Genomic DNA, 57671 nt, shown 5'->3' with positions numbered 1-57671 from the left:
CCGATCGTTGCCGGCTGCCTCATCGCGGCCTCCGCCGCTCCGGCCGGCGCCATGACCCTCCCGCAGCGGACCGACCAGTCGTCTCAGACCAGTAGCGCGACGGCGACAGAGACAGCCGCGCAGACCGCCGCCACCAAGCGCGGCGGCAAGAGCAGGCAGCCGGTGCGGGCGCAGCGCGCCACGGCAGCGCCGGTGTACGAGCTCAAGGCGTTGCACGCCAAGGTGCCCGGCACGACCGGCGGCTGGAGTAGCAACGCGGCGGGGATGTCGAGCAACGGCCTGGTCGTGGGGACGGCCTTCGGGGCCAGTGCCGACGGTCAGTCGCGCACCGGCGTGTTCGTCGCGGACCGCAACGGCGTTCGGCGCTGGGCCACCGCGTCGGCCCGCTCCGGCTGCACCCTCGACAGCGGGGTCGACGTCACCAGCGGCGGCGCCGTGCTCGGCTTCGCGACCTGCGGGCAGCAATCGCAGGTGTCGGTCGTCGTCGACACCCGCGGACAGGTCCGGCGCCTGCCCGTTCCCCGCGGACTGGTCGGCCTGCCCGAGGCCATCAACGATCGCGGCGACGTCATCGGCCGGGTCGTCTCGAACGACCGCGGGTCCACCAACCGCAACCGGGCCTATTGGCCGGCCGGCGGCGGGGTCGTCGTGCACGATGCCAAGGCCGACTTCGGCGCCAGTTGGGGCCTGTCGAACACCGGAGTCGTCGTGGGCAACGCGAGCGGCAAGGCCGCCTGGTCGCGAGGGTCGGCCGCCCTCGACAAGTCCGTCGGCGCCGCCTCCGTGACGGCCTACGGCGGCGGGATCTCGCCCAATGGCGCCAACGTGGTGGCCAACCGCGGCGGCGAGAGCGTGCTGCTGCCGTGGGGCCAAGCCGCGCGTCCGCTCGTACCGGCTGCCCAGCGCTTCCAGGCCGAGCAGATCAACGACTCCGGTCGGGTGCTCGGGTCGCTGCTCGACGCGGGCAACGGGCCCGGCATCGTGCAGGGCGGCGTGCTCTACAACCTCAAGGACATCGCCCGCGGCGTCCCTGCCGGCTCAGTGCTGCTGCACCGCGATCTGGCCGGTAACGGCGACGTCTCGACGGACCTGATCTCCGCCGACTGGTCGACGACCGAGGCCGCGATCCTCGTCGCCCGCTGACGCCCGGCCCACTCGCCGACGGTTGCGCTCCCTGCCGAGGCATGCGGTTGCGACCGCGCCCGCCGGCAGGGGGCGCAACCGTCGCGTGCGGTGGCCGGAGGTGGTCGGCGTCGGCCACGTCGTCGAGCGAGACGAGGTTGGCTTCGCCGGGTTGGCGGGGTGGCGCGGTCGTCGTCCACATCCACTCCCAGTCGCCACCGCCGTCGAACGCGAACAGTTGCGCCACCGCGGCCCGCTCGTCGTATGGGGCGGTGATCGACGTGATGCCGTGTTGGCGCGTGATGTCCCTGTCGCGCAGCAGGGTCAGCAACTCGAGCACGCGCGGTCCCCAGGCCGTCAGGCTCGGTGCCCGCCGCGCCGAGGCGCGCACGTAGGCGACGGCACCCTCGCCGGCGGTGGCTTCGCCGGTCCTGTCCAGGGCCCAACCACGCAGGCGCGTGCCGGGATCCAGGCGGGCAAACGTGTCGCCGCCGCAGGCCTGAAGTAACTGCGCGCGCGACGCCAAGGGCCGCAGGGCAGGTCTCGTGGCACCCTGCGCACCGTCGGTCTCGTGGTGCCCGGCGCTCACCGGTGACGGCGTGGGGATGGAGTCGGCACCGGCACATCGTGGCATGGGCCCACCCGCCGCGGGCCGGAGCCGACCGCGCCAGTGAGGTGCTGCTCGCCGACCGTTGCGCTCCCTGCCTTCGGGCGCGGTCGCAACCGCATGCCTCGGCAGCGAGCGCGACCGTCGGCGACGGCATGGAACACCACGGTCGGCGCAGGCGGGCGGGCTTGTCGGGGGTGGCGTCTAGCCTGACGGGGTGAGTGACCTTTTCGCTGCGGCCCGGGCCGATCGCGGGCCCGACGACGCCCGGGGTGACGCCGCCGACGAGCCCGGGCAGGGCGACATCCGGCCACCGCTGGCGGTGCGGATGCGGCCCACCACCGTCGAGGAGGTCCGCGGCCAGCGCGACGTGCTGCGGCCCGGGAGCCCGTTGCGGCGCCTCATCGAGGGATCCGGTGGGGCCGCCGGGCCGCTGTCGGCCATCATCTGGGGTCCGCCCGGCACCGGTAAGACGACACTCGCGCACCTCGTCGCGACTGCGGCCGGGCGCCGGTTCGTCGAACTGTCCGCCGTGACCGCGGGCGTCAAAGACGTGCGGGCGGTCATGGACGCCGCCGCCCGCGACCGCGACCTCTACGGCCGCGCCACCGTGCTCTTCCTCGACGAGATCCACCGCTTCTCCAAGGCCCAGCAGGACGCGCTGCTGCCCGGCGTCGAGAACCGGCTCGTCATCCTCGTCGCCGCGACGACCGAGAACCCCAGCTTCTCGATCATCGCGCCGCTGCTCTCGCGCTCCATGCTCATCACCCTGACGTCGCTGACCGACGACGAGGTCGCCGACGTGCTGACCGCCGCGCTCACCGACGACCGCGGGCTGGCCGGCGCCTATCGGCTGACCGAGCAGGCGACTGCGCATCTCGTGCGGATGGCCGGCGGCGACGCGCGACGCGCGCTGACGTCCCTCGAGGCCGCGGCCGGGGTGGCCGCTGACGCCCGCGCCGCTGGACTCGGGCTGCCCGAGCGCGACGACCCGCAAGACATCGAGCTGGCCCACGCCGAACAGGCGGTCGCCCAGGCCGCCGTGCGCTACGACCGCGCCGGCGGTCAGCACTACGACGTCGCCAGCGCGTTCATCAAATCGATGCGCGGCTCCGACGTCGACGCAGCCCTGCACTACCTGGCGCGGATGCTGGAGGCGGGGGAGGACCCGCGGTTCATCGCCCGCCGCATCGTCATCTCCGCCAGCGAAGAGATCGCGATGGCTGATCCGACGGCCTTGCAGACCGCCGTCGCCGCGATGCACGCGGTCGCGCAGATCGGGATGCCCGAGGCGCGCATCATCCTGGCCCAGGCCGTGGTGCACAACTGCCTGGCTCCGAAGTCGAACGCCTCCTACCTGGCGATCGGCCAGGCCATCGCCGACGTGCGCGCCGGTAAGGGCGCCGCCGTGCCGCCACCGTTGCGCGGCACCGCGCGCTCCCGCGCCGCGGGCTCGGCCACCCGGGCCGTCGGCAAGCCCGAGGACTACATCTACGCCCATGACGAGCCCGACTCCGTCGCCACCCAGCAGTACCTGCCCGATGACCTGCTCGACGCCGACTACTACCACCCCAAGGAGCGCGGCTTCGAGGCCCGGATGGTCGAGCGGTGGGCCTGGCTACGCGGCCGCCTGCGCGGGCGCGGCAGCTGAGCGGGCGCGAAATCACTTGGGGCACAACAAGACAGGCCGCGCTGCGACACGCCGTGCCGATGGGTAATGCCGCTGATCAGGGGCTCGGCCCAGCATGCTGCCACTGAGGAAAGAAACGCTGAGGGGGGAGAAAGGGGTGAGAGTCGATGAGCGTCAATTCTCCGGTAGCCGGGCTGCGTGAGGCGTCGTCCCTGGCGGCGGCCGTGACCGCAACAGCGACCCGGCCTGGGCGCGAGCTCGCGCCGACCCGGGTCGCCACACGGGCCGAACGCCGACCGGGCGCGCACCGCGACCCGGCCGGCACCTTCTGGCGCACGACCATGCACGAGTTCGTCTTCTTCGTGACGTTCGGCGCCGTCCGACCGTGGCGCGGCACCCGGGCGACCGTGCGCACGTAGCCGCCACTCACCAGACCCGACGGTCCGTGGCCAGACGACGCGGACACGAGACAGGGCGCGCCCCCGATGGTCCCGGGAGCGCGCCCTGTCTCGTGTGTCGCGGCGATCAGCCGGCGGTCGGCAGCGTCGGGAAGTGGCAGGCGACCTCGTGCCCGGGCACGGTCTCGCGCTGCAGCGGCACCTCGCCCCGGCAGCGCGCCCCTTGCGACTCCGACAACTCGGTGCGCAGCTTCGGGCAGCGTGTGTGAAAGACGCAGCCCGACGGCGGGTTGATCGGCGAGGGCAGATCACCGGTCAGCAGAATGCGCTCCTTGCGGTCCTCCTTGCGCGGATCGGGGATCGGCACGGCCGACAGGAGCGCCTGCGTGTAGGGGTGCTGCGGGGCCTCGTACAGCTCGTCGCGGCCGGCGATCTCCATGATCTTGCCCAGGTACATGACGGCCACCCGGTCGGCGATGTGCCGCACCACCGACAGGTCGTGCGCGACGAACACGTAGGTCAGCTTGAACTCGTCCTGCAGGTCCTCCAGCAGGTTGACGACCTGCGCCTGGATCGACACGTCGAGCGCCGACACCGGCTCGTCGGCCACGATGATCCGCGGCTGCAGCGCGATTGCCCGGGCCACCCCGATGCGTTGGCGCTGCCCGCCGGAGAACTCGTGCGGGTAGCGGTTGTAGTGCTCGGGGTTGAGCCCGACCCGCTCCAGCAGCCCCTCGACGGTCTTCTTCACGCCGCCGGGCGGCTTGATGCCCTGGATGGCGAACGGTGCCCCGACGATCGTCCCGATCGTGTGCCGCGGGTTCAGCGAGCCGTAGGGGTCCTGGAAGATCATCTGCATCTGCGTACGCAGCCCGCGCAGCCGCGACCCCTTGGCGCCCGTGATGTCTTCCCCGCGGTAGGTGATGCGCCCGGCGGTCGGCGGCATGAGCTGCAGCAGCGTGCGCCCCGCCGTCGACTTGCCGCAGCCGGACTCACCGACGATGCCCAGCGTCTCCCCCTCGTGCAGGGCGAAGGAGATGCCGTCGACCGCCTTGACCGGGTCGGCGGCCCGCCGGATGATGCCTTGGGTCTTCAACGGAAAGTGCTTCTTGAGGTCGTCGACGGCGAACAGCACGTCATTCGATGGAGTGCTCATAGAAGTGGCCTCACCGTGTCCTGGAACGTCGTGCGGCGCTCGTGCGCGGGGATGAGACAGCGCACGGGGTGGGTCGAGTCGACGTCGAACGGCGGCTCTTGGGCAAAGCAACCCAAGTCGGTCGACGCGTAGTCACACCGCGGATTGAAGGCGCACCCGGTGGGGACATTGATGAGCGACGGGGGATTGCCCCGGATCGGGCGCAGCCGCGTCTGGCGCTCCTGATCCATGCGGGGCATCGACGACAGCAGTCCCCAGGTGTAGGGGTGTTCGGGCTGATAGAAGAGCGTCTGCGCCGCGGCCCGCTCGACCGCGCGCCCTGCGTACATGACGAGGATGTCGTCGGCCATCTGGGCGACCACTCCCAGGTCGTGGGTGATGATGATGATCGCCGACCCGAACTCGCGCTGTAGGTCCATGAGCAGGTCGAGAATCTGCGCCTGGACGGTGACGTCGAGTGCCGTCGTCGGTTCGTCGGCGATGATGAGCCGCGGATTGTTGATGAGCGCCATGGCGATCATCGCGCGTTGGCGCATACCACCGGAGAATTCGTGCGGGTACTGATCGAAGCGCTTCGCCGGATGGGGAATGCCCACCCGGTCGAGCATCTCGATCGTCAACTGCTTGGCCGCCGCCTTGGACATGTCGTGATGCACGAGCACGCCTTCGGCGATTTGATTGCCGATCGTGTAGTAGGGGTGCAGCGAGGACAGCGGGTCTTGAAAGACCATCGCCACCTCTTCGCCGCGCAACCGACGCAGGTCGGCCTCCGACATCGTCATCAGGTCGCGCCCGCCGAGCAGAATGCGCCCCGACAGCTTCGCGCGGCTGCCGCGGTGCAGGCCCATGATCGCCTGGCTCGTCACCGACTTGCCCGACCCCGATTCGCCGACGATGCCGAGGGTCTTGCCGGCCTCGACCTCGAAAGTCAGGCCGTCGACGGATTTGACGAGCCCGTCCTCGGTGGGAAAGTGCACCCGCAGGTCCTCCACGACGAGCAGCGGCCCGTCGTGCGACCGGTCGTCGTGCGCCCGAGCCGACTCCGCCTGCCGGCGGCGTTGCATGATCGATGACACGCTGTCCTCCTCAGGAGACCTTGACGCGCGGGTCGATGACCGCGTACAGCACGTCGACGATGATGTTGGCGGTGATGACGAACGCCGCGAGCAGCACCACGATCCCGACGGTGACCGGCAGGTCGTAGGTCGTGGCCGCCTGCACCGCGAGCTTGCCGAGACCGTCGTAGTTGAAGACGTTCTCGGTGATGATCGCGCCGCCGAGCACATTGGCCAGGTCGAGTCCTGCGATGGTCGCCAGCGGCGTCAGGGCTGCCCGCATCGTGTGCTTGAACAGGATGGTGCGGCGGGGGACGCCCTTCGCGCGGGCCGTGCGCAGGTAGTCCTCGCTCAGCGACTCCAGCACGAAGGCCCGCGTCAGGCGCACATAGCCGGCCATGTAGAACAGCGCCAGCGTCAACCCCGGCAGGAACAACCCGAGCGCCCACGCAATGGGGTTGCTCGCCAACGGCGTGTACACCGGATACGGCGTCAGCTGCCATTTCAGTGCGACGTACTGCAGCAGGAACAGCCCGATGAAGAAGGTGGGAAAGGCGTACACGATGAGGGCGGCGCCGACGATGATCTTGTCGGCGAATTTGCCCTTGCGTAACGCCGCGATGATGCCACCGCCGACGCCACCGAGAATCCACATGATGAAGGCCGCCAACGCCAGCGACGCCGAGACGGGGATCTTCTGTTTGAGGATGTCGGTGACATTCGCGCTCGACTGCGGCGAATAGCCCAGGCAGGGCGCCGGGCACTCGGCGATGGTCTCCGGCGCGCTGCGCTTGAGCTCGGGATCGTTGGGAAACTCGCGCCCGACGAAGATGCCTCGCACGAAGTTGCCCCATTGCACGAGGACCGGTTGGTCGAAGCCGAGCGCCTTGCGGTTCTGCTCGATGAGCGCGGGCGAGCAGTTCTTGCCGCACGTGAACCGGGCTGGGTCGGCGGGCGAGGCGAAGAACAGCAGGAACGTCACGAGGCTCATGACGAACAACATGACGACGCCGACGAAAACCCGGCGCACGATGAAGGCGAACAATGTCAGCTCCTGCGAACGATGGCGAGCCGATGGATGGGACGAAGCCGCGGACCTGTCGGGGCCCGTCGCGGCCCGGCGGCGCCCGGTGGCAGGTGGCCACCGGGCGCCGGACCGAGGGACCTGGTCAGCTCTTGACGCCGATCGCGCCGAGGTCGGGGTACATGCTCACGGCCGGGTTGTTGACGTAGCCGGTGATGTTGGAGCCGTACACGAAGTAGAACTTCTGCACGCCCAGCGGGATGTAGGCGACGTCCTTACCCAACTGCGTGTCCGCCTCCACGAGCTTGGCGGCCTGCGCGGTCACATCGGACTGCGCGGCGGCCTCGTCGAAGAGCTTGTTGACGGCATCGGACTTGTAGTTGCCGTAGTCCTGCCCGTTCGACTTCGGGGTGAGGTTGATGCGCGAGTCGAACAGCGCCGGGATGACCGTGGACATCGACGGCCAGTCCGCGCCCCAGCCGCCCCAGTAGACGTCGGAGTCCTTGGCCGGGTTCTGAATGACGTCGTAGTACGTGTCCGACAGCGGCTCCAGCGTCGTATTGAAGCCGGCCGCGTCCCACGTCTGCTTCAGCGCCGCTGCCGCGTTGTCGGTCGTCGGCGTGCCGCCGCTGTACGTGTACTTCAACGGGTACGGCATCTGCACCCCGGCCTCGGTGAGCAACGCCTTCGCGGCCGCCGGGTCGCCCTGCGGGTTGCCACCGTAGGCCGGGTTGGCGTGGTACCCGATGAGGCTGGGGTTGACGATCGACTGAGCGTCGGCGTACGCCTTGTCGCCGCCGTTGGCCTCCTGATAGGCCTTCTTGTTCGTGGCGAGCAACAGTGCCTGGCGGACCTTCGGGTCCTTGATCCGGTTGAAGTTCGGCAGCAGGTAGTCGACGTACGGCGACTCGGGGTTGGCCGAGCGCTCCGCGACCGGGCCCTGCACCTGGGAGTAGAACGCCGGGGGCAGGCGCCGGTCCGAGACCGCATTCTTGTCGTCGCCGCTGTCGGAGATGAGGCGCTGCGCGACGACCTCGTCCGTCAGGCCCTCGGTGAAGACGATCTTGTCCGGCAGCGCCTTACGCACGCCGTCGGTCGCCGGGTCGTACTGGTCGTTGCGCACGAACGTGCCGCCGGAGCCCTTCTGCCAGGTGCCGTCGAGCTTGTACGGGCCGTTGGCGAAGACCGCGTAGTTCGACTTGTCGCCCTTGTCCTGGTCGGCGCGGTAGGGGTCGAACACCCGCAGGGAGGCGATCGCCAGCGGGAAGTCCGGCCACGGCTTGTTGAAGTGGTACGTGATCGTCTTGCCGGAGCAGGTGACGGCCTTGTCGAAGTCGGCCTGGCCGGCCTTCTTGTAGGGGCCGTTGTAGGCCGGCAGCCCGTCGCTGCCCTTGGGGACGTCGAGCAGACCGAGGGCGTAGTTCGGGCCACCGGTGATGATGTCGGTGGCGAACGAGCGCGCGAGGCCGTACTTGACGTCATCACACGTGACGTCTTTGCCGTCCTGCCAGCGCACGCCGTCCTTGAGGGTGAAGCTCCATTGCTTGCCGCCCTGTTCGGACTTGCCGGTGTCGGTCGCGAGGTCGGGGACCGGGGTGGAGGCCTGCTTGGCGTCCTCGGTGACGGGGAACTGCACCAGGCTGCGGTAGACGAGTCGGCCCATGTTCGACAGGTCGCGACCGATGTACATGCGCTGGGGGTCCAGGTGCTCGGCGTTGCGCTTGGTGAGGTAGTTCAGCGTGCCGCCCTTGCCCCCGGCTTCACCGGACTGCGCCGTGCCGCCGCCACCTCCGGCGTCGCTGGTCGAGCCGCCGCCGCAGGCGGCGAGAGGAAGGGTGATGGCCGCGGCGGCAAGTAGAGCGAAGACCCGGGTGTTCTTAGGCACTGCATTCTCCTTTGTCGTCGTCGCACCGCGGTTGCGGGCGACTCTTAGTGCGCGGATGCGCGCCAAGCAGGTGGTTGCTTTTCGGTATTACGGCCCCGCGGGGCCCGTTTCGGTGGAGCTCACCGGGAGGCTCGCGGGTCCAGCGCGTCGCGCAGGCCGTCGCCGAGCAGGTTGAAGGCGAGCACGATGATCGCGATCGTGGCCGCGGGCGTGAAGAAGAACAGGGGGGCCGCCGTGGAGTACACGACGGAGCTGGTCAAGACGTTGCCCAGCGTGGGAGTCGGCGGCTTGATGCCGACTCCGAGGAAGGAGAGTGCCGCCTCCGCGGAGACGAACTGCGGTAGGTAGAGGCTGAAGTACACGAGCACGGGCGCCCACAGGTTAGGGAGCAACTCGCGGAACCAGATGCGCGGGTTGCGCGCGCCGAGACTGCGGGCGGCCTCGACGAACTCGCGTTCGCGCAGCGAGAGCACCTGCCCGCGCACGATGCGGGCGAAGGCCGGCCACTGGAAGAGCGAGAGGAACAGGATGATGTAGAGGCCGTTGGCGGGTGCTCCGTCCGGCACCCCGAAGCTGACAAGCACCCCGACGAACATCGCCGACAGCGCGATGAGCATGAGGGTCTGGGGGAAGGAGAGGATCATGTCGATGATCCGGCTGATCCAGAAGTCGATGGCCCCGCCGGCGAAGCCGCTGATGATGCCGATGATCGTGCCGACGATGATCGTCAGCAGCGAGGCGGAGAGCGCGATGGTCAGGGAGAAGGAGACGCCGAGCATCACCCGTGAGAAGACATCGCGCCCGGTCTGCGGCTCGACGCCGAACGGGTGGGCCCGACTCACTCCACCCGCCGCGTTCGGCAGGCCACCGGTCGCGCCGTCGATGAGCTCCGGGTGGAAGTCGTACGGGTCGAGTACGCCCCATGCCGTGAGCAGCGGGGCCAGGATCGCGATGAGCACCGCGAGGGCCGCGACCCCGCCCATGACCATCGTCGCCTTGTCGCGCCGCAGCCGCCGCCACGCCAATTGCCAGGGAGTGCGGCCCTGCACGTCCTTGCCCGCCGGCGGAGGTGGAGTGGACGGGTCGCCCCCGTCGAGACCGGCGCCCGGAATCAGGCTTGCCGACGGCAAACCGACTCGGGTGGTCGGATGTTCCATCGCCATGTAGCGCATCTCCTGACTTCGAGTCGTTCTTGCCGCTTCGACTGCACAATGTGCTTGGTGAAGCGGGTGACGAAACAGTAAGTCGGCCCACGGCGGTTAGCTAACGATGCTGTGCAGGCGTGGCCGGATCGTGACGGCGTCCTCAGGTGGCACTCATCCTTGGTGGTCAGGGCCGAGCGCCGCGTGCCGCGGAGAGCGGGGCGGGGCCGACGCGTCATACTGGAGCCTGCGTGCCCTGCACCACGCTGCGTGCCTGCGGCACGACTACCTGTGCGTGCTTGCGGCGCAACTACATTCACGCGCCTTAGGCGCCAATCACCTGTCCGAGCAGAGCAAAGGACGCGACGTACTCATGGAAACCGCCGAGATCAGGCGCCGCTGGCTGGCCTTCTTCGAGAGCAAGGGCCACACGGTCGTACCGAGCGCACCCCTGTTGTACGACGACCCCAACCTGCTCTTCGTCAATGCCGGCATGGTGCCCTTCAAGCCGTACTTCCTCGGCCAGGAGACCCCGCCGTACCACCGCGCCACCTCGGTGCAGAAGTGCGTGCGCACCCAGGACATCGAGGAGGTCGGCAAGACCTCCCGGCACGGCACGTTCTTCCAGATGAACGGCAACTTCAGCTTCGGCGACTACTTCAAGGCCGGCGCGATCGAGTTCGCCTGGGAGCTGCTGACGACCCACCAGGGCGCCGGTGGCTACGGGCTGGAGCCCGACAAGCTGTGGGTCACCGTCTACGAGGACGACGACGAGGCCGCCGACCTGTGGGTGCAGCTCACCGGCATCGACCGCGGGCGGATCGTGCGCCGCGACCGCGCCGACAACTACTGGTCGATGGGCGTGCCCGGCCCCGGCGGCCCGTGCAGCGAGATCTACGTCGACCGCGGTCCCGAGTACGGCCCCGACGGCGGCCCGGCCGTCGACGAGGACCGGTTCATGGAGATTTGGAACCTCGTGTTCATGCAGCACGAGCTGTCCGCCGTGCGCTCCAAGACCGACTTCGACATCCGCGGCGACCTGCCGAACAAGAACATCGACACCGGCATGGGTCTGGAGCGCATCGCCAGCATCCTGCAGGGCGTCGACAACATGTATGAGATCGACGAGGTCTACCCGGTGCTCGAGCGCGCGGCCGACCTCGCCGGCAAGCGCTACGGCATCCACTCCGCGCAGGACGCCGGGCACTCCCATCCCGACGACGTGCGGCTGCGGGTCGTGGCCGATCACGTGCGCAGCTCCCTCATGCTCATCGGCGACGGCGTGACCCCCGGCAACGAGGGCCGCGGCTACGTGCTGCGCCGCATGCTCCGTCGCGCCGTGCGCTCCATGCGCCTGCTCGGCGTCGAGCAGCCGAGCCTGCCCGAGCTGCTGCCGGTGAGCTTGGAGCGCATGTCGCGCTCCTACCCCGAGCTGGGGCGCGACTGGTCGCGGATCAGCTCGATCGCCTACGCCGAAGAGGACGCCTTTCGGCGCACGCTGGCCTCCGGCACGACGATCCTGGACACCGCGGTCGCCAAGGCGAAGGGCTCGGGGCAGCAGCGGCTGGGCGGCGACGACGCGTTCGCGCTGCACGACACCTACGGCTTCCCCATCGATCTGACTCTGGAGATGGCGGCCGAGCAAGGTCTGGCCGTCGACGAGGAGGGCTTCCGCAAGCTCATGACGGAGCAGCGGGAGCGGGCCAAGGCCGACGCCAAGATCAAGAAGCAGGGGCACACCGACACCCACTCGTATCGCGACCTGGCGGACGTGCTCGGCAAACCGGTCGACTTCACCGGGTACCTGCAGGTGGAGGGCAGCGGGCGGGTCGCCGGCATGCTCGTCGACGGCGTTCCCGCCGATCGGGCGGGCGAGGGCGACGAGGTCGAACTCGTTCTCGACGCCACCCCGTTCTACGCCGAGGGCGGTGGCCAGCTGGCCGACCACGGTCTCATCCGGGTCGGCGGCGGGCTCGTCGACGTCTTCGACGTGCAGAAGCCGATCACGGGACTGATCGTGCACAAGGGCCGCGTCGCCGCCGGCGAGATCGGGGTCGGGGATGTCGCCGAGTCGAGCATCGACGTGGCCCGGCGCCGCTCGGTCTCGCGGTCGCACACCGCGACCCACGTGCTGCACCAGGCGCTGCGCGACGCGCTGAGCTCCACGGCGACGCAGGCCGGGTCCGAGAATTCACCCGGCCGGCTGCGGTTCGACTTCAGCTGGAGCAAGCCGGTGCCGGCCAGCACGTTCGCCGAGATCGAGCAGCACATCAATCAGGTGCTGCTCGACGATCTGCCGGTGGGCGCCCAGGTGATGGACCGCAAGTCGGCCCTGGAGTCCGGCGCGCTGGCGATGTTCGGGGAGAAGTACGGCCAGGAGGTGCGGGTCGTCTCCATCGGCGACTGGAGCAAGGAGCTGTGCGGTGGCACGCACGCCCAGCGGGTCGGGCAGCTCGGCATCGTCAAGCTGCTCGGCGAGTCCTCGATCGGCTCCGGGGTGCGCCGCGTGGAGGCCCTCGTGGGACTCGACGCCTACGACCACCTGAGCACCGAGAGCCTCATCGTCAGCCGCCTGGCCGACACGCTCAAGGCCCGTCCCGACGAGCTCGCGGGCCGGGTCGAGACGCTCGTGACGCGCCTGCGCGACGCGGAGAAGGAGATCGCTGCGATCAAGGCCGCGCAGGTGCTCTCCGGCGCCGCGGGCCTCGTCGACAACGCCAAGAACCTCGGCGACACGCGCGTCGTCACCGCGGACGCCGGTGAGGTCGGCGGCGACGACCTGCGCAAGCTCGTGCTCGACGTGCGCGGACGCCTCGGCGACGCGACACCCGCGGTGGTCGCCGTGGCGGGGGTCGCCAAGGGGCGCCCCTCGATCGTCGTGGCCACCAACGGCCCGGCCCGCGACGCCGGCGTGCGCGCCGGTGACCTGGTCAAGGCCGCCGCGGGCGTGCTTGGCGGTGGTGGCGGCGGCAAGCCCGACCTGGCCCAGGGCGGTGGCACCGACCCGGCGAAGGTGGCGGACGCGCTCGCCGAGATCGAGAACCGCCTCGGCGTTCCGGCCGGCGCCGGGGGCTGAGCAGGTGCGACGCGGCATCCGGGTCGGCGTCGACGTCGGCGCCGCCCGGGTCGGCGTGGCCCTCAGCGACCCCGACGGGCTGATCGCTACGCCGTGGGCCAGCCTGCCCGCACAGGACGATCCGGTCGGCGCGCTCGTCGACCTGGTGGCCCACCAGGAAGCGATCGAGGTCGTCGTCGGCCTGCCCCGCAGCCTCTCTGGACAGGAGGGGCCGGCGGCCGCGACGGCTCGTGCGTTCGCCGCCGACCTGCGACGCGAGGTGCCTGCGGCGGTGTCGGTCAGGGTTTTCGACGAGCGGCTTAGTACTGTGCAAGCACATCGGGCACTGCACGCCAGCGGACGTCCGGGACGCCGACACCGCGAGGTCGTCGATCAGGTGGCCGCCGTGACCATCCTGCAGACGGCCCTTGAGGCCGAACGCGTCTCGGGGCAGCCGGCGGGGGAGAGCGTCGGACGTCGTAGACCGCGGCACACCCGAGCAGCGCCGGACACCGGCAAGAGAATCGAAGGAGATCCGGGATGAGCAACGAGCCCCCTTCCCGACGCCCCGGCGCGTCTGGCGACTGGGACGCGGATGCACCGGACGCCTGGGACGAGCCAGAGGTCGTCCGCGCCTCCGATCAGCACGGTCGCCAGGCCCGCGAGGACGCCGGCCCGGACCTTGAACACGGGGTCGACCAGGGTGGCGACCACTCTGGTGACCACGATGACCGCGGTCTCGAGCGCGGCCCTGACCAGCACGACGGCGGCTACGGCTACGAGGATCACGCCGAGTACGACGAGCATGGCCGGTACGACGAGCAGGACGGTCACGGCGAGTACGACGAGCATGGCTACGCGGGCGATGATGCCGGCCACGACGAGCCCCCGTACGACGAGAGCAGCGGTACTGCACGCAAGCCCGTGTGGCGGCGCCTGGTGGTGTTCGCGGTGGCGCTCGCGCTGGTCGTGGGCGGGGTGGCGGTCGGCGTCGGGCTGTTCCGGCCCATTTATCAGCAGTTCACCGCCCCTAAGGACTACGAAGGCGCCGGTCAGGGCCAGGTGGAGGTCGTCGTCGAGCCGGGCGACACGGGCCTGGAGATCGGGCAGCGGCTGCAGCAGGCCGGGGTCGTGCTGACCGCCGGTGCGTTCACCCAGGCGATCCAGGACAACCCCGGTGACGAGCTGCAACCGGGTCACTACGCGCTACGTAAGGAGATGCAGGCCGCCCAGGCGCTCTCCCTCATGCGCAACGAGGGGCGCAACACGACCCGCGTCACGATTCGCGAGGGGCTGTGGAAGAGCGAGGTCTACGCGGAGCTCTCGAAGGTCACGCAGGTGCCCGTCGCCCAGTACCAGGCGGCCGAGAAGCGCATCCAGGACGACCCCTCGATCGTCGGCCTTCCCGAGGCCGCCAAGGGCAATATCGAGGGTTACCTGTTTCCCGCGACCTACGACTTCGACCCCGGCACCGACGCGATCAGCCAGCTGCGGACGATGGTCGCGCACGCGACGAGTCAGCTGCGCTCGCTCAACGTGCCGCCGGCGAACATGGAGCGAGTGATGACGGTCGCCAGCCTCGTCGAGGGCGAGGCCCGCACCGACGAGGACGGGCCGAAGGTCGCCCGCGTCATCGAGAACCGGCTCAAGGCCAACATGCCGCTGCAGATGGACTCGACCGTCAACTACGCCGCGCAGCGCCGCTCCATCACGACCAGCGACGAGGAGCGCGCCGCCACCAGCCCGTACAACACCTACCGCCACCCGGGCCTGCCGCCGGGCCCGATCAACAATCCGGGGGCGAAGTCGATCAACGCGGCGCAGAACCCCGTCGACGGGCCGTGGTTGTACTTCGTGACGGTCGACCCGGGCACCGGTGAGACGGTCTTCACCACGACCCTGGACGAGCACAACGTTCAGGTCCGCCGCTTCCAGCAGTGGTGCCAGGCCAACCCCGGTAAGTGCTGAGCGGCGTGCCCCTCACGCCGTGCCGCGCCGCGGTGCTCGGCTCCCCGATCGAACACTCGCTGTCGCCGATCTTGCACCGCACCGCCTATGCCGAGCTCGGGCTCGCCCAGTGGAGCTACGAGAAGTTCGCCGTCGGTGGCGAGGGTGAATCGAGCCTGCTGAAGTTCTTGGCCGGGCGCGACTCGCAGTGGCTGGGCTTCTCGGTGACCATGCCGTTGAAGGAGGACGCGCTGGCGATCTCGGTCGCTGCCTCCGGCCACGCGCGGGAGATGGGCGCCGCGAACACGCTGGTGCGCACCGACCGCGGCTGGATCGCCGACAGCACCGACGCCTATGGGGCGTTGGAGGCGCTGCTGGAGGCCGGGGTCGGCCAGGGTGGGCGGTCGCCGCGGCGGGCCGTGCTGCTCGGCGCCGGTGCCACCGCCCGCAGCGTCATCGACGCCCTGGGCCGCTTGGGGGTGCGCGAGATCGTCTTCGTCGTGCGCACGACCGTGCGCCCGGAGACCGAGCAGCTGGCGACCCGGCGCGGGATCGCCGTCGCGCACGAGGCCGGGCTGGCCCGCGGCCACCTCGACCGGCTCATCGCCTCCGCCGACGTCACCGTCAGCACCCTGCCGACCGGCACGGACCTGGGCCTTGACCCGGTGCCGGCCGGCACGCTGGCCGGGCGGGTGCTCATGGATGTCGTCTACGGCGGCTGGCCGACCCCGCTGGCCCGGTGGGCCGCGGACGCGGGCGCCACCACCATCTCCGGTCTGGGGATGCTCGTGCACCAGGCCGGTGAGCAGGTGCGCCTCATGACCGGATTGCCGGCGCCGGTGGCGGCGATGCGGGCGGCGGTGCTGGCCCACCTCGATTCCGGCTCCTGAACCCGCACGAGGCGCGGCTGCCGTGACGTGCGACCATTTCGGCCATGGTGCGTTGGTTGACTGCCGGAGAATCGCACGGGCCCGCGCTGGTCGCCATCGTCGAGGGGATTCCTGCGGGTGTGTCCGTGACGAGCGACGACGTGCGCGCGGCCCTGGCCCGCCGCCGGCTCGGGTACGGGCGCGGCGCCCGGCAGAAGTTCGAGCAGGACGAGCTGGAGATCCTCGGCGGCGTCCGCCACGGCTCGACGCTCGGGTCGCCGATCGCGCTGCGGATCGGCAACAGCGAGTGGCCCAAGTGGCAGACCGTCATGGCCCCCGACCCGGTGGAGCAGGAGGCGTTCGCGGCCTCCGACGACATCAACGCGCCCAAGGAGATCGCCCGCAACCGGCCGCTGACCCGCCCCCGCCCCGGGCACGCCGACCTCGTGGGGATGCAGAAGTACGGCTTCGACGAGGCGCGCCCGGTGCTGGAGCGGGCCTCCGCGCGCGAAACGGCCGCCCGGGTGGCTCTCGGGGCGGTCGCTGCCGCCTTCCTGGAGCAGGCGGCCGGCATCCGGCTGTTGTCGCACACCGTCGCCATCGGCGCGGCCTCCTCCTCCGGTGACTCGCTGCCGGGCCCCGACGACGTGCCGGGCCTCGACGAGGATCCGGTGCGCGCCTACGACGCGGCGGCCTCGGCCGCGATGGTCGCCGAGGTCGACGCGGCGCACAAAGACGGCGACACCCTCGGCGGGGTCGTCGAGGTGCTGGCCTACGGGGTGCCGCCGGGTTTGGGCTCGCACGTGCACTGGGACCGGCGCCTCGACTCCCGCCTGGCCGCCGCGCTCATGGGTATCCAGGCCATCAAGGGCGTCGAGCTCGGTGACGGCTTCGCGACCGCCGCGCGGCGTGGCTCGGCCGCCCACGACGAGATGGAACGCGACGACGCCGGGGTCATCCGGCGCCGCACCGGCCGCGCCGGCGGCACCGAGGGCGGCATGTCCACCGGCGAGGTGCTGCGCGTGCGAGCGGCGATGAAGCCGATCAGCACGGTGCCCCGGGCGCTGCACACGGTCGATGTCACCTCCACGGCGGCGGCGCAGGCCATCCACCAGCGCTCCGACGTGTGCGCGGTACCGGCGGCCGGGGTCGTCGCCGAGGCGATGGTCGCGCTCGTGCTCGCCGACGCCGTGAGCGAGAAGTTCGGCGGCGATTCCGTGGGGGAGACCGCCCGCAACGTGCGCTCGTACCTGGAGTCGATCCCGGAGGGAATGAGGTCGTGGTGAGCACGCGGGAGAGCCGAGAGGGCCAAGCGGCCACAGCGGGTGAGCAGGCCGCCTCGAGCGGGTTGATCGTCGTCATCGGACCGCCAGGGGCGGGTAAATCGACGGTCGGGCAGTTGCTGGCGCAGCGGCTCGACGTCGCGTTCGTCGACACCGACGTGATCATCGAGCGGACCGAGGGACGCACCATCCCAGAGATCTTCGTCGACTCCGGCGAGGAGGCGTTTCGGGCCGTCGAGCGACAAGCCGTCACCGACGCGCTCACCGGAGCGGTGGCGGAGTTGTCGCCCGGGCAGCCCGCGGTCATTTCGCTGGGGGGCGGAGCGATTCTCGCCGACCAGACCCAGGCGGCGCTCGGGCAGGGGCACACCGTGATCTTTCTCGATGTCGCACTTCGGGACGCCGCGCGCCGGGCCGGGTTCGACCAGGGGCGCCCCCTGCTCGCGCTCAACCCGCGGGGTCAGTGGCTGGCGCTCATGCAGCACCGCCGCCCCATCTACGAGAGCTTGGCGACGCACATCGTCGACACCGGTGGGCGCACAGCGCAGGAGGTCGTGGACGCCATCGTCGTCACCCTGAACGAGGCGGCGGTCGAGGGGGATGCCTCCGGCGAGCGCTCCGGCTCGGCATCGGAGAACTCGGGGGAGGATCGTTCGTGAGCCAGATCGACACCATTCACGTCGGGCCACCCGACGCGGGCTACGACGTGCTCGTCGGGCAGCAGGACGTCGCTGCCGGCATCGATTCGCTGCTGCCGCCGTCCGTGCACCGGGTGCTCATCGTGCACGCCGCCGCGGTGCAGCCGCTCGCCCAGCGGATCGCGGACGTGCTCGCGCAGCGGGACGTGCAGACCTACCTCGAGGTGTTGCCCGACGGGGAGGCCGCCAAGACGGTCGAGGTCGCCGCGCATCTGTGGTCGGTGCTGGGTCAGGCGGGCTTCACCCGCACCGACGCGGTCGTCGGGGTCGGCGGCGGGGCGGTCACCGACCTCGCCGGCTTCGTGGCCGGCACGTGGCTGCGCGGGGTGCCGGTGGTGCAGGTGCCGACGACGCTGCTGGCGATGGTCGACGCCGCGGTCGGCGGCAAGACGGGCATCAACACCGGCGAGGGCAAGAACCTTGTCGGCTCGTTCCACGAGCCCGCCGGGGTGCTCGTCGACCTCAGCAGCCTGCGGACCCTGCCGCGCGCCGACCTGATCGCCGGGATGGCGGAGGTCGTCAAGGGCGGATTCATCGGAGAGCCGCGCATTCTGGAGCTGCTGCGCGATGACCCGCAGGCCGCGCTCGAGCCGGACTCACCGGTCTTGCGGGAGCTGGTCGTCCGCAAGATCGCCCTCAAGGCCCGCGTCGTCACCGCCGATCTCAAGGAGGCGTCGCTGCGGGAGATCCTCAACTACGGCCACACGTTCGGGCACGCGGTGGAGCAGGTCAACGGGTACCGCCGTCGGCACGGCGAGGCGGTGGCGCTCGGCATGATCTACGTCGCCGAACTGGCCCGCCGCGCCGGGCTGCTCGACGACGCGGGTGTCGCGGATCACCGGGCCGTGCTCACCGCGATCGGCCTGCCGACGACCTACACCCCGCCTCCGGGGCAGGGGTGGGACGAGCACCTGGCCGCGATGCGCCGCGACAAGAAGACCCGCGGCGCCCTGCTGCGCTTCGTCGTCGTCGACAGCGCGGGCGAACCCGGCCGGCTCGAAGGGCCCTCGGAGGAGGACCTGCGCGCCGCCTACGACGCGGTCGTCACGCCCTGACGCCCGGCGTCCTGAGTCGCCGCGCCGCATACCGAGCCGCCGGCCCCATCGGGGGACCGGCGGCTCGGTGTCTGTTGAGTTGTGGACGGTGAGTTGTGGACGGCGTAACTCAGCCGAGCAGCAGCTGGGCCAGCGGGTAGCCGACGAGGCAGGAGACGGCCACGCAGATCAGGCCGGGCACCAAGAAGCTGTGGTTGATCACGAACTTGCCGATGTGCGTCGTGCCCGACCGGTCGAAGCCGATGGCCGCCAGATCGGAGGGGTAGGTCGGCAGGATGAAGTAGCCGTAACCGGCGCCGATGAATCCGACGATCGCCACGGGGTCGACGCCCAACGCGAGACCGACCGGCACGATCGCGGTGATCGCTGCGGCCTGACTGTTGACGAGCTTGGAGACGAGGAACAACACCAGGGCGTACATCCAGGGGGCCTGGGCGACCACCCCAGCCAGGCCGGCCTCCAGGTCTTCGAGGTGCGCGCCGAAGAACGTCTCGCTCATCCACGCGACACCGAAGACCGCAAAGATCGCGACCATGCCCGCCTTGAACACCCCGGAATTAGGAATGTCGGCTGTCTTGACCTTGCAGGTCATGAGAATGATCGCGCCAGCGACCAGCATGAGGATCTGGATCGTCAGGTTCATCGACAATGGCGCCATGCCGCCGGCTTCCGTCGGGAACGAGGGGCGCAATCCTTCGAAGGCGCCGAGCAGCACGACCACGGCAATAGCGGTGAAGAAGATTCGGGTGGCCCGGTAGGCCTCCTTGGACGACGTGGAGTCGAGCAGGGTCGATCCCCCGGAGTAGACGTACTCGCGCATCTTGGGGTCGGCGATGCGAGCCTGGAACACCGGGTCGTCGTCCAGGTCCTTGCCGCGGCGGATCGACCAGAGGGCCGCGACAAGCACACCGCACAGCGATGCGGGCAGCGAGACCATGAGGATCTGCGGGATCGTGAAGGCCTGCCCGACACCGGCACGTTCGGCCAGGATCGAGGCCATCGAGACGACCGCTACGGACACCGGGGAGGCCGTGATGCCCATTTGGGCGGCCACGGACGAGATGGCCATCGGCCGCTCGGGGCGGATGTTCTTCTTCAGCGAGATGTCGGCGATGATCGGCAGCATCGTGTAGACGACGTGGCCGGTGCCGCACAGGACGGTCAGCGTCCAGGTCGTCAGCGGGCCCAGGATGGTGATGTGCTGCGGGTGCTTACGCAGGATGCGTTCGGCGACGCGCATCAGCACGTCGAGGCCGCCGGCCGTCTGCAGCACCGAGGCGCAGCCGATGACCGCCAGGATCGTCAGCATCACCTGGATCGGTGGCTCTCCCGGTGGCAGGCGGAAGACGAAGACGAGGATCAGTAGGCCGACGCCGCCGAGCAGTCCCAATCCCATGCCGCCGCGGTGGGCGCCGAGGAGAAGGCAGGCGAGGACGACGGCAAGTTGCGCAATGAGTAGGGCGATCTCCAACGAAGGCTCCAGCGTGAGGGTGAGGTAACGAGGCGTCTGGACGTGCGCCTCACCTCAAACAAGCTATTGCGTTCTCTGGATGTCGCCCTAGGGTCGTTAGTCCTGGCTGCTAGTGAATGCCATTGCGATATCGGAGTCGCAGCGTTTGACCTGCTCAGACAAGCTGTTGCGCGATAGTTTCGCGCAACAGCTTGCGGTGAACAGTTGAAGCCCTAGTGGATTGAACACTGGCCTTTCTTAGATGGCCCACGAGTGGCCGGCGGCGGCCATGTGGGGCTCGGCGTCCGCGCGGTCGCTGACGACCTCGGGGCGCAGCGCCTGGTCGAGGTCCGCGACGAGGTCGCCGACGGCCTCCAGGCCGATGGACAGGCGCACGACCCCGGCGCCGGGCCGGGCGTGCGCGGCCACTGGGCGGTGGGTCAGGGCCGCGGGGTGCTGGATGAGGGAGTCGACCCCTCCGAGCGAGACGGCGTGGGTGAACAGCCGCACCGAGGTCACCAGGTGCGCCGCGGCGTCGTAGCCGCCGCGCAGGGTTACCGCGAGCATGGCGCCCGGGCCGCGCATCTGGGTGCCGAGCAGGCCGGCCGGGTCCGCCGACAAGCCGGGGTAGTGCACCTGCTCGACCGCGGGGTGATCGGCGAGCCACGCGGCGACCGCTCCGGCTCCGGCCTGCTGGGCGCGCATGCGGATCGGCAGCGTCGCCAGTCCGCGGTGCAGCAGGTAGGCACCGAGCGGATGCAGCAGCCCACCGGTGACGGCCCGCACCCGGCGCAGCGCCGCGGCCGACTCCGACGAGCAGGCGATGACGCCACCGATGACGTCGCCGTGACCGCCCAGGTACTTCGTGGCGCTGTGCAGCGACATCGATGCGCCCAACGCCAGCGGGTTCTGCAGCGCCGGGGTCGCGAACGTGTTGTCGACGAGCACCGGCACATCGCCGGCCTGCGCGACAACGGCGGCGATGTCGACGAGGTCCAGGGTCGGGTTCGCGGGCGTCTCCAGCACGACGAGGCCGGTGTCGGGGCGCAGTGCCGCACCGACCTCCTCCGCGTTCGCGTAGGTGACCTCGGTGCCGAGCAGGCCCGTGGCCAGCAGGTGGTCGGTGCCGCCGTAGAGCGGGCGGACGGCCACGACATGGCGACGGCCAGACTCCGCAGTGGTCAACAACGCCGCGCTCATCGCCGCCATGCCGGAGCTGAAGGCAACAGCCTCATCGGCGCCCTCGAGCTGGGCCAGGGCGTCTTCGAAGCGTGCCACGGTGGGGTTCCACAGGCGCTGGTAGACCAGGCTCCCGTCGGCCGGCGGGCGTCCGCCGAAGGCCATCGCCTCGTAGGAGGCGCCGGCGTGCTCCAGGTCGGGCAGCGGGTTGGTGGTCGACAGGTCGATCGGGAGGGCGTGCACACCGAGCTCTGCGAGATCGTCGCGGCCCGCGTGTACGGCCATGGTGTCCAGGTGGTGGTGTGCCGTCATGAACCTACGATGAGCGGTTCAGCAACAAGTGTCGATAGATGCTGCTGAATCTGTTGCCTAATGTCGCAAACTGGAGGTTCTCAACAAGCAGCAACGATATTCGGAGGGCGATTTTGGCGAAACCACAACCCCCGCCCGCGCTCGACGACATCGATCGGCGCATCCTCGCCGCGCTCGTCGAGAACGCAGAGTTGACGAACAAGGCGCTCGCCGTGCGGCTGGGCCTGGCCGAGTCGACGTGCGCCTATCGCGTGCGGGCGCTGCGGGCGAGCGGGATCATCCGCGGCGTGCACCTCGACCTCGACCTCGCCGCGCTCGGGTGCCCGCTGCTGGCGGTCGTCAAGGTGCGCCTCGGCAGCCACGACGAGGTGGGGGTGAGCACTCTGTTCGACCAGTTGGTCGCCGTGCCCGGGGTGCTGCGGGTGCTGCACGTCGCCGGCGCCGACGACTTTCACCTGCTGATGGCGGTGCAGGACGCGCAGGCGCTGCGCGACATCGTGCTGCGCCACGTCACCGTGCACCGAACCGTGCGATCGACCGAGACTCAACTCGTGTTCGAGGCGCGTTACGGCGTCGGCATCCCGCTCGTGCCCGACGCGCGCTCGACCTGACCGGGCGACTCCGGCCCACTCACGACAGGGCTGGTCAGGGGCGGGTGATGGCGGCGTAGTCGACGGCGCCGAAGACGTCGGTGCGCACCCCGGTCACTTCTGTGCCGGTGGCGCCGACCGCATTGCGCGACCACAGCGGCACGACCGGCATCGTCGCGAAGATCAGCGGTTGTGCCTGGCTGAACGCCGCCGGCTGGGCGCCGACCGAGGCGGTGGCGGCGACCAGGAAGCGGGTGTCGACGAGCGGGTCGGAGAAGCCGCTCGTGTTGTCGGGCGAGCCGGTGCTGAAGCGGGGCACGAGGAAGGCGGACAGGGTCGGCCGAGTCATCTGCCAGCTCTGCAGGTAGGGGCCTTGCTCGTCGCCCAGGGCCACCGCCTCCCGCAGTGCCCGCAGTGTGGGGTAGGTGCGCGGCTCGCACGGGACGCCCAGGGCCTGGGTCACCTCGCGGCAGACTTCGGTGGCCACCGGGCCCTCGTCGTGGTCCGCGGCGTAGGCGATCGTCAGCGGCCCCTCCCACGCGCCAGCCGCCCGGGCCGACTCCGCAGCGAGCGTCTGATCGCGGTTGCACCACTGGCCGCACGCATCGGTCGAGTAGCCCTCGACGACGGGCGCGGACAGGTCGGTGGCGGGCAGCGCGGCTCCGGCGAGCAGCCCGGAGGCGATCGTTGCGCGGTCGATCGAGGCCGAGATGGCCTCGCGCAGGTGCACGCCACGCTGACCTGTCCACGGCTCCCGGTGCACGGGGAACACCAGCGACTGCGCGACGCCGACCGGCTGGTTGACGGCCCGGCCGCCGAACTCCGTGCGGTACTTGGGCAGGTCGGAGACCGGGATGAGGTCGAGCACGTCGAGGTTGCCGGCGCGCAGGTCGTCGAGGGCCGCGCTGGCGGTGGGGTAGACCTTGAGGTCGATGCCGTCGTTCTGCGGCGCCTGCCCCCCGCGATAGGCGGGATTGGGTCGCAGCGGGACGACCGCCGCGGCGTCGGAGGTCTGGGGCCAGGTGCCCTCGAGTCGGTAGGGGCCGTTGCCCACGGGATTTCGTGACCAGGCGGCGGGATCGGTGAGGGCGGCCTTGGGTAGCGGCGCGAACGACAACTGCCCGAGGGCGTCGGGGAAGTCCGGCTGCGGCTGGTTGAGGGTGACCTGGAAGGTGTTCTCGTCGATGACCTGCAGGCCGGCGAGGGTGTCGGCGGAGGTCGGGTCGGAGGAGGGGCGGCGCACGGTGGCGAACCCGAGGATCGGGGCGAAGTCCTGCGCCCGGTATTGGCCGGAGTCGGCGCGGGCTGCGTAGTTCCAGGCGTCGACGTATGAGGAGGCCGTCACGGGCTCACCGTCGCCGAAGGTCCAGCCGGGCTGCAGGCGGATCGTGAACGTCTTGTTGTCTGCTGTCTCGATGGCTTGGGCCATCTCGTCGACGGCCTTGCCCTTGGTGTCGTAACGCTTGAGGCCGCGGAGCAGGAGCCCGAGCGCGCGCGCGGTGTAGGGGTCCTCGATGTTGGCGGGCCGCAGGTCGGTGGCCAGCGGCAGGGCGCTGGCGCGAATGGGTTTGACCGGCACCGGAGTGCTCGGGGAGGCCGTCGGGCTCGTCGGCTCGGTGGTCTCGGGAGAGCCGGCGCCGGGTTGCCCGCTGCACGCGGTGAGCGTGAGCAGCAGTCCCGCCGTGACCCCGGCTAGCCAGCCCCGCAGGGGCCGCGTGCGGCGAGGTCGCACGGGCAGCGTCGACCGAGTCGCAGCAACTGCGTCGTCGGCCGGGCGGAGCATGGTTCTAGCCTGTCACGGCTGCGCGGCGCGCCGCATCGGGAGTCCACCGGCTCCCGAGTGTGATCGGTTCGTTGCCCGGCGGTGCCCGCCCCCTCTCCTCGACGGTCGCGCTCCCTGCCGACGAATGCGGTTGCGACCGCGCCCGAACGCAGGGAGCGCGACCGTCGGGCTGGGGGCCGGCGCGGCGCGGGGTGCGCGGGGCGGGCAGCCGGTGCCGGTAGACTGGTGGCGATCTTCGCGTGCCCGCCGGCCGAGCCGGTGCGCTGGCGCGCTCCGATACCGACGAAAGTGAATCGACCTGTGGCATCGACGAACGACCTGAAGAACGGCATGGTGCTCAACATCGAGGGCCAGCTGTGGAGCGTGGTGGAGTTCCAGCACGTCAAGCCCGGCAAGGGCCCGGCGTTCGTGCGCACCAAGCTGAAGAACGTGCTCTCGGGCAAGACGGTCGACAAGACCTTTAACGCCGGCACCAAGGTCGAGACGAGCAACGTCGATCGGCGCACGATGCAGTTCTTGTACAAGGACGCCGACGACTTCGTCTTCATGGACGGCAAGACCTTCGACCAGCTGCACGTCAACTCCGACGTGGTGGGCGACGCGTCGAACTTCCTGCTGGAGAACCAGGAGGCGATCGTCGCCACCCACGAGGGCAGCCCCCTGTTCGTCGAGCTGCCGGCGTCGGTGGAGCTGACGATCACCTACACCGAGCCGGGCCTGCAGGGCGACCGGTCGACCGGCGGCACGAAGCCGGCGACGCTGGAAACCGGCGCGCAGATCCAGGTGCCGCTGTTCCTGGAGACCGGCACCAAGGTCAAGGTCGACACCCGCGACGGCTCCTACCTTTCGCGCGTCTCCTGATGCCGACGTCCGCCCGCCCCGCGCCCGGCGAGCTACCGCCCCCGGTCGAGGGGGCGGAGCGGATCCGCACCGTCCAGCAGCCCAAGGGCACGCTGACCTCCACCCGCTCCAAGGCGCGCCGGGCGGCCGTCGACCTGCTCTTCGAGGCCGACCAGCGCGGCCTCAACGCCGGTGACCTGCTCGACCAGCGGGTCGCGACCCCGGCGGGCCAGTCGCCGCTGCGCGAGTACACGGTGCGGCTGGTGCGCGGGGTCGTGGAGAACTGGAACGGCATCAACGAGGTGCTCGCCACCTACAGCCGCGGCTGGCCGCTGGAGCGTATGCCCGCCGTCGACCGCGCCATCCTGCGCGTCGGCGCCTGGGAGCTGGAGTACAACGACGACGTGCCCGCCGGCGTCGCCATCTCCGAGTCCGTCGAGCTGGCCAAAGCCCTGAGTACCGACGATTCTCCGACCTTCGTCAACGGCCTCCTCTCCCGCATCGCCCAAGTCGTCGGTGACTCGGGCACCACGGAGCAAGAGCCCGAGGGCGATCGTGCTCTTTGAGCCGGATTTGAGTGCGTCAGAAGCGGAGTTACTGCGCGATGCTCAGTCCGATGTGGTCGAGGTGCAGGCTCGTGTGGCTGGCCACCCGGCATTGAGCCGGCAGGTCATTGAGGTGCTCCTGCAGTCGGAGCATGCGGTTGTCCCGCACATTGTGGCGCAGAACATGGAGATCCCTCCTGACGTGCTGTTGCGTTTGGCCTGTCGCGATACCCAGTTGCTGGATCTCGTCCTCATGAACCCTTCATGCCCCCTCGCATTAGTGCTTGGTCAGGTGGCTGGTTCTTTGCCGAGTTGGCAGATCCTACGCGCTGCCACTTTGCTGGTGCCCGAAGGTGACGCGACCGAGCGGTACGACGCCCTCGTCTTCCGAATGCCGGATGTGCAGTTGGCTGCCATCGTGGACGAAGTAAATGCTGACAGGGAGGTTGCCATGCTTGCCGTTAATCCGTTTCCTGGGGCGCTCAAGTCATGGCGTAGCGCGTAACCTGATTCAACTGGCTCGCTTTGAATGGGAGTGCGTGAACCCGTGGATCGTCAAGATTTCAGCGACACGATTTCGAGGTTGCTGTCCGACGAGTCGCTTGAGTGGTTTCCGCGGGCCTCGTTGACGTTTCCAGGCGACACTGTTGGCGATGGTCAGAAGGTTGCTGTGGTCGATTTGGATGGCCAGCTGTTTCAGCTTCTGGAGAACCCTTATCTGGAGCCCGCGTGGCAGGTTGCGGACTTGGCGTCGCAGCTGCAGGATGTGCTTGTCGAAATGGCGCCATCCTTGCGGCTCGAGTCGGTCTGGCCGGCCTGCGTTGCTCATCAGCACACCCATCCGCTGACGGCGACCGTGCGGGACGGCAGGGCGGTGTGGGAATGCCCGGCAACGCACGAGACGGTTCGTCCGATCTGAGCGCTCCGACTACGGGCCGACTGTGCAGTCTTGTTCGGGGGCTACTTCTGCGGCGCGAAGCCGCTGGTGGAGGCGCCGAGCCACTTGAGGGTGGCCGGGATGTAGGGGAGCCAGAACATGGGGTGATGGCGTCCGGAGTCCAGCACCACGGCATCCAGTGATGTCGGCGCCTTGGCGGCGGCGATCATCGTGCTGGACGTGGGATAGGACTCCTTGTCGGTTTTCGCCATGAGCAGCCAGAGGGCGACCGGCGGCGCTTGCTCTCGCAAGACCTTGGTGAGGTTGTAGCGCTGACCGGAGGGGCTCTCGGGCGTGAACGGAATGTAGGGCGGGTCGAATTCGGGGTAGCCCTGGCCGCCGACGGAGACCGCGGAGCCGAAGGTCGCCGGGTGCAGGGTCGAGGCCATGAGGGCGCACCAGCCTCCGGTCGACGCGCCATAGCCGGCCCACGAACCGCGATCCCGTGCCACCCGATACGTGCCGGCGATATACGCGGGCACGTCCTGCGTCAGCCACGTCTCCATCGCCACATTGCCGCCGCCGCCGTCGACGCACTCGGTGTCCAATCCTGCGGGCGCCCAATCCGGGAGGACGATGACCGCCTCTCGCATTTTGCCCTTTTCAACGAGCTTCGCCATTTCTTCGTCGAGGTGGTAGTAGCTGAAGAACGCCAACGGTGCGGGCTTATAGCCGTGGAAGACCTCGATGACGGGGTACTGGGTGCGCTCGTGACCGGGCTTGTTGTACGACGGTGGGAACCACACATAGGCGCTGCCCGAGTGGCCTGACGCAGGACCGGGGATCGTGATCTTCGTGTAGCCACCCCCTCCGGGCGTGCCGGTCAGGCCCTGCGGGGTCTCGTTGCGGCTCGCCGGGAGCGCCTGCAGCGGACTGGCCAGGCGCACTGCGCCGGCGGCTGCGGGGGTGGCGCCCGCGTGTGTGGCGTTCGCCTTGGGGGCGACGGCAGGCGTCGCGTTCTCTTGCGCAGCGGTCGTGCTGGCCGCCTTCTGCTTCGCGGCCGGCTCCGAGCCCAGCGACAGCGCACAGCCGCTGAGGGCGAGGGCCGTAAGAGTGGCGGTGCCCATGGCCGTGACCCTGCCGACGAGCCGAACGCGCGCAGACCGACTCGAGCGACCATGCATGTGTGTGACTCCTCCTCGGCGGCAGTCGATCGCCTCCGGTCAGCCGTATCCGGCGAATTTGTGTCGACACCGGCGAGATTGCGCCCGCCGACTGAAGTGACGCTGAGGGGTGCGTGTTCGCTGTGCTGCTTAGGCTGGGGCGCATGAGCAAGCCGTTCAGTCAGGTCGACGTGTTCACCGACGAGGCCTTCCGCGGCAATCCGGTCGCGGTCGTGCACGAGGCCGACGGACTCGACGAGGCGACGATGGCCGCGTTCGCCCGCTGGACCAACCTCTCGGAGACGACGTTCATGCTGGAGCCCACGCCGCAGGGCCGGGCCGGGGGAGCGGATTACCGGCTGCGGATCTTCACCCCCGGCGGCGAGCTGCCGTTCGCCGGGCACCCCACCCTCGGGTCGGCGTGGGCGTGGCTGCAGGCCGGCGGCGTGCCGGCCGGTGAGCGGATCGTGCAGGAGTGCGGCGTCGGGCTCATCGACGTGCGGCTGGAGGGCGACCGGTTGGCATTCGCCGCGCCCGAGCTGCTGCGCTCCGGGCCGGTCGACGACGCGACCCTTGCCCAGGCGCTGGCATCGTTGGGGCTGGGGTCATGCGAGGGCGCCGCGTGGGTCGACAACGGCCCGGGTTGGCTGGGTGTGCTGGTGCCGGATGCCGAGACGGTGCTCGGCTTGCGCCCGGACTTCGCGGTGATGGGCGACCTCAAGCTCGGCGTCATCGGCCGCTACCCCGACGGCGCCCCGGCGGATGTCGAGGTGCGCGCCTTCGTGCCGACCCTCGGGGCCGCCGAAGACCCGGTGACGGGAAGCCTCAACGCCGGCCTCGCCCTCTGGCTCATCGACTCCGACGAGTTGCCCGAGCATTACGTCGCCTCCCAGGGCACGGCGCTGGGCCGCGCCGGCCGCGTGCACATCGACCGCGAAGACGGCCAAGTGTGGGTCGGCGGCCGCAGCACCGTGCGCATCCGCGGGACCCTCGCGCTCGACTGAGTCAGCTCCCCATCCGACTGGCGCGCCTTCGGTACCCTGGCGCAGTAGCGTTTCGGCATGGGTGACTCAGTGCGACGCATCGAAGCGACCGAAAACGGACCGTACGGCGTGTTCGGGAGAGTGGACCTCGTGCGAGTCGGGGTGCTCAGTGAGGGCGGGCACCCGATCGAGTGGCAGGAGCCCGCGGCCGTCGACACCTCCGGAGAGGCCGACGACGAGGGCACCTACTGGCTGTGCCGGTGCGGCCGGTCGGGCAACAAGCCGTTCTGCGACGGCAGCCACAAGTCGGGGCCGCAGCCCTTCGACGGCACCGAGGCTGCCCCGACCGACTCCTACGAGGCGCGCGCACGAGTCATGCAGGGTCATGGCGTCCAGGTGCGCGACGACCGCGGCATCTGCGAGCACACCGGGTTCTGCATGCGCGCCGACACCAACGTGTGGAAGATGGTCCGCTCCGACGACGCCGACGTCGTCGAGCAGATGGTGGCCATGGTCGACCACTGCCCCTCCGGTGCCCTGACCCACCGCACCGACGGCGACCGCGTCGACGACGAGCCCGACCTGCCCCAACGGATCCTCATCGTCGACGACGGCCCGCTGTGGGTGACCGGCGGCGTGCCGGTCGACCGCGCCGACGGCGCCGACCTGCAGACCCGCAACCGCATGACCCTGTGCCGCTGCGGCGCCAGCAAGTTCAAGCCCCTGTGCGACGGCAGCCACGCCGAGGTCGGGTTCACCGACAGCTGACGTACCCGGACGCGGGTGAGCGCTGAACAGATGGCGTAGCTCCCGCGCTCGGCGCCCGAGCGGGCCCGGTGGTGGCGAGTGGAGAACGTCATCGCTCCGGCCACCCCAGATCGCGGCCGTGAGCGCGCCTTCACGGACTCGGGTCGGGACTGGAGTCTTTGATGTACTCCGTTCGCCACAGCGCTGGGTGACTGCGCTGCGTGGCTCGTTGCCGATCACGCAGATCACGCCGGATGCGGTCGGTGCGCCTGCGGCCTACGTTGGGCTCATGAGTGACGACAACCAGAGCGTGACAAGCGAATCCGTGGGGAAGGCGGGCCTGTCGAACTGGGCCGTCTCCGACTCCGGGCTGTCGGTGACCTACGACTGCGGCGGCTTCACCGGCGGCGGGCAGTTCGTCGCGGCCGTGGCCGCCCTGGCCGACCGGCGCAACCACCACCCGGACCTGTCCCTGAGCTACCCGGGCCACGTCACCGTCGTGACGCTGAGCCACGACGTCGGCAAGCTCACCGACCGCGACCTCGGGCTGGCGACGGCCATCGAACGGCTCGCCGGGGAGGACGGCTACTCGGCCGTCACCGACTGACGCCGAGTGCTGGCAGGGCGACGGAGGGCGGGCTCGTCCTCGGGGCTGGGTTCGCGGCGCGCATCCAACTCCCTGGTAGCTCACGCATCCGGACGTGCGGCGAGAGGGCCACCGTGGTGGCCAGCAAGACGGGTTGTCGGGGGCGCGTAATGTGAACTATGGTTGACACTAATGGAAGTGTTGCGATCGGCGACCTTCGACCGTTGGCTTGCAGGCCTTCGGGACAGAGGCGCTGCGGTGCGGATCCAGGTGCGCATCGATCGCCTGCTTCTCGGCAATCCCGGGGACGTCAAGCCGGTCGGCGGAGGCGTCTCCGAGTTACGCATCAATCACGGCCCGGGTTATCGGGTCTACTTCGTTCAGCGAGGTGACCGGCTCGTCATCCTGTTGAGCGGCGGTGACAAGTCGAATCAAGCGCGTGACATAGCGAAGGCCCACGAGTTGGCGAAGGAGTGGCGGGAATGAGCGAGACCTATTCGCGGTACGACTCCGCGGACTACTTGAAGACGCCCCACGATGCCGCGCTCTATCTCGAGGCTGCCCTGGAAGAAGCGGGGGACGATCCTGCCTTCATCGCGCACACATTGGGAGTCATCGCCCGTTCAGGGAATCTCAGCGCCTTGGCTCGCGAGACCGGCCTGAGCCGCGAGGGGCTCTACAAGGCGCTGTCCGAAGATGGGAACCCCAGCTTCGCAACGATCCTGAAGGTCAGCAAGGCGTTGGGGCTGCGGATCGAATTCCACGCCGTGGCCTGAGTGGCCCGAGTGGCCCGAGTGGCCTGCCGGGTCAGCCCCGACTGCCGTTCTCGGTGCGGTACGCGTCCAGTTCTCGCGGCAGGTCGCGCATCGAGATCAGCGGGGAGAAGAGGACCGGGACCGCCGCCAGCAGGTTCAGGGCGCAGAAGATCACGAACGTGGGCAGCATCCCGAGCTGATGCCCGAGCACGCCGCCGACGAACGCGCCGATCGGCACGGGCCCGAGGACGAGGAAGCGAATGGAGGCGTTCATCCGGCCGAGCAGCGGCTTGGGGCACAGCCGCTGCCGGAAGCTGACCTGCCCGATGTTGTAGACGACGACCCCCCAGGCCATGGCCGTCCAGCCCACGATGAGCGTCGGCAGTGCGGGCAGCACGTGCGCCAACGGCACACCGAACGAGGCCACCGCGCAGATGAGCGCCCCCAGCGGGATGGACCGTCCCTCGCCGACGAGCCGCCCGAAGCGCTCGGCGGTCAGCGCCCCCACCAGCCCGCCCGCACCGGCAAGCGCGAAGACCATGCCGACGGTGACCTCGCTGAGCCCCAGCACCGTCAGCGCGTACAGCATGAACAGCGCGTTGACGCCGCCGCCGGCGAAGTTCAGCGTCCCGGTGCACATGACGATCCGACGCAGCAGCGGATGGTCGAGCACTAAGGCAAGACCCTTGCGGATCTCGGTCGCCAGCGGGCGCCTCGCCGCCACGTCGCTCACTTGCTCCTGGTGCCGGATGCGGCTGACGAGCAGCGACGACAACGCCATGCAGGCGGCGGTCACCGCGATGACCAGGGGCGATCCGATGAGCCGGACCAGTGACCCGGCCACCGCCGGGCCGGAGACGAGCGCCGCCGACCGGCTGGCCTCCAGTTTGGAGTTGCCCTCGCTGATCGCCTCACTCTCGACAAGTTCGGGCAGATACGACTGATTGGCCACGTCGAAGAAGACCGTGATGCAGCCGGTCAGGAACGCCACGACGTACAGCTGCCACATCCCAAGCCACCCGCCGACGAATGCGAGGGGGATCGTCAGCAGCAACGTGGCCCGAGCCAGGTCGCCCAGCACGATCACGTGCTTCTTGCGCCACCGGTCCACCCAGGCGCCGGCCGGGAGGCCGATGAGCAGGTACGCCAGCATCTCCAGGGCGGTCAGGACCCCCATCTGGAACTCCCCGGCGCCCAGCACCTGGATGGCCACGAGCGGCATCGCGAAGCCCACGATCTGCATCCCGAAGACCGAGACCGTGTCTCCCATCCACAACAGCCGGAAGTCGCGATGCCGGAACAGCGTGCGCCGCGCAGACGAGTTCGTGACCACGCCGACCTCCAGTGATTGGGAATATTCAATCGCTAGCTTCCAGCAGCGATTGGGATTTGTCAATCGTTGCTATCGTGGGGCTATGGGCGAACGTCATGGCGACCAGGAGCACCGGGACGCCACGGAGGCGGAGGCCAAGGCGCTCGCCTCCGGGGTCCGCCTGCGCATCCTGCGAGCGACGCTCGACGAGCCGCTGAGCAACCGGGAGATCGCGCAGACGCTCGACCTCAAGCCCGCGACCGCCCTGCACCACGTGCGCACCCTCGTCGACACCGGCTTTCTCGAGGCGCTGGAGCCGCGCCGCGGCCGACGCGGTGCCCGCGAGATCCCCTACCGGGCCACCGGAAAGTCCTGGTTCACGAACGCTCCCGCGAGTTCCGCCTCGATGTTGGAGGCGTTCCTGGCGGAGGTCAGCCGGGCACCCACCGAGAACCAGGGCATGACCCGGATGTCATTGCGTCTACCCGACGAGCAGCTGGAGGAGTTCCGCGAACGACTCTTCGAGTTGCTGCAGGAGTTTCACGACCGGCCGCGCGACCCGCAGGCGCAGCCGTGGTCCCTGTTCGTGGCGCTCCACCCTGACACCAGTCAACGCCGCAGCACATGACGAAGGCGACTGGGCCGCATAGCCTGACGGCCACGCTGGAGTCGACGGTAGGGAGAACAGCGATGTTGGACGAGGCTCGAGAGCGCGGGATGCGCCCGGAGTACGCGGACGTCAAGCGCGGCGACCTCAAGGACCGGCTGGAACGGCTGCAACGCCAGGCCGCCGACGCCGGGATGCCGGTGCTCGTACAGATCGACGGGTGGGAGTGCTCCGGCAAGGGCTACGTCATGACCCACCTGCTGCGCCGGCTCGACGCCCGTGGATTCTCTGTGCACGTCTTCGACCACCTGACCGACGAGGACCGTGAGTATGTGCCGAGCCAGCGCTATTGGCAGGCCATCCCCGCCGAGGGTGATATCACCGTGTTCGATCGCAGCGTCTACACGGGCCTGATGAATCGCCTCGACCTCGACGAGGCCGACGACGAAGCCCGCATCGAGGCGCTCGCCGCCACCGAGAAGGCCCTCACCGACGACGGCATGGTCGTCGTCAAGTTCTTTCTGCACATCACCCGCAAACAACAGTCCAAGCGCATCGAGGAGTACGCGTCCGATGCGCGCGAGGTGCTCATCTCCCCGCACGATCGTTGGCAGAATCGTCGCTACAAGAAGCTCGCCGTGCGCATCGAGGACGTGCTCGAGCGCACGAACTTCGCGTTCGCGCCGTGGCACGTCGTCGACGCCGGCCATCGCAAACAGGCCTCCATCGAGGTGCTCGGTATCGTCTGCGACGCCATCGAATCAGCACTGACCACAAGGGAATCGGTCGCGCAGGCGCCCGTCGACCGCTCCTACGGCACGCCGCCGGACATCCTCGGTGAGGTGCCGCTGGACCTCGCGCTCACCGACGAGGAGTACGACGAGCAACTCGGCCCGCTGCAGGAGGAGGCCGGCGCCCTGGCCTACCGCCTGGCCCAGGCCGACATCCCCACCCTCATGGTCTTCGAAGGAATGGACGCCGCCGGTAAAGGCGGGGCAATTCGCCGGCTCATCAAAGGCTTCGACCCGCGGCTGTTTCGCATCAACCCGACCGCCGCGCCCGAGGGCAAGGACAAGAAACACCACTACTTGTGGCGCTTTTACAACAACCTGCCCGCCCGTGGCCGCATCGCGATCTTCGACCGCTCCTGGTACGGCCGCGTCATGGTCGAACGCATCGAAGAGTTCGCCACCCAGGCCGAATGGGACCGAGCCTTCGGCGAGATCAACGCCATGGAGAAGGAGTTCACCGACGACGGGATGCTGCTCCTGAAGTTCTTTCTCTACATCGACCCTGACGAGCAACTCGCCCGCTTCGACGCCCGCGCGCAGGACAAGCCGTGGAAGCTGACCGACGAGGACTGGCGCAACCGCGAGAAGTGGGACCAATACGTCAACGCGATGAACGAGATGATCGCCCGCACCTCCCCGCCGAACGCCCCCTGGACCGTCGTCGCCGGCAACGACAAACAGCACGCCCGCATCGACGTCCTCAAGACCTTTATCGAGCGCGCGCAGCAGATCCTCGACTGACCATCCTCAACGGTCGCCCGAGGGTCCGTAGGGTCGCACCATGAAGGTTCCGGTCGACGACTATCTCCAGCAGGTTCTCGGTGAGTGCGCCGGCGACGAGGGAGAGGTGGCCGACTACATCCCCGAACTGGCCGCCGCCGACCCGGATCGGCTCGCGGTCGCATTGTGCGTGGCCGACGGCACCGTCTACGCCGCCGGCGACGCGGACGTGCGCTTCTCCATCCAGTCGATCTCCAAACCGTTCGTCTACGCGCTCGCCCTCGCCGACCGCGGCCAGGAGGCGGTGCTGGACCGGGTCGGCGTCGAACCTTCCGGCGATGCGTTCAACGAGATCTCCCTGGAGGAGGACACCGGCCGGCCGCGCAATCCGATGATCAACGTCGGCGCCATCACCACCCATGCGCTCGTCGGCGGCGACGAGTGCTCGGAGCAGGACCGCTGCGAGCAGGTGCGCGCCGGACTGTCCGCGTTCGCCGGCCGCGAACTGAGCGTGGACGAGGCCGTGTTCGCCTCCGAGATGGAGACCGCCGACCGCAACCTGGCGCTGGCTCACCTCGTGCGCAGCCACGACATCATCGCCGGCAACGCGCACGAGACGGTGCGCGGCTACGTCCGTCAGTGCGCCCTGCTCGTCGACGTGCGCGACCTGGCGGTCATGGCCATGACGCTCGCGGCGGCCGGGCGCAACCCGCTGACCGGCGAGCAGGTGGTGCCGGAGGCGGTGTGCCGGCAGGTGCTCTCGGTCATGGCGACGTGCGGGATGTACGACGCGGCGGGCGACTGGCTGACCAACGTGGGCATTCCCGCCAAGAGCGGGGTCGCCGGCGGGATCATCGGCGCGCTGCCCGGGCAGGTCGGGATCGGCACCTTCTCGCCCCGCCTCGACCGGTTCGGCAACAGCGCCCGCGGAGTGAACGTCTGCGAGCGACTCTCGAACGACATGGGACTGCACCTGATGTCCGCCCCGCCGCTCGCGGTCGCGGCCGTGCGCGAGAGCGGCACGGTCGAGTACGAAGGCCAGACGTGGCTGCACGCCGAACTGCAGGGCCCGATCCGGTTCGCTGCCGGCGAGTCGGTGTTGCGCGCGCTGGCGCAGCTCGAGCCTGGCCCCGAGCCGCTGGCGCTCGACCTCTCGCGGGTCACCTCCGTCGATGACGTTGGTCGACGGATGCTGCTCGAGGGCATCCGCCGGCTGACCCTCGACGGCCACGACGTCGTGCTCGTCGACCCGCGTGACGTGCTGCCCGACCCCGACGCCGGCGACGGCATCCGGCCGCAGGTTCGCACGTCCTCGCCCTACGCCGACGCCTGAGCAACCTGCCACGATCCTGCTTTGCGGCATCTGTGGCACCGTCTTCGCCGCCGAAGCATCCGTAAGGTCGGGCCATGAAGGTTCCGGTCAGTGACTACCTCCAGCAGGTTCTCGGCGAGTGCCTGGCCGACGAGGGCAGCGTGTGCGACGTCATCCCCGAGCTGGCCCGGGTCGATCCGGATCAGCTGGCCGTGGCCATGTGCGTCGCCGACGGCACGATGTACACCGCCGGTGACGCCGACTCCCGCTTCACGATCCAGTCGATCTCCAAGCCGTTCACCTACGCGCTCGCGCTCGCCGACCGGGGGGAGAGGGCGCTGCTGGAACGGGTGGGAGTCGAGCCCTCCGGGGACCCGTTCAACGAGATCTCGCTCGAGGCAGGCACCGGCCGACCTGACAACCCGATGATCAACGTCGGCGCGATCACCACGTACACGCTGGTCGGCGACGGCGACCTCGGCGCGCAGGAGCGCTTCGAGCGAGTGCACGCCGGGCTCTCCGCGTTCGCCGGCCGCGACCTGGCCGTCGACGAGGCCGTGTTCGCCTCGGAGATGAGCACCGCGCACCGCAACCTCGCGCTGGCGCACCTGGTGCGCAGCCACGACATCATCACCTGCGATCCGCACGAGGCGGTCACCGGTTATGTCCGCCAATGCGCGCTGCTCGTGGGCGTGCGCGATCTGGCGGTGATGGCGATGACCCTCGCCGGGCACGGGCGAAATCCGGTCACCGGAGTGCAGGTCGTGCCCGAGCCCGTGTGTCGCCTCGTGCTCTCGGTCATGGCGACCAGCGGCATGTACGACGCGGCCGGCGACTGGATGACACAGGTCGGCATCCCCGCCAAGAGCGGCATCGCAGGGGGCATCCTCGGGGCGCTGCCTGGTCAGGTGGGCCTGGGCACGTTCTCACCGCGCCTGGACCGCTTCGGCTCCAGCAGCCGCGGCGTGCAGATCTTCGAGCGGCTCTCCACCGACATGGGCATGCACCTGATGTCGTCGCCGTTGCCCGGGGTGGCGGCCGTCAGCGAGTCCGGGGTGCTCGAACGCGACGGCGAACAGTGGTTCCAGACGGTGGTGCAGGGGCCCATCCGGTTCGTCTCCGGAGAGGTCGTGCTGCGCGCGTTGTCGCGGATCGAGCCCGGCCCGATGCCCGTGGTCATCGACGTCGCCCGCGTCGCCTCCGTCGACGATGTGGGCCGGCGGATGCTGCAGGAGGGGGTGCGCCGCCTGAAGCTCGATGGGCACCGGGTGCTGCTCATCGACCCGCGCGAGGTGCTGGCGGACCCCGGCGCTGATGCCACAACTGATGCCACAACCGGTGAGGCGTCGACTGGTGTCGGTGCCCTGCCATAGGTCCGCGAGGCGATGCCCGCCGACGCCCTCCGACGCCCTCAGTAACCGCGGCACCCCGGACGTAGCGACTTCTTGACGTACTCGGAGTGGTGCTCCTCGGATGCCCAACGCGCTGACCTGCAGCGATGAAAATCGGCCGTCGCGCCAGTACGTCAAGAAGTCGCTACGTTGCCTGGCCCGCTGCCGCACGGGGCGGGTTCACCCGGCACTCGGGAAGCCTCGGGAGGCTCACGAGTGACCGGATGGCGCGCACGCGGCGACAATGATGCAAATAGTGCGTGTTCAGCGTGTATGTTGCCGTCATGCCACCAAGGCGCGGCGCCCGTGATGGCGCCGTCCGGCTGACGGAACGCGAGGTGCCAGATGGGCAACGGGAGTAAGGGGCACTCGGGCGCGGACGACCCCGTGCCGGGGGCCGAGCCGACAGGTCGGCGGGCGGACGGGGCGCAGACGCTGGAGCGGGGCCTGCTTGTGCTGCGGGCGCTGGCCGACGCGCCGCAGGGGTTGACCGCCAGCGAGGTCGCCGCGCGTCTTGGGGTGCATCGGTCGGTGGCCTACCGGCTGCTGCAGGCGCTGGCGCGCACGGGTTTCGCGGCCCGCACTGGCACTCGCTACCGGATCGGCGCGGAGCTCGTCGCCCTCGGCCAGCGGGTGCGTCCCGGGCTGCGGCAGGCTGCGGAGCCGATCCTGGCCGACCTCGCCGACCGCACAGGATCCTCTGCATGTCTGCTCGTGCGTGACGGCGAACACGCAGTGGCGATCACCGTGACCCAGCCGTCGACGACGACCACGCACCTCTCCTACCGCGTCGGCAGCCGCGATGCCCTCGACCGGGGCGCCGGCAGCATCGCCGTGCAGGCCGCCGGACCCGTCAGTGCCGACGACAGCGACCGGGTGCGCGCGGCCCGCCGCGAGGGATTCGTGCTCTCCAGTGAGGAGGTGACTCCCGGCACCCACGCCGTCGCCGCGCCCATCCGCACCACACACCCCGACGGCCCCGCCGCCGTCACGCTCATCACGCACCGGCGCGAGACCGCCGAAGGGGCCGTCGACGCCGTCGTGGCCGCCGCCGCGCGCATCGGCGCCGCCTTGGGCTGAGACGACCGGGCGGCCCCCGTCATCGAAGGCCGCCCAGCGTGGCGTGATACGTGGCCCGACACAGGGCTTGAAACAGACCTGACGGGTTACGCCGTGCGGTGCTGCCGGTAGAAGCGGATGAGGCCCTGCGTGGAGGCGTCCACCTGCTCCAGGGCGTGCTCGTCGCCGCCGACGGCCGGCGTCACCGCCTTGGCGAGTTGCTTGCCGAGCTCGACGCCCCACTGGTCGAAGGAGTCGATGCCCCACACGATGCCCTGAACGAACGTGATGTGCTCGTACAGCGCGATGAGCTGACCGACGACTGAGGGCGTCAGCGAGGCCGACATGATCGAGGTCGTCGGGCGGTTGCCGGTGAACACGCGCGCGGGCACGATCGCCTCGTCGGTGCCCTCGGCGCGCACCTGGTCGGCGGTCTTTCCGAACGCCAGCGCCGCGGTCTGGGCGAAGAAGTTCGCCAGGAACAACTCGTGCACATCGGCCGCGCCGTCCTTGAGCGGGTGCGCGGGGTTGGCGAACGCGATGAAGTCGCACGGCACGAGCTGGGTGCCCTGGTGGATCAACTGGTAAAAAGCGTGCTGACCGTTGGTGCCCGGCTCGCCCCAGAAGACCTCGCCCGTCGAGCAGGTGACCTGGGTGCCGTCCCAGCGCACGCCCTTGCCGTTGGACTCCATCGTCAACTGCTGCAGGTACGCGGGGAAGCGGTGCAGGTACTGGCTGTAGGGCAGCACCGCGTGGGTGCGGGCGTCGAGGAAGTTGACGTTCCACACGTTGAGCAGACCCATGAGCGCCGGCACGTTGCTGGCCAGCGGCTCGCTGCGGAAGTGCTCGTCGATGGCGTGGAAGCCGCCGAGGAAGTCCGCGAAGTTCTCCGGGCCGAGCACCACCGCCAGGCTCGTGCCGATGGCCGAGTCGACGCTGTAGCGCCCGCCGACCCAGTCCCAGAAGCCGAACGCGTTGGCGGTGTCGATGCCGAACTCGGCGACCTTGTCCAGTGCCGTCGAGACGGCCACGAAGTGCTTGGCGACCGCGTCGGCGGCCTGGGAGTCCGAGCCGTCGATCGCGCCGGCGCTCTTGAGGGAGTCCAGCAGCCACGCCTTGGCCAGCCGCGCGTTGGTCAGCGTCTCCAGCGTGGTGAACGTCTTGCTGGCGACGATGAACAGGGTGGTCTCCGGGTCGAGCCCGCGGGTCTTCTCCGCGATGTCCGTGGGGTCGATGTTGGAGACGAAGCGGGCGCTCAACCCCTCCTGCACGTACGGCTGCAACGCTTCGTAGACCATGACCGGGCCCAGGTCGGAGCCGCCGATGCCGATGTTGACGATGGTCTCGATGCGTTTGCCGGTCACGCCCTTCCACTCGCCCGAGCGGACCGTGCGCGCGAAGTCGTACACCTTCTCCAGGGTGGCGTGCACGTCCTCGACGACGTTCTGCCCGTCGACCTCCAGCTCGGCGCTCTTGGGCAGCCGCAGGGCGGTGTGCAGCACCGACCGGTTCTCGGTGACGTTGATGCGCTCACCGGCGAACATCGCGTCGCGCCGCGCCGGCAGGTCGACCTGGTCGCCCAGGCGCACGAGGGCGGCCAGGATGTCGTCGGTCACGAGGTTCTTGCTCAGGTCGACGAACAGGTCGCCCGCGGTGAACGACATCCGCTGCGCGCGCTGGGGGTCGTCGGCGAACCAGCCGCGCAGGTCGGGGTTCAGGCCCTTCTTCAGCTCGGTGAGGGAGGCCCACGCGGTGGTGGTCGTCGGGTCCACGGGAACGGCAGCAGTCATCGCACAGCCCATCTGTTTCGGATCGGTGGGGCGCCATCGCGCGCGGCCGCGTTACCGTGACAGGGCGACGCGCGGGCTTCACCGACCACCCTAGTCACCGCGCTCGGGCTGGAGGGGGTTCTGCGGGGTTGCGCGGGGCGGTTCGGTCAGGGCGCGCCGCGGGGTTAGGGTGAGCGACGAATCGGAACATCCTTTAACACCGTCCGGTGAGGCGGGGAAGGAGGTTCGGCGCGCCATGGTGCCCGAATCCGCTGGACAGTCCGACGCGAGCCCGCCGCAGGCGCAGGCGATCCCTGGTGGTCGCCCGGCACCGGAGGCGGGAGCGCCCGTTCCGCCTGAGTCGCGCGTCGTGTTGCGCGACGAAGACATCGCCCGGGGTCTGCGGCGCATGGCCCACGAGGTGCTCGAGCACAACAAGGGCGCCGACGACCTCGTCGTGCTCGGCATCCCGACGCGCGGGGTGATCCTCGCCCGCCGCCTGGCCGAGCTGATGAGCCAGGTCGAGGGGCGGCCCATCCCCGTCGGCTCGCTGGACATCACGCTCTACCGCGACGATCTGCGCCGCCAGCCCACCCGGGCGCCCGGCTCCCTGGCCATCCCGCCGGGCGGCATCGACGACAAGGTCGTCGTCCTCGTCGACGATGTGCTCTACTCCGGCCGCACGATCCGCGCCGCCCTCGACGCGCTCACCGACCTGGGCCGCCCGCGCAGCGTCCGGCTCGCGGTGCTCGTCGACCGCGGCCACCGCGAGCTGCCGATCCGCGCCGACGTCGTCGGCAAGAACCTGCCGACCTCCAGCAGCGAACGCGTGCACGTGCGGCTCGCCGAGTGGGACGGCGGCACCGACGAGGTCCGCATCTCCCGCGGCGCGCCGGCCGACTCCGCGAGGAAGGGAACGGCATGAATCGGCACCTGCTCTCGATGGCAGACCTGAGCCGCGACGACATCCTGACCCTGCTCGACACGGCCGTGCAGATGCACGAGGTGCAGCACCGCGAAGTCAAGAAGCTGCCGACGCTGCGTGGCCGCACGGTCATCAACCTCTTCTTCGAGGACTCCACGCGCACCCGCTCAAGCTTCGAGATCGCCGGCAAGTGGATGTCGGCTGACACCATCAACATCTCCGGCAAGGGGTCGGCGACCTCCAAGGGCGAGTCGCTGCGCGACACCGTGCTGACGATCACAGCGATGGGCGTCGACGCCCTCGTCATGCGGCACGCGGCCAGCGGCGCCGCGCACCAGGTCTCCCAGTGGGTCGACGCCGCCGTCATCAACGCCGGTGATGGCACGCACGAACACCCCAGCCAGGCGCTGCTCGACGCCTACACGATGCGGGCCCGTCTCGGCCGCCTCGAGGGGCTGCGCGTCGCCATCGTCGGTGACCTGCTGCACTCCCGGGTGGTGCGCTCGAACCTGCTGTGCCTGGCCCAGTTCGGCGCCGATATCACGCTCGTCGCCCCGCCGACGTTGATGCCCTCGGGCATCCGCGACTGGGCGCAGCGCGACGGCTTCTCGATCACCAACGACCTCGACGAGGCGCTCGCCCAGCCGCTCGACGTGCTCATGATGCTGCGCGTCCAGCGCGAGCGCATGAACAGCGGGTTCTTCCCCACCGAGCGTGAATACACGACCGGCTACGGGCTGACTCGCGAGCGCCTCGCGACGCTCATGCGCCGCAACGAGAAGGCCGTCATCGCCCACCCCGGACCGATGAACCGCGGCTTCGAGATCTCCCCGGAGGCCGCGGACGGCGCCTCCTCGATCATCCTCGACCAGGTCTCCGCCGGTGTGGCGGTGCGCATGTCGATCCTGTACCACCTGCTCGCCGGAGAGGGGAACGCAGCGTGAGCCTGCTCATCAAGGGCGCCGACCTGCTGGGGCAGGGGCGCGCCGACATCCTCATCGACGGCGGCCGGATCACCCAGGTCGGCTCGATCCACTCCGGCCCCGACGGGACGCAGGTCATCGACGCCGACGGGCTCGTCGCCCTGCCCGGCCTCGTCGACCTGCACACCCACCTGCGCGAACCGGGCCGCGAAGACGCCGAGACGGTCGCCACCGGATCCGCCGCGGCTGCGGCGGGGGGCTACACCGCGGTGCTCGCGATGGCCAACACCGACCCGGTCACCGACACCGCCGAGGCCGCCGAGCACGTCTTCGACCTCGGCCGCCGCGCCGGGCTCGTCGACGTCGTGCCTGTCGGCGCCGTCAGCAAGGGCCTGGCCGGTCAGGAGCTCGCCGAGCTCGGCCTCATGGCTCGCAGCCGCGCTCGGGTCCGGATCTTCTCCGACGACGGACGGTGCGTGCACGACGCCCGCCTCATGCGCCGGGCGCTGGACTACCTCAAGCCGTTCGGCGGGCTCGTCAGCCAGCACGCCCAAGACCCGCGCCTGGCCGACGCCAACGCCTGCTGCCACGAGGGTGAACTCTCCGGGCGCCTCGGGCTGCCCGGCTGGCCCGGTGCCGCGGAGGAGGTCATCGTCGCCCGCGACGTCATGCTCGCGCGGCACACCGGCGGGCGGGTGCACGTCGCGCACGTCTCCACCGCCGGCTCCCTCGAGGTCATCCGCTGGGCCAAGGCCGCGGGCATCCAGGTGACCGCCGAGGTCACGCCGCACCACCTGCTCCTGACGACGGACCTGCTGACTGGCTACGACCCGACGTTCAAGGTCAACCCGCCGCTGCGCCCCAGCGAGGACGCCCACGCGCTGCGGGAGGCGCTGGCCGACGGCACCATCGACGTGGTCGCCACCGACCACGCGCCGCACGCCCGCAACGACAAGGAGCACGCCTTCGTCACCGCCGCCTTCGGCATGGTCGGACTGGAGACGGCGCTGCCGGTCATCAGCACTGTCATGGTCCGCGAGGGGCTGCTGACCTGGGCCGATGTCGCGCGTGTCATGTCCGCCACCCCGGCCCGCCTCGCCCAACTCGAGGGCCAGGGCCGGCCCCTGGAGGCGGGGGAGCCGGGCAACGTCACGCTGCTCGACCCGGCGGCCGTGCACACGGTCAACCGCGACGACTCGCTCTCCCAGGGGCGCAACAACCCCTGGCACGGGCGCGAACTGACCGGCAAGGTCGTCGCCACGGTGTTGCGCGGGCGCGTCACCGCCCGCGACGGCCAGCTCGCGGAAAGCGCCGACGAACCCTTCGACAAGGAGGTGTCTGCGTGAGCACGCAGACGCAACTGCTCGACCTCCCCCCGGCCGTGCTGGTGCTCGAGGACGGCCGCATCATGCGCGGCCAGGCCTACGGGGCGACCGGCACGACCTTCGGCGAGGCGGTGTTCTCCACCGGCATGTCCGGCTACCAGGAGACGATCACCGACCCCAGTTACCACCGGCAGGTCGTCGTCATGACCGCCCCGCACATCGGCAACACCGGGGTCAACGACGAGGATGCCGAGTCGCGGCGCATCTGGGTCGCCGGCTACGTGGTGCGCGACCCCGCGCTGCGGCCCAGCAACTGGCGCTCGCAGCGCACCCTGGAGGACGACCTGCGCGACCAGGGTGTCGTCGGCATCAGCGGCATCGACACCCGCGCCCTGACTCGACACCTGCGCGAACGCGGGGCGATGCGCGTGGGCATCTTCTCCGGCGCCGACGCGCAACAGACCGACGCGGCGCTGCTGGAGCAGGTGCGCGAGGTGAGCCCCATGTCGGGCGCCGAGCTCGCCTCGCAGGTCAGCACCGACGAGCCGTACGTCGTGCCGGCCGTGGGTGAGCGGCAGTACACGGTCGTGGCGCTCGACCTGGGGATCAAGGCGATGACCCCGGCGCTCATGGCGCAGCGCGGCATCGAGGTACACGTGCTGCCGGCCGACGCGGGCCTGGTCGACGTGCTCGCGGTGCCGGGCGTGCATGCCGCCGAGGGGCCCGACGGGGTGTTCTTCTCCAACGGCCCCGGCGACCCGGCGACCGCCGATCACCAGGTCGACGTGCTGCGCTCGGTGCTCGGCGCGCGGATCCCGTTCTTCGGCATCTGCTTCGGCAACCAGGTGCTCGGCCGCGCCCTGGGCTTCGGCACCTACAAGCTGAAGTACGGGCACCGCGGCATCAACCAGCCGGTCATGGACCGCTCGACCCGCAAGGTCGAGGTGACCGCGCACAACCACGGGTTCGCGGTCGATGCGCCGCTGGACCGCGATGTGCCGGCCCCGGCGGATGCCGAGCAGGGCACCAACTTCGGGCGGGTGCGGGTCAGCCACGTCTGCCTCAGCGACGACGTCGTCGAAGGCCTCGAATGCCTCGACCTCCCCGCCTTCTCCGTGCAGTACCACCCGGAGGCAGCGGCCGGCCCACACGACTCGGCCTACCTGTTCGACCGCTTCGTCGACGTGATGCGCACCGGCCGCCCACCGGCAGACCTCATCGGCGATAACGCACACTCTTCTGTGGAGAAAGAGGCCTGATGCCCAAGCGCACCGATATCGCGTCCGTGCTCGTCATCGGCTCGGGGCCGATCGTCATCGGGCAGGCCGCCGAGTTCGACTACTCCGGCACGCAGGCGTGCCGGGTGCTGCGCGAGGAGGGCCTGCGGGTCATCCTCGTCAACTCCAACCCGGCGACGATCATGACCGACCCCGAGATCGCCGACGCCACCTACGTCGAGCCGATCACCCCGGGCGTTCTCGAGGCGATCATCGCCAAGGAGCGCCCGGACGCGGTGCTCGCGACCCTCGGCGGGCAGACCGCCCTCAACGCCGCGATGGCGCTGCACGAGGCGGGCACACTGGCCAAGTACGGCTGCCCGCTCATCGGCGCCTCCGTCGAGGCGATCCAGCTCGGGGAGAACCGGGAGCAGTTCAAGGGCGTCGTCGAACGCTGCGGCGCCGAGTCGGCGCGCTCGGTCATCTGCCACACGATGGACGAGCTGCTCGCTGGCGCAGCGGATCTCGGGTATCCGGTCGTCGTGCGCCCCAGCTTCACGATGGGCGGCCTCGGGTCGGGCTTCGCCTACGACGAGGACGATCTGCGCCGCATCGGCGGGGCTGGCCTGCACGACTCTCCGGTCACCGAGGTGCTGCTGGAGGAGTCGATCCTGGGCTGGAAGGAGTACGAGCTGGAGGTCATGCGCGACCACGCCGACAACGTCGTGGTCGTCTGCTCCATCGAGAACGTCGACCCGGTCGGGGTGCACACGGGTGACTCCATCACGGTCGCGCCGGCGCTCACCCTGACCGACCGCGAGTACCAGAAGCTGCGCGACATCGGCATCGCCGTCATCCGCGAGGTCGGCGTCGACACCGGCGGCTGCAACATCCAGTTCGCCGTCAACCCGGTCGACGGGCGCATCATCGTCATCGAGATGAACCCGCGGGTGTCCCGCTCCAGCGCGCTGGCCTCAAAGGCGACCGGCTTCCCGATCGCCAAGATCGCCGCGAAAATGGCCATCGGCTACACCCTCGACGAAGTGCCCAATGACATCACCACACGGGGGGCTGCGCCCCCCGTGGACCCCCCGACAGGCTCGGAGCTCGCTGCGCTCGCGCGGTCCGATGTTCCGACGAATCAGGCTCGCTTCGCTCGCGATTCGTCGGGCGGAGCGTGGTATCCGGCTGCGTTTGAGCCGACTCTGGACTATGTCGTGGTGAAGGTGCCTCGGTTTGCGTTCGAGAAGTTCCCGGCCGCCGACCCCACGCTGACGACGACGATGAAGAGCGTCGGCGAGGCGATGGCCATTGGCCGCAACTTCACCGAGGCGCTGCAGAAGGCGCTGCGCAGCATCGAGCAGAAGGGCGCCGGCTTCCACTGGGACGCCGAGACCAAGCCGAGCAAGGAGCTCGCCCGCGCGCTGCTGCAGCAGGCGATGACCCCCACCGACGGGCGGATCGTGCTCGTGCAGCAGGCGCTGCGCGGCGGGCTCTCGGTCGAGGCCGTGCACGAGGCGACGGGCATCGACCCCTGGTTCCTGGACCAGATTCAGCTGCTCAACGACGTCGCCAAGGCAGTGCAGGTCTCCAGCGGCCACGGTCGCGCGGTGAGCCCGCAGGCGCTGCGCCTGGCCAAGCGGCACGGCTTCTCCGACGCCCAGATCGGTCAACTCATCGGCGCTCCCGAGGCGGTCGTGCGCGGGGTGCGGCACGCGCTGGGCGTGCGCCCGGTGTACAAGACCGTCGACACCTGCGCCGCCGAGTTCGCCGCCTCGACGCCCTACTACTACTCCTCCTACGACGAGGAGACCGAGGTGGCGCGACGGCAGCGGCCGGCGGTCATCATCCTGGGCTCGGGGCCCAACCGCATCGGCCAGGGCATCGAGTTCGACTACTCCTGCGTGCACGCCAGCTTCGCGCTGCGCGAGGTCGGCTTCGACACGATCATGGTCAACTGCAACCCCGAGACCGTCTCCACCGACTACGACACCTCCAGCCGGCTGTACTTCGAGCCACTGACGCTGGAGGACGTGCTGGAGGTCGTGCACGCCGAGATGGCCGCCGGCCCGGTCGCCGGTGTCGTCGTGCAGCTGGGCGGGCAGACACCGCTGGGCCTGGCGCAGGCGCTCAAGGACGAGGGTGTGCCGATCGTCGGCACCAGCCCCGAGGCGATCGACCTGGCCGAGGACCGCGGTCACTTCGGACGCGTGCTCGCCGAGGCCGACCTGCCGGCCCCCAAGCACGGCATCGCCTACTCGGCCGACGAGGCCGTGGGGGTGGCCGACTCCATCGGCTACCCGGTGCTCGTGCGGCCCAGCTACGTGCTCGGCGGCCGCGGAATGGAGATCGTCTACGACGAGAAGACGCTGCGCACCTACGTCGAGCGGGCCACCCACGCCTCCCCGGAGCATCCGGTGCTCGTGGACCGCTTCCTCGACGACGCCATCGAGATCGACGTCGACGTGCTCTTCGACGGGGTCGACCTGTATGTCGGCGGGATCATGGAGCACATCGAGGAGGCCGGCATCCACTCCGGTGACTCCGCGTGCGTCATCCCGCCGGTGACGCTCGGCCCCGGGGAGGTCGAGCGGGTCCGCGAGAGCAGCCGCCGCCTCGCCGAGGGCATCGGCGTGCACGGGTTGATGAACGTGCAGTTCGCCCTCGCCCAAGATGTGCTCTACGTGCTCGAAGCCAACCCGCGCGCCTCCCGCACAGTGCCGTTCGTCGCCAAGGCGACCGGGGTGCCGCTGGCCAAGGCCGCCGCCCGCGTCATGCTCGGCGCCTCGATCGCCCAGCTGCGCGCCGAGGGGCTGCTGCCCGCGACCGGAGACGGTGGCGAGCTGCCCGTGGATGCGCCGGTGTCGGTCAAGGAGGCGATCCTGCCGTTCAAGCGGTTCCGTACCGCCGACGGGCGGGTCGTCGACTCGGTGCTCGGCCCCGAGATGCGCAGCACGGGCGAGGTCATGGGGATCGACGACACCTTCGGCCCGGCCTTCGCCAAGACTCAGATGGGGGCCTTGTCGGGGTTGCCGGTCGCGGGCCGCATCTTCGTCTCGGTGGCCAACCGGGACAAGCGCGCGATGGTCTTTCCGATCAAGGTGCTGGCCGACCTGGGCTTCGAGCTGCTCGCCACGAAGGGCACCGCGCAGGTCTTGCGCCGCAACGGCGTGCAGGCCACCGTGGTGCGCAAGCACAGCGAGGGAGCCGGTCCGCACGGCGAGCCGACCATCGTCGAGGAGATCCTCGCAGGTACCGTCGACATGGTCGTCAATACGCCGGGCAGCAGCGATGCCCGGCGCGACGGGTACGCGATCCGCACCGCGACCACGAGCATGGACCGGCCGATCATCACGACGGTGCAGCAGCTCGCGGCCGCAGTGCAGGGCATCGAAGCCCTGCGCCGGGGACCGTTGCAGGTCGCCAGCCTGCAGGAGCACGCCGCGCGTCTCGCGGCGGGCCGGCAAGCCGGGGGGCTGCCGGACGCCGCCGCGGACGCCCAGTACGCCTAGTGAAGGAGAGGTCAGTGGCCAAGTCGAGAGGTGGGCGGGTCGATCCCGTCGTCCATGTCGAGGCTCGGCTCGTCGCGACCCGACCGGCCGGTGACTACCAGTACATGACGTTCACGGCCCCGGGCCTACCGAACGTCGCCCGGCCGGGCCAGTTCGTGACGATCAGCGTCGGCGGGCCCCCCGGCCTGCAGACCGCCACGCCGGCGCAGTTGCTGCGGCGCAGCTTCTCGCTGCACGCGGTGAGTCCGGCGGCCGATCGCTCCGAGGAGGACATCCTCGACATCGTCGTTGCCGCCCACGGGCCCGGCACCCAATGGTTGACCACCCGGGAGGTCGGCGAGTACGTCGACCTCGTCGGCCCCCTCGGCCGACCGTTTCCATTACCCCGCGAGCGGGTCTCGTGCGTGCTCGTCGGCGGTGGCTACGGCTCGGCGCCGCTGTTCTGGCTCGCCGCGACGCTGCGCGAACGCGGCTGCCGGGTCGAGCTGATCCTCGGAGCCTCGAGCAAGGACCGCCTGTTCGGCACCGACAAGGCCGAACGCTACGCCGACGGGGTGCACGTCGTCACCGACGACGGCTCTCGCGGCCGCAAGGGCTGGGTCAGCGACGTGCTGCCGCAGGTGCTGCGCAAATGCGAAGCTTCCGTCGTCTACGCGTGCGGTCCGATGCCGATGCTGGAGAGCGTGACGCGCCTGGCGGGGGAGTACGGCGCGGTCGCGCAGATCGCCGTCGAGGAGTCGATGGCCTGCGGCGTCGGGGTGTGCATGACGTGCGTCCTGCCCGTGCGCGGCAACGACGGCATCACCCGAATGCTGCGCTCGTGCGTCGAGGGGCCGATCTTCCGGGGAGACCGGGTGCGCTGGGACGCCTACGACCAGGGCTGGGCGCAGGTGCCCGCCGACACGTACGGGGCCCCGCGCGTCACGCAGGGAGGACACTGACATGTTCGGCCGCAAGAAGAACGAGCCGAAGGCCCCCGAGGGCACGCCGGAGGGGCTCGCCACGCCGGACGGGCAGTCGGAGGGCGATCGTGCGCGTCCGGCGACGCCGTCGCCCGATTCGTCGGCTCAGCCCGGTGCGCAGCAGCAGGCCAACCGCCCCGCGCAGGCCAACCGGCCAGCGCCACAGGCCAACCGGGCCGCGCAGCAGGCCAGTCGCCCCGGGCAGCCGGGGCGAGCCGGAGAGAGCGTCTCGCCCGGCGCTGCGCCGGCGCGCCCGGTCGAGCGCAACGGGGCCGCTACCCCGCCCATCATCGTCAACGCCCCCAAACCGGAGACGCAGGCGCCCCGCGGTGACGCCAGCAGCCGGGCAGCCGGCCCCACGCCGGGCCGACGGGCTGAGGGTGGCACGTCGAGCGCGCCGGGTGGCGCGGCCGGGCACAGTGCCGCGGCCGGCGGCAACTCCGCGATCGGAGGCGCCGCCACCACCCCCTCGGCCGGAAAGAGCCCGGTTCAGGGCTCCGGCGGCGGAGACGAACAGGGCGTGCCGCCCGCCTCCGGGCTCGGTCCGGCGTCGGTCCCGCCGCTGCCGCGCACGCTGCAGCCCGGCGGCAAGGTCGACCTGACCACCGTGCTCGGGCCGCTGAGCCTGCCGAACCCGGTGATGACGGCCTCCGGCTGCGCCGCCAACGGCGTCGAGCTGCACCGCTTCTTCGACATCTCGACGCTGGGAGCGTTCGTCACCAAGACCGTGCTGGCCGACCCGCGCTCGGGCCGGGGGACGCCGCGGATGGCCGAGACGCCTAGCGGCATGCTGAACTCCATCGGCCTGCAGGGGCCGGGCATCGAGGCGTTCGTCGAGAAGGACCTCGCGTGGCTGATGACGAACGGCGCCCGCGTCATCGTCTCGATCGCCGGCAACGACCCCCGCGAGTTCGCGCAGGTCGCCAAGACGCTGGTCAACAGCCCCGCGTTCGACGCCTGCGTCGGGGTCGAGATCAACATCTCCTGCCCCAATGTCGCCAACCGCGGGCTCGTGTTTGCGTGCGACCCCGCCGCCACCACCGAGGTCATCGACCGCGTGCGCACCCAGGTGCCGCCCGGCATCCCGATCCTGGTCAAGCTCAGCCCCGACGTCACCGACATCGTGCAGATCGCCCGGGCGGCCGTGCACGCCGGCGCCGACGCTCTGACGATGATCAACACCACCCTGGGTCTGGAGATCGATCCGGTCACGCTGCGGCCCGCGCTCGCCGGCATCACCGGCGGTCTCTCCGGCCCGGCGATCCGCCCGACCGCCCTGCGCGCCGTGTGGCAGGTCTACGCCGCCATGCAGGCCGGCGTGGTGCCCAAGCGCCCCATCGTCGGGGTCGGCGGCATCCGCACCGGGCGGGATGCGCTGACGTTCCTGGCCGCCGGCGCCACCGCTGTGCAGGTCGGCACCGCGATCTTCAACGACCCGCACGCGCCCGTGCGGGTGCGTGACGAACTGAGCGAGGAACTGCGCAGCCGAGGCGTCGCCTCACCCGCTGACGTCGTCGGCATCGCCCACCAGCGCGTGCCCGGCGTGACGAGCCTTCGATCCACCCCTGGGCGAGGCGGCACCGGCGCAGGGGCGTCTGGAACACCCCCGCCACCCGGTGCCAGCGCAACGGCGACTGCCGCGGGCCCTGCCGGAGCCGGTGGCTCTGGTGGCCCCGCAATCCGCGCGAGAGCCGATGACTCGCGCGCCTCGGGGCCGGCGACGGCTGCGCCGGGTGGCCGCCGGTGAGCACCTTCGGTGAACGGCTGAGCGCCGCCATGGCCCAGCACGGGCCGCTGTGCGCCGGCATCGACCCGCACGCCGGACTGCTGTCGGCCTGGGGGCTGGACGACGACGTGGCCGGGCTGGAGACCTTTTCGCTGCGGTGCGTGGAGGCGTTCGGCGGCAACCTGGCCTGCGTCAAACCGCAGTCGGCCTTCTTCGAGCGCCACGGAGCCGCCGGCATCGGGGTGCTCGAGCGCGTCATCGCGGGACTGCGCGACGCCGGCACCCTGTGCCTGCTCGACGTCAAGCGCGGCGACATCGGCTCGACGATGACCGGGTACGCGCAGGCCTATCTGGCCGACGGGCCGCTGAGCGTCGACGCCATCACGGTCTCGCCCTATCTCGGCTACGAGTCGCTGCGCCCCGCCCTCGACCTGGCGACCGCCAACGACCGCGGTGTGTTCGTCCTCACGCTCACCTCCAATCCCGAGGGCCAGCGGGTGCAGCACGCCAGCGCTCCGCCGACCCACGACGGCGCGGCCCCACCGGGCAGCGTGGCCGCGGAGATCGTCGCTGGTGTCACGGCCGACAACGCCGTCGCCCGCGCGAAACACCTGCTGGGCAGCGTCGGGATGGTGGTCGGGGCCACGGTCGCCGACGACGTCCGCCGCCTGCACCTCGACCTGAGCGCCGCCAACGGCCCGCTGCTGGCCCCGGGCATCGGTGCCCAGGGCGGCTCCGGCTCCGACCTCGCCGCGGCCGTAGGGACCGCCCGCGCAGCGATCCTGGCCGCCAGCAGCCGCGAGGTGCTGGGCGCCGGCCCCGACGTCGCGCAGCTGCGCGACGCCGCACGACGAACCAGCACGCGACTCGCCGAGGAGCTCGCATGAGCGCACCCGCGGACCCGCCGGCCGAACTGCTCGACTTGCGCGCCAGCATCGACAACATCGACGCGGCCCTGGTGTACCTCCTGGCCGAGCGCTTTCGCTGCACCCAACGCGTCGGGCACCTCAAGGCCCAGCAGGGCCTACCGCCTGCCGACCCCGACCGCGAAGCCCAGCAGATCGCTCGCCTACGAGCCCTGGCCGAAAGCGCCGACCTCGACCCCGCGTTCGCCGAGAAGTTTCTCGCGTTCGTCGTCGAGGAAGTCATCCGTCACCACCGCGCGATCGCCGACCAAGAGGGTTGAGTCTCGCCGCGATATCCGGTCGTATCCTCCCGCGCGATCCCGTAGCGACCCCAGGCATTCTGGGCGATTCGGGCGACTCCGGGGGGCTCGTCACGGGTGCCGTTGGTGGGCCCCCGACGTCCGTTCGCCGACACATTGCACCAGGTTGGCGACTTGCGCCCCGCTCGGGCAGCTTGTCGCATATTCTCCGATCTGTCGTTGCGCACAACCCCGCTGGTCGCTAGGTTCGTCAGAACCGGCCAAGGCCGGGGCCGACGGTTGCGAGGCGACCACTACGACGGCCCGACGAGCCAGACCTAGGAGACACCGTGGCCCTACCCCAGCTGACCCCGCAGCAGCGCGCGGAAGCACTCGAGAAGGCCGCCGCCGCCCGCCGCGAGCGCGCGGCTGTCAAGAACCGCTTGAAGTCTTCCCAAGGCTCTCTGTCCGCCGTCATCAAGGAGGGCAAGACCAACGAAGTGATCGGCAAGATGAAGGTCTCCTCGCTGCTGGAGTCCATGCCCGGCGTCGGTCGAGTCCGCGCGCGCCAGATCATGGAAGAGGTCGGCATCTCCGAGACGCGCCGCGTGCGGGGTCTGGGTGCCAACCAGATCGCCGCGCTGCTCGACCGTTTCGGCGAGGCCTGAGATCGCAGCGCTGCGCACCCCATCGCTGGTTTGCGGCTCAGTGTCGGGATCGTCGGAATCGCAGGCCCCGGGCCGGTCACGCCTCGTCGTGCTCGCCGGGCCTACGGCCGTCGGGAAAGGCACCGTGGCCGCGTGGATTCGCGCCCATTGCCCCGACATCTGGCTGTCCATCTCCGCCACCACCCGGCCGCCGCGCCCCGGTGAGGTCGACGGGCTGCACTACCGCTTTCTCACCGAGGACGAGTTCACCGAGCGCGTAGCGGCCGGTGACTTTCTCGAGTGGGCCGGCCGGGCCCGCTACGGCACCCTGCGCTCTCCGGTGGAGAAGGCCCTGCGCAAGGGCCACTCGGTGCTGCTGGAAATCGACCTGCAGGGCGCGCGGCAGGTTCGTGAGACGATGCCCGAAGCCCTGTTCGTCTTTCTCGCCCCACCCAGTTGGGAAGAGTTGGAGCGTCGACTCGTCGGGCGGGGCACCGAAACGGCGGAGGAACGCGCGACCCGGCTGGCGACGGCCCGGGTCGAGTTGGCCGCCGCGCAGGAGTTCGATCGCGTCATCGTCAACGACGATGTTCAGCGCGCAGCCGAAGAGCTCGTATCATTGACGGGTTCACCCGCACAGACCAGAAGGTAGACATCTTGTCCGGCACCATCGCCCAGCCCGAAGGCATCACCAACCCGCCGATCGACGAACTGCTCGACGTAGCCGACAGCAAGTACGCGCTGGTCATCTACTCGGCCAAGCGCGCCCGTCAGATCAACGCCTACTACAGCCAGCTCTCCGAGGGCCTGCTGGAGTACGTCGGCCCGCTGGTAGAGACCCAGATCCACGAGAAGCCGCTGTCGGTGGCGCTGCGTGAGATCAACGAGCGGCTGCTGACCTCCACCCCCGTCGAGGCCTGAGCGCCCGGCGGTGAGCGCGCGATGAGCCGGATCGTCCTCGGCGTCGGGGGCGGCATCGCCGCCTACAAGGCGGCATCGCTGCTGCGTCGGCTCACCGAGACCGGCCACGACGTGACCGTCGTGCCGACCGCCTCCGCCCTGAAGTTCGTGGGGGCACCGACATGGTCGGCGCTCTCGGGCAAGCCGGTGACCGCCAACGTTTTCGACGACGTGCACGAGGTGCGCCACGTGCGTCTGGGGCAGGAGGCCGATCTCGTCGTCGTCGCCCCCGCCACCGCCGATCTCATCGCCAAGGCCGCGACCGGGCTGGCCGACGACCTGCTGACGAACGTGTTGCTCACCGCCCACGGGCCGGTGGTCCTCGCGCCGGCGATGCACACCGAGATGTGGCAGCACCCCGCGACCGTGGCCAATATCGCCCGGCTGCGCTCCCGCAACGTGCACGTCATCGAGCCCGCATCCGGGCGCCTGACCGGCGCTGACACCGGGCCCGGGCGGATGCCGGAGCCGGAGGAGATCCACACGGTCTGCCTGCAGATCCTCGGCCAGTCAGATCCGAGCCTCGACGCCGGCGCGGGCGCGGCGCCGGGCGGCGACACCGCCCCGGGCGGGCCTGCAGGAACGACCCACGCCAATCAGCCGGCCCTGTACGCCGTTCCCCAGCCCACGCTGGCCGGGCTGCGCGTCGTCATCAGCGCGGGCGGCACCCGCGAGGCCCTGGACCCGGTCCGTTTTCTGGGCAACCGCAGCTCCGGTAAGCAGGGTTTGGCCCTGGCGCAGGTGGCCGCCGAGCGGGGCGCGCAGGTCACGCTGGTGGCCGCGAACGTGTCGCTGCCCGCGCCGCCAGGGGTGCAGGTCGTACCCGTGGAGTCCGCGCTGGACCTGGCCGAGGCGATGACGGCCCGCGCCGACGACGCCGACGTGCTCGTCATGGCGGCCGCCGTCGCCGACTTCCGTCCCAAGCAGTACGTCGACGCCAAGATCAAGAAGACCCACGCACCCGGGCACGAGGACGATGCTCCGGTCATCGAGCTCACCCGCAACCCCGACATCCTGGCCGCCCTCGTGCAGCGCCGCCGCGAGCGCGGCACCGCGCGGCCGGTGATCGTCGGGTTCGCCGCCGAGACCGGCGACGACGAGGGCGACGTGCTGCACCACGCCCGCGCCAAGCTCGCCCGAAAGGGATGCGACCTGCTCATCGCCAACGAGGTCGGGCGCGATGTGACGTTCGGCAAGGACGAATCGACGGTGCATGTGCTCGTGGCCGGTTCGACCGCGGAGCCGGTGACCATCGGCCCTGCCCCCAAGGCGAGCATCGCAGCCGGCGTGTGGGATGCGGTACAGCAGCTGCTCGCTCCCTGATCGCGGCCTAGCGCCGTCTCTTGCGGCACTCCCGCGCTGACCATCCAGCTTCTGGGCGGGCGACAGGCGACCTGGCGACGTCGCTAGAGTGGGCGAGGTTGTCCGCCGTCCGCCTGTCGGCGACGGAACCGGTCCATCCGTTTTCGCTTCAGGAGTCTTAGTGTCCCGCCTGTTCACCTCCGAGTCCGTCACCGAGGGTCACCCCGACAAGATCTGCGACCAGATCAGCGACGGCATCCTCGACGCCATGCTCACCCAGGACCCGCACGCGCGGGTCGCGGTCGAGACGATGGTGACCACGGGCCTCGTGCACGTGGCCGGCGAGGTCGCCACCACCGGCTACGTCGACATCCCCAGCATCGTGCGCAAGACGATCATCGGCATCGGATACGACTCCTCGGTCAAGGGCTTCGACGGCAAGACCTGCGGCGTCGAGGTGTCGATCGGGGAGCAGAGCGCCGACATCGCCCAGGGCGTCGACACCGCCTACGAGAACCGCACCGGCGGCATCGACCCCAAGGACAAGCAGGGCGCCGGCGACCAGGGCCTCATGTTCGGCTACGCCAGCTCGGAGACCCCCGAGCTCATGCCGCTGCCGATCCACCTGGCGCACCGCCTCGCCGAGCGCCTCACGGCCGTGCGCAAGTCCGGCCAGATGGCCTACCTGCGCCCCGACGGCAAGACCCAGGTGACGGTCGAGTACGACGGCGACAAGCCGGTGCGTCTGGACGCGGTCGTGCTGTCCACGCAGCACGCCGAGGACGTCAGCCTCGAGGCTCTGCTGCAGCCCGACGTCGAGCAGTACATCATCAAGCCGGTGCTGGAGGATCTGCGCGACTCCGGAGTGCAGCTCGACCAGGACGACTACAAGCTGTACGTCAACCCGACCGGCAAGTTCGTCGTCGGTGGCCCGATGGGCGACGCGGGCCTGACCGGCCGCAAGATCATCGTCGACACCTACGGCGGCATGGCCCGCCACGGTGGTGGCGCCTTCTCCGGCAAGGACCCCTCGAAGGTCGACCGGTCTGCCGCGTACGCGATGCGTTGGGTCGCCAAGAACGTCGTCGCCGCCGGGTTGGCCCGCCGCTGCGAGGTGCAGGTCGCCTACGCCATCGGCAAGGCGCAGCCCGTCGGTCTCTACATCGAGACCTTCGGTACCGAGACCAAGCCGCTGGACGCCATCCAGAAGGCCATCGCCGACGTCTTCGACCTGCGCCCGGCCGCGATCATCGAGGAGCTCGACCTGCTCCGCCCGATCTACCAGCCGACCGCCGCCTACGGCCACTTCGGCCGCACCAGCGCCGGCTCCCTGGTCAACGCCTTCACGTGGGAGCGCACCAACAAGGTCGAGGAGCTGCAGCGCGCCGTCGGCTGACGCGCTGTCCCCTTCGCTCATCTCCACTGTTCTGCCTGTTGCTCGGGGTTGCGGTTGTCACCGCAACCCCGAGCGCTTTCGCAACTGTCGGCGGGGGACAGCGGAGGCTAGCGACTCTTGTCGGTGCTCTGGGGTACAAAGTTCGACATGGCCACGGCAGCGGATCACGAGGGCGCGCAGACTCCTGCGCGCTCCTGCGGCGCGGGTGAGGTCGACGCGCTGACGTTGCCCGGGGTCCAGGTGCATGAGCGCACCGGGCGCGGGGGCAGTGGGCGTGGGGGCGCTGGAGCGCCGGGGGGCGCCCAGGTCAACGGGCACATGTTGCCGTCGTCGCAGGAGTTGGCGGCGACGCTGCCGGTCGCGCGGCTGCTCGTCGATGTCGTGCCGGCGCACCTGGATCGGCCCTTCGAATACCTCGTGCCGCGGGTGCTCGACGATCTCGTCCGACCCGGGGTGCGGGTCAAGGTGCGGTTCGCCGGGCAAGAGGTCACCGGGTACGTGCTCGAACGCGTGCCGGAGGCCGAGCATGGCGGGCGCCTGAGCCCGATCCGGCGGGTCATCGGCGCCGATGCCGTGCTCACCCCGGCGTTGGCGAGCCTGGCCGAGGCGCTGGCCGCCTCCCAGGCCGGCACGCGCGCCGATGTGCTGCGCCTGGCGATCCCACCGCGCCACGCCCGTGCCGAGAAGGCGTGCCCGCCCGAGGCGCGCGTGCCCGCAGAGGAGGGGGACGAGCCGCCCACTGACGTGGCGCAGGGGCCGGCGGATGTCGACCCCGGCCCGTGGGGCGCCTATCCGGCGGGGCCGAGTTTCCTGCGCCGACTGCAGGCGGGGGAGTCACCGGCGGCGGCGTGGAGCGCACTGCCGATCGACGCCGGCGGCTGGCCCCAGGCGCTTGCCGCGGCCGCTGAGGCGACGCTCGCCTCCGGGCGGGGCGCGGTCATCGTCGTGCCCGACCACCGGGACGTGCAGCGGGTGGATGTGGCGCTGACCGCCCGGTTGGGGGCGGGCCGGCATGTGCGGCTCACCGCCGATCAGGGGCCGCAGGCCCGGTACACCGCGTGGCTGTCGCTGCTGCGCGGGCATGTGCGGTGCGTCGTCGGCACGCGGGCGGCGGCCTTCGCGCCGGTCCGCGACCCCGGCCTGTGGGCCTGGTGGGACGACGGCGACGACCTGCACGCCGAGCCGCGCGCTCCCTACGCGCACGTCCGTGACGTCCTGCTGACTCGCGCCGAGCAGGCCGGTGGGGCTGTGTTGACCGGCGGTTTCGCCCGGTCGGTCGCGGTACAGCAACTGGTGGCGACCGGGCGGCTGCGTGAGATCGTCCCTGAGCCCGCCACCCGGCGGCGGCTCTGCGCTCGGGTGCATGTGGCCGGGCAGGGCCAGGAGGAGGAGCGGGACGGGCCGGCGGTGCGCGCCCATCTGCCCTCCTCGGGGTGGCGTGCTGCCCGCGAGGCGCTGACGCGCGGCCCGGTGCTCGTGCAGGTGCCCCGCCGCGGCTACCTGCCATCGCTGTCCTGCGCGCATTGCCGCGAGCGCGCCCGATGCGAGGCCTGCCACGGTCCGTTGGCCGTCGGCGCGGCGCACGGCGCTCCGACCTGCGCGACGTGCGGCCTGGAATCGCGGCAATGGGCCTGCCCCGAGTGCGGCAGCCGCAACCTGCGGCGCAGCACGGTCGGGGCGCGCCGCACCGCCGAGGAGTTGGGGCGGGCCTTCCCGGGGGTGCCGGTTCGCACTTCGGGCTCTGGGGAGGTGTTGGATCACGTGCCGCCGACCCCGTCGTTGGTCATCGCCACACCCGGTGCCGAACCGGTGGTCGAGGGCGGCTATGCGGCCGGGCTACTGCTGGACGCCTGGGCCGCGCTCGACCGGCCCACGCTGGACGCGGGGGAGGAGGCGCTGCGCCGCTGGCTGACGGCGGCGGCGCTCGTGCGCGGC

51 protein-coding genes (1 of these 51 running past the window's edge) are annotated in these 57671 nt (G+C 70.4%); 40 read left to right on the top strand and 11 right to left on the bottom strand.

Annotated elements, in window-relative coordinates:
• The 3 genes from KILIM_RS11675 to KILIM_RS11665 all read left to right on the top strand — a co-directional run.
• Positions 1-1143, top strand: the 3' portion of a protein-coding gene (locus tag KILIM_RS11675) for a hypothetical protein (RefSeq protein WP_006592894.1). It extends 33 nt beyond the left edge of the window; only the last 1143 of its 1176 coding nucleotides appear in the window; the start codon falls outside the window, past its left edge; the stop codon is at positions 1141-1143.
• Positions 1144-1946: 803 nt separating this feature from the next.
• A complete protein-coding gene (locus KILIM_RS11670) occupies positions 1947-3380 on the top strand; it encodes a replication-associated recombination protein A (protein WP_006592893.1) in 1434 nt (477 codons plus the stop codon).
• A 146-nt stretch (positions 3381-3526) separates the two neighbouring features.
• The gene (locus KILIM_RS11665; protein WP_006592892.1) at positions 3527-3778 is read left to right on the top strand and encodes a hypothetical protein; all 252 of its coding nucleotides are present in this window, start codon (positions 3527-3529) and stop codon (positions 3776-3778) included.
• 106 nt (positions 3779-3884) lie between these two features.
• Here KILIM_RS11665 and KILIM_RS11660 read toward each other — a convergent pair whose 3' ends face one another.
• From KILIM_RS11660 to KILIM_RS11640, 5 genes are all read right to left on the bottom strand, one after another.
• Entirely contained in the window at positions 3885-4913 is a 1029-nt protein-coding gene (locus KILIM_RS11660; RefSeq protein WP_040563104.1) for an ABC transporter ATP-binding protein, read from the bottom strand.
• Positions 4910-5989, bottom strand: a complete 1080-nt coding sequence (locus KILIM_RS11655) for an ABC transporter ATP-binding protein (protein ID WP_006592890.1) — start codon at positions 5987-5989, stop codon at positions 4910-4912. Before KILIM_RS11655 ends, KILIM_RS11660 begins: the two co-directional genes overlap by 4 nt.
• 10 nt (positions 5990-5999) lie before the next feature.
• Positions 6000-7013: an ABC transporter permease gene (locus KILIM_RS11650; protein WP_006592889.1), complete on the bottom strand. Its 1014-nt coding sequence runs from the start codon at positions 7011-7013 to the stop codon at positions 6000-6002.
• Between the two features lie 124 nt (positions 7014-7137).
• The gene (locus KILIM_RS11645; RefSeq protein ID WP_006592888.1) at positions 7138-8877 is read right to left on the bottom strand and encodes an ABC transporter substrate-binding protein; all 1740 of its coding nucleotides are present in this window, start codon (positions 8875-8877) and stop codon (positions 7138-7140) included.
• A 119-nt stretch (positions 8878-8996) separates the two neighbouring features.
• On the bottom strand, positions 8997-10040 hold the full coding sequence (locus KILIM_RS11640; RefSeq protein WP_006592887.1) for an ABC transporter permease: 1044 nt from the start codon (positions 10038-10040) through the stop codon (positions 8997-8999).
• A gap of 352 nt (positions 10041-10392) precedes the next feature.
• On the opposite strand from KILIM_RS11640, the gene alaS reads away from it, so the two are divergent.
• From alaS to aroB, 7 genes are read left to right on the top strand one after another with little or no spacing between them, the layout of a single operon-like run.
• Complete coding sequence (gene alaS / locus KILIM_RS11635; protein WP_006592886.1) at positions 10393-13095, top strand: alanine--tRNA ligase; 2703 nt, start codon at positions 10393-10395, stop codon at positions 13093-13095.
• Between the two features lie 4 nt (positions 13096-13099).
• Positions 13100-13618 carry a Holliday junction resolvase RuvX gene (gene ruvX, locus KILIM_RS11630; RefSeq protein ID WP_006592885.1) on the top strand — a complete coding sequence of 173 codons (519 nt, stop codon included), beginning with the start codon at positions 13100-13102 and terminating at the stop codon, positions 13616-13618.
• Positions 13615-15042, top strand: a complete 1428-nt coding sequence (mltG, locus tag KILIM_RS11625; protein WP_006592884.1) for an endolytic transglycosylase MltG — start codon at positions 13615-13617, stop codon at positions 15040-15042. Before ruvX ends, mltG begins: the two co-directional genes overlap by 4 nt.
• A 5-nt stretch (positions 15043-15047) precedes the next feature.
• Complete coding sequence (locus KILIM_RS11620; protein WP_040563119.1) at positions 15048-15911, top strand: shikimate dehydrogenase; 864 nt, start codon at positions 15048-15050, stop codon at positions 15909-15911.
• 44 nt (positions 15912-15955) lie between these two features.
• On the top strand, positions 15956-17176 hold the full coding sequence (gene aroC / locus KILIM_RS11615) for a chorismate synthase (RefSeq protein WP_006592882.1): 1221 nt from the start codon (positions 15956-15958) through the stop codon (positions 17174-17176).
• The gene (locus KILIM_RS11610) at positions 17173-17832 is read left to right on the top strand and encodes a shikimate kinase (protein WP_006592881.1); all 660 of its coding nucleotides are present in this window, start codon (positions 17173-17175) and stop codon (positions 17830-17832) included. The genes aroC and KILIM_RS11610 overlap by 4 nt, the downstream gene beginning before the upstream one ends.
• Positions 17829-18926 (top strand): 3-dehydroquinate synthase, encoded by a 1098-nt coding sequence (gene aroB, locus KILIM_RS11605; protein ID WP_006592880.1) that lies wholly within the window; start codon positions 17829-17831, stop codon positions 18924-18926. The genes KILIM_RS11610 and aroB overlap by 4 nt, the downstream gene beginning before the upstream one ends.
• A gap of 109 nt (positions 18927-19035) precedes the next feature.
• Here the strand turns inward: aroB and KILIM_RS11600 are convergent, their stop codons facing one another.
• Positions 19036-20397 carry an anaerobic C4-dicarboxylate transporter gene (locus KILIM_RS11600; RefSeq protein WP_006592879.1) on the bottom strand — a complete coding sequence of 454 codons (1362 nt, stop codon included), beginning with the start codon at positions 20395-20397 and terminating at the stop codon, positions 19036-19038.
• 237 nt (positions 20398-20634) lie between these two features.
• Positions 20635-21867: a trans-sulfuration enzyme family protein gene (locus KILIM_RS11595; protein WP_006592878.1), complete on the bottom strand. Its 1233-nt coding sequence runs from the start codon at positions 21865-21867 to the stop codon at positions 20635-20637.
• 113 nt (positions 21868-21980) lie between these two features.
• On the opposite strand from KILIM_RS11595, the gene KILIM_RS11590 reads away from it, so the two are divergent.
• The gene (locus KILIM_RS11590) at positions 21981-22478 is read left to right on the top strand and encodes an Lrp/AsnC family transcriptional regulator (RefSeq protein WP_006592877.1); all 498 of its coding nucleotides are present in this window, start codon (positions 21981-21983) and stop codon (positions 22476-22478) included.
• A gap of 34 nt (positions 22479-22512) precedes the next feature.
• On the opposite strand, the gene KILIM_RS11585 is transcribed toward KILIM_RS11590, so the two are convergent.
• Entirely contained in the window at positions 22513-24240 is a 1728-nt protein-coding gene (locus tag KILIM_RS11585; RefSeq protein WP_006592876.1) for a peptide ABC transporter substrate-binding protein, read from the bottom strand.
• A 300-nt stretch (positions 24241-24540) separates the two neighbouring features.
• Between KILIM_RS11585 and efp the strand changes: the two genes are divergently transcribed.
• The 4 genes from efp to KILIM_RS22400 are packed head-to-tail and all read left to right on the top strand — an operon-like array spanning position 24541 to position 26544.
• Positions 24541-25101: an elongation factor P gene (gene efp / locus KILIM_RS11580; RefSeq protein ID WP_006592875.1), complete on the top strand. Its 561-nt coding sequence runs from the start codon at positions 24541-24543 to the stop codon at positions 25099-25101.
• The gene (gene nusB, locus KILIM_RS11575; RefSeq protein WP_006592874.1) at positions 25101-25646 is read left to right on the top strand and encodes a transcription antitermination factor NusB; all 546 of its coding nucleotides are present in this window, start codon (positions 25101-25103) and stop codon (positions 25644-25646) included. Before efp ends, nusB begins: the two co-directional genes overlap by 1 nt.
• Positions 25636-26130, top strand: a complete 495-nt coding sequence (locus tag KILIM_RS11570; protein WP_006592873.1) for a hypothetical protein — start codon at positions 25636-25638, stop codon at positions 26128-26130. The genes nusB and KILIM_RS11570 overlap by 11 nt, the downstream gene beginning before the upstream one ends.
• Before the next feature lie 42 nt (positions 26131-26172).
• The gene (locus tag KILIM_RS22400) at positions 26173-26544 is read left to right on the top strand and encodes a hypothetical protein (RefSeq protein WP_051988761.1); all 372 of its coding nucleotides are present in this window, start codon (positions 26173-26175) and stop codon (positions 26542-26544) included.
• 41 nt (positions 26545-26585) lie between these two features.
• Here the strand turns inward: KILIM_RS22400 and KILIM_RS11560 are convergent, their stop codons facing one another.
• Entirely contained in the window at positions 26586-27629 is a 1044-nt protein-coding gene (locus tag KILIM_RS11560; protein ID WP_040563102.1) for an alpha/beta hydrolase, read from the bottom strand.
• A 200-nt stretch (positions 27630-27829) separates the two neighbouring features.
• On the opposite strand from KILIM_RS11560, the gene KILIM_RS11555 reads away from it, so the two are divergent.
• The 5 genes from KILIM_RS11555 (at position 27830) to KILIM_RS11535 (ending at position 30757) form a co-directional block, all read left to right on the top strand.
• Complete coding sequence (locus tag KILIM_RS11555; RefSeq protein WP_040563100.1) at positions 27830-28669, top strand: PhzF family phenazine biosynthesis protein; 840 nt, start codon at positions 27830-27832, stop codon at positions 28667-28669.
• A gap of 57 nt (positions 28670-28726) precedes the next feature.
• Positions 28727-29416: a CDGSH iron-sulfur domain-containing protein gene (locus KILIM_RS11550; RefSeq protein ID WP_006592869.1), complete on the top strand. Its 690-nt coding sequence runs from the start codon at positions 28727-28729 to the stop codon at positions 29414-29416.
• A 268-nt stretch (positions 29417-29684) separates the two neighbouring features.
• Complete coding sequence (locus KILIM_RS11545) at positions 29685-30002, top strand: 4a-hydroxytetrahydrobiopterin dehydratase (RefSeq protein WP_040563109.1); 318 nt, start codon at positions 29685-29687, stop codon at positions 30000-30002.
• 171 nt (positions 30003-30173) lie between these two features.
• Entirely contained in the window at positions 30174-30467 is a 294-nt protein-coding gene (locus KILIM_RS11540) for a type II toxin-antitoxin system RelE/ParE family toxin (RefSeq protein WP_006592867.1), read from the top strand.
• A complete protein-coding gene (locus KILIM_RS11535) occupies positions 30464-30757 on the top strand; it encodes an addiction module antidote protein (protein WP_006592866.1) in 294 nt (97 codons plus the stop codon). The genes KILIM_RS11540 and KILIM_RS11535 overlap by 4 nt, the downstream gene beginning before the upstream one ends.
• A gap of 31 nt (positions 30758-30788) precedes the next feature.
• On the opposite strand, the gene KILIM_RS11530 is transcribed toward KILIM_RS11535, so the two are convergent.
• Positions 30789-32069 carry an MFS transporter gene (locus KILIM_RS11530; RefSeq protein ID WP_006592865.1) on the bottom strand — a complete coding sequence of 427 codons (1281 nt, stop codon included), beginning with the start codon at positions 32067-32069 and terminating at the stop codon, positions 30789-30791.
• An 82-nt stretch (positions 32070-32151) separates the two neighbouring features.
• Between KILIM_RS11530 and KILIM_RS11525 the strand changes: the two genes are divergently transcribed.
• The 5 genes from KILIM_RS11525 (at position 32152) to KILIM_RS11505 (ending at position 37949) form a co-directional block, all read left to right on the top strand.
• On the top strand, positions 32152-32676 hold the full coding sequence (locus tag KILIM_RS11525) for an ArsR/SmtB family transcription factor (RefSeq protein ID WP_006592864.1): 525 nt from the start codon (positions 32152-32154) through the stop codon (positions 32674-32676).
• A gap of 62 nt (positions 32677-32738) precedes the next feature.
• Positions 32739-34187 (top strand): hypothetical protein, encoded by a 1449-nt coding sequence (locus tag KILIM_RS11520; RefSeq protein WP_006592863.1) that lies wholly within the window; start codon positions 32739-32741, stop codon positions 34185-34187.
• Positions 34188-34227: 40 nt separating this feature from the next.
• Positions 34228-35499: a glutaminase gene (locus tag KILIM_RS11515; protein WP_006592862.1), complete on the top strand. Its 1272-nt coding sequence runs from the start codon at positions 34228-34230 to the stop codon at positions 35497-35499.
• Between the two features lie 74 nt (positions 35500-35573).
• Positions 35574-36851 carry a glutaminase gene (locus KILIM_RS11510; protein ID WP_006592861.1) on the top strand — a complete coding sequence of 426 codons (1278 nt, stop codon included), beginning with the start codon at positions 35574-35576 and terminating at the stop codon, positions 36849-36851.
• A 363-nt stretch (positions 36852-37214) separates the two neighbouring features.
• Positions 37215-37949, top strand: a complete 735-nt coding sequence (locus KILIM_RS11505) for an IclR family transcriptional regulator (protein WP_006592860.1) — start codon at positions 37215-37217, stop codon at positions 37947-37949.
• Positions 37950-38035: 86 nt separating this feature from the next.
• Here KILIM_RS11505 and pgi read toward each other — a convergent pair whose 3' ends face one another.
• The gene (gene pgi / locus KILIM_RS11500; protein WP_040563099.1) at positions 38036-39718 is read right to left on the bottom strand and encodes a glucose-6-phosphate isomerase; all 1683 of its coding nucleotides are present in this window, start codon (positions 39716-39718) and stop codon (positions 38036-38038) included.
• A gap of 235 nt (positions 39719-39953) precedes the next feature.
• On the opposite strand from pgi, the gene pyrR reads away from it, so the two are divergent.
• The 15 genes from pyrR to KILIM_RS11420 all read left to right on the top strand — a co-directional run.
• Complete coding sequence (gene pyrR / locus KILIM_RS11495; RefSeq protein WP_006592858.1) at positions 39954-40622, top strand: bifunctional pyr operon transcriptional regulator/uracil phosphoribosyltransferase PyrR; 669 nt, start codon at positions 39954-39956, stop codon at positions 40620-40622.
• Complete coding sequence (locus KILIM_RS11490) at positions 40619-41566, top strand: aspartate carbamoyltransferase catalytic subunit (protein WP_006592857.1); 948 nt, start codon at positions 40619-40621, stop codon at positions 41564-41566. The genes pyrR and KILIM_RS11490 overlap by 4 nt, the downstream gene beginning before the upstream one ends.
• Positions 41563-42891 carry a dihydroorotase gene (locus tag KILIM_RS11485; RefSeq protein WP_006592856.1) on the top strand — a complete coding sequence of 443 codons (1329 nt, stop codon included), beginning with the start codon at positions 41563-41565 and terminating at the stop codon, positions 42889-42891. Before KILIM_RS11490 ends, KILIM_RS11485 begins: the two co-directional genes overlap by 4 nt.
• Positions 42888-44129, top strand: coding sequence for a glutamine-hydrolyzing carbamoyl-phosphate synthase small subunit (carA, locus tag KILIM_RS11480; RefSeq protein ID WP_006592855.1), 1242 nt, complete (start codon positions 42888-42890; stop codon positions 44127-44129). The genes KILIM_RS11485 and carA overlap by 4 nt, the downstream gene beginning before the upstream one ends.
• A complete protein-coding gene (gene carB, locus KILIM_RS11475; RefSeq protein WP_006592854.1) occupies positions 44129-47599 on the top strand; it encodes a carbamoyl-phosphate synthase large subunit in 3471 nt (1156 codons plus the stop codon). Before carA ends, carB begins: the two co-directional genes overlap by 1 nt.
• 14 nt (positions 47600-47613) lie before the next feature.
• Entirely contained in the window at positions 47614-48540 is a 927-nt protein-coding gene (locus KILIM_RS11470) for a dihydroorotate dehydrogenase electron transfer subunit (RefSeq protein WP_006592853.1), read from the top strand.
• A 1-nt stretch (position 48541) separates the two neighbouring features.
• Positions 48542-50308 (top strand): dihydroorotate dehydrogenase, encoded by a 1767-nt coding sequence (locus KILIM_RS11460; RefSeq protein ID WP_085956003.1) that lies wholly within the window; start codon positions 48542-48544, stop codon positions 50306-50308.
• On the top strand, positions 50305-51174 hold the full coding sequence (gene pyrF, locus KILIM_RS11455) for an orotidine-5'-phosphate decarboxylase (protein ID WP_006592851.1): 870 nt from the start codon (positions 50305-50307) through the stop codon (positions 51172-51174). Before KILIM_RS11460 ends, pyrF begins: the two co-directional genes overlap by 4 nt.
• A complete protein-coding gene (locus tag KILIM_RS11450; RefSeq protein WP_006592850.1) occupies positions 51171-51473 on the top strand; it encodes a chorismate mutase in 303 nt (100 codons plus the stop codon). The genes pyrF and KILIM_RS11450 overlap by 4 nt, the downstream gene beginning before the upstream one ends.
• 308 nt (positions 51474-51781) lie before the next feature.
• Positions 51782-52099: an integration host factor, actinobacterial type gene (gene mihF, locus KILIM_RS11445; protein ID WP_006592849.1), complete on the top strand. Its 318-nt coding sequence runs from the start codon at positions 51782-51784 to the stop codon at positions 52097-52099.
• Positions 52100-52139: 40 nt separating this feature from the next.
• Positions 52140-52730 (top strand): guanylate kinase, encoded by a 591-nt coding sequence (gmk, locus tag KILIM_RS11440; protein ID WP_083876108.1) that lies wholly within the window; start codon positions 52140-52142, stop codon positions 52728-52730.
• A gap of 5 nt (positions 52731-52735) precedes the next feature.
• Positions 52736-52999, top strand: coding sequence for a DNA-directed RNA polymerase subunit omega (rpoZ, locus tag KILIM_RS11435; protein ID WP_006592847.1), 264 nt, complete (start codon positions 52736-52738; stop codon positions 52997-52999).
• 21 nt (positions 53000-53020) lie between these two features.
• Positions 53021-54361 carry a bifunctional phosphopantothenoylcysteine decarboxylase/phosphopantothenate synthase gene (locus tag KILIM_RS11430; protein ID WP_006592846.1) on the top strand — a complete coding sequence of 447 codons (1341 nt, stop codon included), beginning with the start codon at positions 53021-53023 and terminating at the stop codon, positions 54359-54361.
• A gap of 160 nt (positions 54362-54521) precedes the next feature.
• Complete coding sequence (gene metK / locus KILIM_RS11425; RefSeq protein ID WP_006592845.1) at positions 54522-55736, top strand: methionine adenosyltransferase; 1215 nt, start codon at positions 54522-54524, stop codon at positions 55734-55736.
• A 147-nt stretch (positions 55737-55883) separates the two neighbouring features.
• Positions 55884-57671 (top strand): primosomal protein N' family DNA-binding protein (locus tag KILIM_RS11420; RefSeq protein WP_157551657.1); only part of this gene is annotated, 1788 nt, incomplete at its 3' end.

It is taken from the genome of Kineosphaera limosa NBRC 100340 (assembly GCF_000298215.1).
GTDB classification, from domain to species: Bacteria; Actinomycetota; Actinomycetes; order Actinomycetales; family Dermatophilaceae; genus Kineosphaera; species Kineosphaera limosa.
Note: the sequence above shows the minus strand (reverse complement) of the source record. Positions and strands in the feature narration are given on the sequence as shown.

What these genes read in the sequence shown, in the direction of transcription:
- KILIM_RS11665 (WP_006592892.1), top strand. Translation starts at nt 3,527, where the DNA reads ATGAGCGTCAATTCTCCGGTAGCCGGGCTGCGTGAGGCGTCGTCCCTG.
- KILIM_RS11660 (WP_040563104.1), bottom strand. Translation starts at nt 4,913, where the DNA reads ATGAGCACTCCATCGAATGACGTGCTGTTCGCCGTCGACGACCTCAAG.
- KILIM_RS11640 (WP_006592887.1), bottom strand. Translation starts at nt 10,040, where the DNA reads ATGGCGATGGAACATCCGACCACCCGAGTCGGTTTGCCGTCGGCAAGC.
- alaS (WP_006592886.1), top strand. Translation starts at nt 10,393, where the DNA reads ATGGAAACCGCCGAGATCAGGCGCCGCTGGCTGGCCTTCTTCGAGAGC.
- mltG (WP_006592884.1), top strand. Translation starts at nt 13,615, where the DNA reads ATGAGCAACGAGCCCCCTTCCCGACGCCCCGGCGCGTCTGGCGACTGG.
- aroC (WP_006592882.1), top strand. Translation starts at nt 15,956, where the DNA reads ATGGTGCGTTGGTTGACTGCCGGAGAATCGCACGGGCCCGCGCTGGTC.
- KILIM_RS11595 (WP_006592878.1), bottom strand. Translation starts at nt 21,867, where the DNA reads ATGACGGCACACCACCACCTGGACACCATGGCCGTACACGCGGGCCGC.
- KILIM_RS11585 (WP_006592876.1), bottom strand. Translation starts at nt 24,240, where the DNA reads ATGCTCCGCCCGGCCGACGACGCAGTTGCTGCGACTCGGTCGACGCTG.
- nusB (WP_006592874.1), top strand. Translation starts at nt 25,101, where the DNA reads ATGCCGACGTCCGCCCGCCCCGCGCCCGGCGAGCTACCGCCCCCGGTC.
- KILIM_RS11560 (WP_040563102.1), bottom strand. Translation starts at nt 27,629, where the DNA reads ATGGGCACCGCCACTCTTACGGCCCTCGCCCTCAGCGGCTGTGCGCTG.
- KILIM_RS11555 (WP_040563100.1), top strand. Translation starts at nt 27,830, where the DNA reads ATGAGCAAGCCGTTCAGTCAGGTCGACGTGTTCACCGACGAGGCCTTC.
- KILIM_RS11550 (WP_006592869.1), top strand. Translation starts at nt 28,727, where the DNA reads ATGGGTGACTCAGTGCGACGCATCGAAGCGACCGAAAACGGACCGTAC.
- KILIM_RS11545 (WP_040563109.1), top strand. Translation starts at nt 29,685, where the DNA reads ATGAGTGACGACAACCAGAGCGTGACAAGCGAATCCGTGGGGAAGGCG.
- KILIM_RS11540 (WP_006592867.1), top strand. Translation starts at nt 30,174, where the DNA reads ATGGAAGTGTTGCGATCGGCGACCTTCGACCGTTGGCTTGCAGGCCTT.
- KILIM_RS11535 (WP_006592866.1), top strand. Translation starts at nt 30,464, where the DNA reads ATGAGCGAGACCTATTCGCGGTACGACTCCGCGGACTACTTGAAGACG.
- KILIM_RS11525 (WP_006592864.1), top strand. Translation starts at nt 32,152, where the DNA reads ATGGGCGAACGTCATGGCGACCAGGAGCACCGGGACGCCACGGAGGCG.
- KILIM_RS11520 (WP_006592863.1), top strand. Translation starts at nt 32,739, where the DNA reads ATGTTGGACGAGGCTCGAGAGCGCGGGATGCGCCCGGAGTACGCGGAC.
- KILIM_RS11515 (WP_006592862.1), top strand. Translation starts at nt 34,228, where the DNA reads ATGAAGGTTCCGGTCGACGACTATCTCCAGCAGGTTCTCGGTGAGTGC.
- KILIM_RS11510 (WP_006592861.1), top strand. Translation starts at nt 35,574, where the DNA reads ATGAAGGTTCCGGTCAGTGACTACCTCCAGCAGGTTCTCGGCGAGTGC.
- KILIM_RS11505 (WP_006592860.1), top strand. Translation starts at nt 37,215, where the DNA reads ATGGGCAACGGGAGTAAGGGGCACTCGGGCGCGGACGACCCCGTGCCG.
- pgi (WP_040563099.1), bottom strand. Translation starts at nt 39,718, where the DNA reads ATGACTGCTGCCGTTCCCGTGGACCCGACGACCACCACCGCGTGGGCC.
- pyrR (WP_006592858.1), top strand. Translation starts at nt 39,954, where the DNA reads ATGGTGCCCGAATCCGCTGGACAGTCCGACGCGAGCCCGCCGCAGGCG.
- KILIM_RS11490 (WP_006592857.1), top strand. Translation starts at nt 40,619, where the DNA reads ATGAATCGGCACCTGCTCTCGATGGCAGACCTGAGCCGCGACGACATC.
- carB (WP_006592854.1), top strand. Translation starts at nt 44,129, where the DNA reads ATGCCCAAGCGCACCGATATCGCGTCCGTGCTCGTCATCGGCTCGGGG.
- KILIM_RS11460 (WP_085956003.1), top strand. Translation starts at nt 48,542, where the DNA reads ATGTTCGGCCGCAAGAAGAACGAGCCGAAGGCCCCCGAGGGCACGCCG.
- KILIM_RS11450 (WP_006592850.1), top strand. Translation starts at nt 51,171, where the DNA reads ATGAGCGCACCCGCGGACCCGCCGGCCGAACTGCTCGACTTGCGCGCC.
- KILIM_RS11430 (WP_006592846.1), top strand. Translation starts at nt 53,021, where the DNA reads ATGAGCCGGATCGTCCTCGGCGTCGGGGGCGGCATCGCCGCCTACAAG.